We start from the raw sequence: 57,671 nt of genomic DNA on the forward strand, positions 1-57,671 counted from the left end.
GAATTAAAGCAGTTTGATGCTTGTATTGTTCAGGTTACTGATGCAAAGCATAACGATATAACAGATTTTGGGCCTGATTGGCTTAAACAAACGTTAAGCAAAGCTATTGCTGCATTTTTAACTGGTCGCTCAGTCAGGGGACTTAGTGGCAAAAGCATATGCTAGCTTTAAGCATGGCAATTTAGGTTTGTCTGACGAAATATGACTCAACTAATTATATTCTTGTTCTTCATCTCTTTTGCCATTGAGACTCTCGCAGTTGAGGTTCCTACAAGCATCCGGGCTGATAGGGCTATAGCCAGCGTAGAACCGGCTTTGAAGAAAGAGCTGTCGGATTTGGGGCTTGAATACGGCGCGCCGGTATTTATCCGTATCTTCAAAGATCCCGGTGTGCTTGAAGTATGGGTTGAGTCTGCTGACGGAACCTTTATAGCCTTTAAAAATTACGATATTTGCACCTTTTCCGGCGATCTTGGGCCGAAGTTGAAACAAGGCGACAACCAAAGCCCGGAAGGCTTTTACTTTGTTAATGCAGGCCGGCTAAACCCCTGGAGCAGTTACCACCTGTCTTTTAATTTAGGCTACCCCAATAAGTACGATCGTGTGCACGGTCGCACGGGTGATGCACTAATGGTGCATGGCAATTGCTTGTCTATTGGGTGCTACGCGATGACCGATGCATATATGAATGAAATATATGCTCTTGGGGTTGCAGCGCTAAAGTCGGGGCAACCATTTTTTAGAGTTCATATCTTCCCCTTCCGGCTTGAGAGCGCTTCTTTAGCAAAATATAACTCGCATCAGTGGCATTCATTCTGGGTAAACCTTAAGGAAGGCTACGATTACTTCAATACCTATAAGCGGCCACCAAACGCAGAGGTTTCCAATCGGAACTACGTGTTTGGTCCTTAGACCTTAGGTGTTTTGTAGCAGGCAGTGCTATCGAGGGTAAATGCTAGGCATATATAAAGAGCAGTAAAGTAATATGGGTGCAGGAGGCTAAATTATGGGCTCACATCAACAGCACATTTCAAAAATGCTCTATTTTAGGGGACTACTAATGCGATTTATCGGCTTATTATTAACGTTATTTTTGTTGTCTTGCTCTGCAGATAACGAAAAATGGTACCAGGGGCAGTGGCAGGTAACCGATGCAAAATTTCCGGGTATCAGTGCTATGGGCATGGACGATGCCAGGGCTTGGTTTGGCACTAAGGCAAGCTATACCGATACCAACGTGAGCTTTGCCGATAACGTCTGCGAAAAGCCGCAATTCACGCTTACGGCGTTAGCTGAAGCTGAGTTTTATTCGGTGTACCGGGCCCGGTTTCAACAGCTTGGCATCACTGCACAAAGCACAGAAGTACTGACCGTTGGTTGCCCGTCAGACTGGGTTGCACCTGGTGCTGTGCTGATTAAAGCAGATAACGATACCGGCTACATACTGTGGGATGGCGTGTTTTTTAAACTGGATAAAGTTTAACTGCTGGCCGCACGGCGGCCAGTTTGCGTTAAAGCGCTTATTTAGTTTTGGTATTGCTGCCCAGCACAGAGTCAGGCCAGGCCGGGTTGCCGTCGTTAGCGGCGGGAGTTAGGCCTAATATGCGGCACATCAGGTTATACAGCTCAATATTGCTAAAAGCCGGAATAGTTTTACCGGCCTTAAATGCCGGCCCGTGGCCAATAAAAATAGCCTGCATATATTCGCTGGCGTTGTCGTAACCATGGCTGCCGCTGGTTTTGCCTTCGGCGGCCATTTGCTGGTAGTTAGCCTCAGCTTTTTGCTGAATTAACCGCCAGCCTGGCTCTGGGATCACCAGCAGCGGCGCTATGCGTTTGCTGTTCTGATAGTGCCAGCGCGCGGGCAAATCCGCCTTTTTATACACTTTTGCCTGGGGCGGTAAGTTGCGGTTTAACTGCTGATAAATGCTGTTTAGTTTGCCTTCGCCGGGAAAGATAGAAACAATTTCCGCTGTCCACAATGTCAGGGCGGCGTCGCTGCTGTTAAACAGCTTATCCAGCACGATAATTTGTTGCGGCGGTGTTTCTACCATGCCATGATCAGATACCAGCATAATATTCAGCTTATTGTACAAGCCGCGCTGGGTTAAACCGGCCAGCAGGCGGCCAATTGCCTGATCTACGTCGGCTATAGCGGCGGCTACTTCGGGCGAATTGGGGCCATGGTTATGGCCTGCATCATCTACAGCACTAAAATACAGTGTTAAAAAACGTGGCCGCTCTGCTGCGGGTAAATCCAGCCATTGCAGTACTGAGTCTACTCTTTCGTTGTGGCTGACATTGCCATCGTAGCGTTGCCAGTAGCTTGGGCGCACATTTTTTATTGCTGCCTCTGAGCCGGGATAAAAATACGTGGCTGCTTTTACGCCCTGAGACTCAGCCGTAACCCATACCGGTTCACCTTGCCACCAGCGGGCATTGGTTACTTCTTCAGCCTTGCTTAGCCGGAACGTAGCATCGAAATCAGCATCAAATATATTGTTTTCTACAATACCGTGGTTAGCCGGATACAGGCCGGTAACAATGCTGTAGTGATTAGGAAAGGTTTTGCTGGGGAACACCGGCTGCATGCTGTCTGCTGTTAACCCCTGTTGCGCCAGTTTCTTTATATTGGCGGCAGGGTATTGCTGCAGATACTGGCTGGCAAAGCCATCTATTGAGATCAGCAGTAAGCTGTCATCATGCTGTGCTTTTACCGTAGTGGCACCAAACAGGCTAAACAGCAGGGTTATTTGTACAATACGCAACAAAATCATAGCTAAGGTTTTCCCATAAAAACGGTCTGTAGTGTACGATCTGAATAGCAAACTAAGATGACAGATCCGATAAAATGCCAGCTAAACGCTATAAAAGGCAGTACAAAATAAGAAGCGTTAAAAAGCCAATTTGTAACTAAGCGTAACCAACTGTTTTTAATAGTAAAGCGCCATAGCGTTCGTTGCGGTAAATCCTTACTCTGAGCCGTTGTTACATTACCCTCAGGAAGATTTACATGAAATCAGTTTATTCTTTACGGCTACTGGCGTTTGGCGCCTTGCTGGGCTTGGCTGGCTGTGGCGGCGGCAGTGATGATAGTGCCGCAGCAGAGACTTATCTGCAGTTTTATAACGGTGCGGCCAATGCTGGTAACACCTCGTTAAAAGCCGGTGATAAAGCAATTGGTACAGCCACTTATGGCGATGTTAGTGCGTTGGTTGCTGTAGCACCCGATTCTTACACATTGGAGCTGACTGATGTGGCCAGTACGGAAGAATTGCTTAGTAAAGAGATGTCGCTGGCTGAGGGCAATAAAACTCTGTTTATATTGACACAAAAAGACGAGCAGTTTGATTACCTGAGCCTGAGTTTTAAGCGTGACGAAAGCCTGGATAAACAATTTAAACTGCATTTGGCCAATTTATCTGCACAGTATCCAACGCTGGATGTGCACCTTAGCGCCGAGAGTAAAGGCTTTGCCGATGCAGAGTTGATTGATTCGTTATCTTTTCAGGAAATCAGTTCGGTTGCCGATGGCAAAGATCTGGGTAAATTTAATGTGTACCTGACACAGGCTGGTGGTAATACGCCGCTTTTTGTTGCCAAGGGCGTCAATTTTGCTTACACCAGCAATTATGTACTGATTATACGTGACAAGTTTGGCCCGTTAGCCGGGCAATTGTCTGTGGATGTAGTGCTTAACTCTTCTACCGTAGCCGCTTATGATCACACTGATGCCAGTGCGCAGTTCCGTTTATATAACAGTCTGTCGCAGGATATCAATGTAGCACTGGACAACCAGAGTGTTACCAGTGTAACCAGTGGCCAGTTAAGTGGTTATTTACCGCTGGTAAAAGGTGACTACAGTTTATCTGCCCGTGACAGCAACGGTGCTTTGTTGTTAAACAGTGCCCTGTTAAGTGTGGCTGCCGGTGATAGCAAAGCAGTGCTGTTATATGCAAACGAGCAACAACAGGTAGAAGCGTTAAGCGTTACTGAACCTGATAGCCCGCAGGTGCAGGCGCATGATGTGGTAGTGGCTAACCTGGTAGCCGATTTCACTCAGCTGCAGTTTTATTTTGTCCGTGAAAATGAAACCATTGCCAATGCCAGATACAACGTTAAAAACCTGGCGTTTAAAAAGCAGCAAAGCCTGAATCTGCCTAAAGATTACTATGCCATAGCGCTGGTGCAGGTAGCAGAAAACGGTAGTACCACTTTGCTGGATAAAACCGACAGTATGCAGTTAACGCCGGGCGAGCACTATATGGTGTTGGCTGAGCAAGACGACGCTGCACCGTCAGGCTATAAGTTAAAGCTGGTGCATTAATTTAGCAGCAGAAAAAACAGCAGATAATAAAAAGGCGATCAGATGATCGCCTTTTTACTTTGCTTAGTTTGCTAAATTAAAAGCGGTAATTAGCCTGAACGGCAAATAACTGGCCTTTATTGCTGTAATCACCCTGATAACCGCTGTTATATAAGGCCTGGTCCTGCACATTATATTCACGCTCGTTTACGCTGATATCGCCGGTAAACAGATAACCGTAAGCAACATCCAGGCTCAGGTTGTCGGCCAGTTGCCAGTTAGCTCCAACAGTTACCCACACCCGGTCATCGGTTGGAATGCGGGCGGTTTTATGCTCTGCGCTGATGGGGTTTTCATCAAAGGCCACACCGGCTTTTAAAGTTAAATCGCTCTGGTAAACATAGGTAGCACCCACAGCAAACGACCAGCTGTTTTGCCAGTATTCCGGGATATAGCCAATATAACCTGCGGCATTCAGGTTGGCCGCTGATTGCGTGTTCAATGAAATACTGGGATTCGCATCGTCGCTGACAATCTCAATGCTTTGAAACTCGCTCCACTGGGTCCAGGCGGCGCTAAATTGCAGTGACAGGGCTTTAGTTACCTGTTGATCCAGGCTAAAAGCCGCACTGGCCGGGGTGGTTAACGCCAGTTTGCTGGCTTCAGTCAGGCGGCTGTTTGCAGCCAGCTTACCGGTAGATAAATCAATAGCCGGCAGGTTTGGTGCTACTACCATATAGTTAGGGTTGCCCACCACGTTAGCGCCGGTAATAGGTGTATTGGTAATTTCTGAATCACCTTTTAAGGTAAAACGTACTGCTGAGTGGTAGGTTAGTGCCAGGCGGGTGCCAGCAACCGGTTCACCGTGAATACCCAGTGTATAACCAAAGGCAATATCGTCGCCTTCTACTTTGTAGTGACTGTTGCAATAAGCATCGTTATAAACCGGTGCGCCAAACATAGCGTTAGTGGTTTGCTCACCCAGTTCACACAGGCCGCTGTGATCTTTAAATTTAGATAAAGTACCTTCAGCGCGGTTAATAGAAATACCGCCACCAATAGACCATTGCTCATTTAGCTTATAACCAATGGCAGGTTGCAGACTTAGTACCTGCACCTCAGTTTCATCGGCAAAGTATCGGCCGACAAAATCATCGTCATAATCAGATGACAAACCAAAGGGCACATAAAAACCAATACCCCAGCTTAATGAATCTGACACTTTATCGCTGTAAAACACAAAAGGGACCAGTTCATTCAAACTATTTTCGCCGTCTGTACGACCAACAACAGACTGACCATTAGCACTTTGCGCCTGAGCATTACGGTAATTGGTTTTTGCGCTAATCAGGTTAAGGCCGCCAGAGAGCTGCGCACCGTCCAGTTGTGTTAAGGCAGCAGGGTTAGAGTAAACCAGAGTGGCATCAGTAATTTGTGCGCCACGGCCAGCATAAGCATTACCCATGCTGCTAACCGATTGTTCGAATAATTTATAACCCTCAGCGTGGGCCGACACACTGACAAGGGCAGAAAGAACGGCTAAAGAAACGGCAGATTTTCTAATCATATATACACCTGTTGAACGTGAAAAAGAGCGCAGTATAAAGAGGTCAGACCTTAGAGTACAGGCTCTAGCTCTCACGTAATTGTAGTTTGGTCGTGCTGAACGTGATGTTAATGACTAAAAAATAGTGTTTTTAACCAAGTAAAACTGGCATCAAGAATGGAGAACAGCATGAATGTTTTTTATATCGTTGAAAATATTAATGAATTTATTGTTTTTGGTGCTGGCATGGCCTCTGCATTAGCTGTGTTAACTTGCTCAGTTTTTTGTTTTCCAAAGGATGAATCATGAAAACGTCACACAGTTTCAAACTTACCGCTGCTGCTGCCATTTTGGCCAGTGTTCTGTTAACCGGCTGCAATCAAGCTAACAGCTCAACGGCCGCCACGACGGCTGAGGCTGTTATCGCCGTGCCGGTTGAAGCCTCTGTTACCCGTAACGGCGAAATCAGCAGCAGCTACCGTACTACCGCCACGCTGGAAGCGCGGGCAGAGGCAGAGGTAATCAGCAAAACAGTTGGCATAGTGCAACGTATTCTGGTGGAAGAGGGTGACGAAGTCAGCGCCGGCCAATTACTGGCAGTACTGGACAACGAGCGCCAGCAATACAGCCTGAACAAAGAAAAAGCCGAATTAAACCGCCTGAGCAGCGAGTTAAAACGGATGGATGAAATGCACCAGCGCAAGCTGATCAGTGCCGACGTATTTGAAAAACTGCAGTGGCAACACGATGCACTGCAGGCCACGGTAAACCTGGCCGAGCTGGCGTTAAAAGAAACCGAAATTCGTGCGCCGATAAGCGGTGTGGTATCGCGTCGTTATGTTAAAACCGGCCAGCTGGTAAATCAGCATGTTACTCAGTCATTGTTTCATATTGTGTCTAACCAGCAGTTAGAAGCAGTAGTACATTTGCCCGAGCAGCAACTGGCGCAGGCCCGCGTAGGCCAAACTGCACTGCTGCAGTTTGCCGGAATGACACCGGTAAGCGCTGAGCTGGTGCGTATTTCCCCGGTAGTGGATGCCGGCTCTGGCACGGTGCGGGCAGTGTTAAAAGTGGCCAACGAACAGCAGCAGTTAAAACCAGGCATGTTTGCCCAGGTGCAGTTGCAGTTTGATGTTAAAACCGATGCGTTATTACTGCCCAAACGTGCGTTGATGAACACCGACAACAGCCAGACTGTGTTTGTTATTGACAGTGAAAACAAAGTTAGCCGTAAGCAGGTGCACTTGGGGTATCAGGCTGATAATACTGTAGAAATATTGTCTGGCCTGGCGCTGGGGGATCAGGTGGTGATTGCCGGGCAATCAGCCCTGAAAGATGATGCGCTGGTAAATGTGGTAACCATACGCGAGTTTTGATCGGTAAGAGCTGATGCTGGATACAAAAACCTGATATTTAATCCGAACCGGTTTACCCACGCCAACACGCCGTAAACCCATCCCTGGGGGCTCGATTCCGCCCGTCCAGGGCTCCAACGGTCGGCTTAGGGTAAATCGATTCTCCCTCAGGTGATAAATTCAGGCCCGCAGCTTCTTTCTAAAAATAAAACAATAATATAAGCACACAGGACCTGATGCCATGAAGCTGGTTGATATAGCTGTAACCCGCCCCGTTACTATCTGGATGTTTACACTGGGTATTTTACTCTTTGGTTTGGTGGCCGCCGGCCGCCTGGCCGTAAATTTACTGCCGGACTTATCTTATCCGTCGTTAACCGTGCGTACCGAATTTATTGGTGCGGCACCAGCCGAAGTAGAGCAGCTGGTGAGTAAACCGATTGAAGAGTCTGTCGGTATTGTTAAAGGCGTACGCAAAGTACAGTCGGTGTCGCGTTCGGGCCGCTCTGATGTAGTGATGGAGTTTGACTGGGGCACCGATATGGATCTGGCCGCGCTGGAAGTACGGGAAAAACTCGATGTACTACTGCTGCCGCTGGAAATTGAAAAGCCCTTATTACTGCGCTTTAACCCTAACCTTGACCCGATAGTACGGTTGGCATTAAGCCGTGATAACGCCGGTGAGGCGCTAAGTCCGGCGCAACTGGTAAGCCTGCGTACCTTTGCCGAAGAAGATTTACGCCGTGCGCTGGAATCATTACCCGGCGTAGCCGCAGTGCGGCCCGATGGTGGTTTAAGCCAGGAAATCCAAATTCTGCTGAATCCGGAAAAGCTTAGCCAGCTGCAACTGGATATCAGCCAGATCACCGAGCGTTTACGCCAGGAAAACCTTAATCAGGCCGGTGGTCGCTTAGAAACGCCCAGCTATGACTATCTGGTGCGTACCATTAACCAGTTTGCCAACCTGCAGCAAATTGAAAATTTATATGTAGCAGAAGTAGCCGGCAGCCAGATCCGCTTATCGGATATTGCCGAAGTGCGCGACAGCTTTGTTGACCGCCAAAGCATTACCTATATCGATGGCAAAGAAGCGATAGAAGTCGCCATTTACAAAGAGGGCGATGCCAATACCGTGCAGGTAGCTAAAACCTTGCTGGCGCAATTACCCCAACTGGAAAAATCACTGCCTGCCGGTTACCGCTTAACGTTGGTGTATGACCAGTCTGAGTTTATTAAACAGGCCATTGATGAGGTGAAATCTTCCGCCGTTATCGGTGGTTTGCTGGCAATGCTGGTGCTGTATCTGTTTTTACGTAACGTCTGGGCCACGCTGATTATCTCGGTATCGATACCGGTATCGGTTATCGCAACCTTTAATCTGATGTACGGTCAGGGTATTACGTTGAATATGATGAGCCTGGGCGGTATCGCACTGGCAGTGGGCTTGCTGGTAGATAATGCGATAGTAGTGCTGGAGAATATTGCCCGGCACAAAGAGCAGGGCAAAGATGCCTTTACCGCTGCTAAAACCGGCACCCGTGAAGTGGCGATGGCCATTACGGCCTCTACGTTAACTACGGTGGCGGTGTTTTTCCCGCTGGTATTTGTTGAAGGTATCGCCGGGCAGCTGTTTCGCGATCAGGCATTAACCGTCACTTTCGCCTTACTGGCTTCTTTAGTGGTGGCGTTAACCCTTATTCCTACTATGGCAGCTCGGGAAGGCAAAGCTAAAGCCGCTGCACTGGCACCGGCATCAGAGCCAGACACTGCGCCACACATTCGTCGCTGGTATTACTGGCCAACCTGGCCGTTGCGTATGCTGGGTCGGGCACTGCGCGGTTTAATGTTGTTGCTGGTTGCGGCGCTAACCTTAATATTTCGTTTGATTAGCCGCACTCTGGCTTTGGTATTTAAACCTCTGCTTTGGGTGGTACAGTGGCTGCTAAACCGGTTGGAAGCGTTTTACCGTTATGCACTGCAAGGTGCGCTGGCGCTAAAAGGCTTAACAATAGTGATTACGTTGGCACTGGCTGGTGCCTGTTTTGCCCTGTTACCCCGGCTGGGAGCAGATGTGATACCCGCCATGAGCCAGGGTGAGTTTTATGTTGAAGTACAACTGCCGGTAGGCAGCTCTATTGAGCAAACCGACAAAGTATTAGTGCGCCTGGCAGCGATTGCGGCAGAGCAAAGCGCGGTAAAACGCAGCTATGCCCAGGCCGGTACCGGTGCACAAATGACAGTCGACCCCAGTATCGGCGGCAGCCACTGGGGCCGCTTGAATATAGTGTTGCAAAGCGGTACTGATGCACAGCAAGAGCAACAGGTAATTGCTACTTTACGTGATTATCTGGCGCAGTTGCCTGACGTTACCGTGAAAATAGACCGGCCACAGCTGTTTAGCTTTAGCACACCGCTGGAGGTTGAATTATCCGGTTATGAGCTGCCAGAGTTGAAAACCGCTGCCGACAATCTGGTTGCCGCACTGGAAGCCGATGGGCGCTTTACTGATGTAAAAACCAGCCTGCGCCCCGGCCAACCTGAAATTACGCTGTATTTTAACCACGGTTTGCTATCGCAACTGGGCATGACATCGCACGAAGTTGCCAAAAGAGTGGCGGCTTATGTTGGCGGTGAACTGGCAGGGCAGTATTCAGTTAATGACCGTAAAGTGGATATCCGCGTGCGGTTAGCCGAACAATACCGCCAAACCGAGCAGCAACTGGCGCAGCTGATTATTAACCCCGGCAGTGCCAAGCCGTTGCCACTATCTGCTGTTGCGCGTATCGAGCGCGAAACCGGCCCCAGCGAAATTACCCGCATCGGCCAGCAACGGGTTGCCGTGGTAAGTGCTAACCTGGCCTTTGGTGATTTAGAGCAAGCAACTCAAAGTGCGGCTGCTATTTTAGCCGCACAGCGTCTGCCTTATGGTGTAACTGCGGCGGTAATGGGCCAGAGCGAAGAAATGCAGCGCGCTTATACCTCACTGACCATGGCGCTGTTACTGGCGGTATTTTTAGTGTATCTGGTGATGGCATCGCAATTTGAAAACCTGCTGCAGCCGCTGCTGATCCTGTTTACTGTGCCGCTGGCCGGTGCCGGCGCCATTCTGGGGTTGTGGCTTACCGATACCCGGCTGTCTGTTATCGTATTTATCGGCCTTATAATGCTGGCCGGTATAGTGGTCAATAACGCCATTGTACTGATTGACCGCATTAACCAGCTGCGCGGTGAAGGCGTTGCACTGCAACAGGCCATTATTGAAGCCGGTGCCAGCCGCTTACGGCCGGTATTAATGACCACCTTAACCACCATTCTGGGCTTGTTGCCGATGGCACTGGGCACCGGCGATGGCAGTGAAATCCGCGCGCCTATGGCGATTACCGTGATCTTTGGTTTGGCACTTGCCACTATGCTGACATTGCTGTTTATTCCGGTGTTATATGCGCTGGTAAGCCGTGATACCCCGGTCATACAGGAAAACCGTAATCAGGAGATCAGCGTATGAGCCAGCAACCGCTTGCTATAACGCGCTTTGCGCTGACACGGCCGGTTACCATTTGCATGATATTTTTGTCGATGCTGGTATTTGGTATTCTTGCCAGCCGTATGCTGCCACTGGAAAAATTCCCCGGTATTGATATTCCACAAATTTTTATCAATGTGCCGTACAACAACGCCACGCCGACTGAAATAGAGCGCCTGATTACCCGGCCGCTGGAAGAAGCGCTGGCCACGGTAACCGGCATTAAGCAAATGCGCTCCTGGTCAAATGAAAACAGCGCTGAGGTGTCGCTGGAATTTAAGTGGGAAGAAAACATTAACAGCAAAAGCATAGAGGTGCGCGAACGCTTAGACAGCATCCGCCATTTGCTGCCCAAAGATGTTGAGCGTGTGCTGGTATTTCAGTTTAACACCAACGATATGCCGATATTTCAGCTGCGTATTTCCAGTGAACGCGACTTGGCGATGGCGTACGACTTGCTTGAGCGACAGATCAAACGGCCATTAGAGCGGGTGCAGGGCGTATCTAAAGTTGAGTTATACGGCGTAGAAAAACGTCAGGTGGTGATTCGGCTTAACCCCGACAAAATGCGCGCGCTGAATATCGATGCGGCCGAGCTGGTAAGCACGCTACAGGGCTATAACTTCGCCATGACCGCCGGTGAGCTGCGCAATATCAACAATAGCATTCTGGTAAAACCGGTAGGGGAGTACCGTGAGCTGGAAGAAATTGCCTCGTTACCGCTGCGCCCTGGCTTAAGTTTACGTGAAGTGGCCACAGTGCAGCTGGAGCTGCCAAAACGTGAAGATGGCCGCCATCTTGATCAAACCTACGCCGTTGGGATGAATGTGTATAAAGAGTCGGGCGCTAATCTGGTTGAAGTGGCCAAAGCTGCGTTGGCAGTGGTGCAGGCCGCTGATGACGACCCGGCGTTTAACGGAATCAGCCTGTATATTATGGACGATACCGCCAAAGGCGTCACAACGTCGCTGGCCGATTTACTCAGCGCCGGTGGCGTAGGGGCGCTGTTATCTTTTGCTGTGCTGTATTTATTTTTACGCCATATTGGCACCACTATGGTGGTGGTGCTGGCGGTACCGGTGTCTATTTGTATTGCGCTGGGCGTTATGTATTTTCTTGACTACAGCTTAAATATATTAAGCATGATGGGGCTGATGCTGGCCGTGGGCATGCTGGTAGATAACGCCGTAGTGGTAACCGAGAGTATTTTCCGTGAGCGCGCTGCCGGTGGTGATGTAAAAGCCGCCACCGCACGCGGTGTGCGCCGGGTAAGCCTGGCAGTAGTGGCCGGTACTGCTACTACCGCCATTGTATTTTTACCCAATATTGTTGGCCAGAAAATGGAACTGACCATCTTTTTAGAGCACGTAGCCATTGCCATTTGTTTATGCCTTGCGGTAAGCCTGCTAATGGCATTAACGCTGATCCCATTGTTAACCACCCGCTTAACCGTGCAACCGGTAAAAGAGCAGCAGGCAGGTATGCTGGAAAGCCGATACCGCAAAACACTGGGTTGGGTAATGTATCACCCGCGTTGGTCGGCATTTATCGCGTTGTTATTACTTGGCAGTATTGTGATACCGATGGGGGCCGTATCTGGCGGTGACGACGATAACGAAGGCAGCGACCGTATTTTCTTAAATTACAATGTGCAGGGTAACTATGCGCTGAGCGAAGTAGAGGCAGAAGTTGGTATTATGGAGGCCTACTTATATGCCAACAAAGACAAGTTCGATATTGAGTCTGTATACAGCTACTACCGCGCAGGTCAGGCCAATTCGATCATTATTTTAAAACCAGAGCTAAGCCAGCCTCTGGCACAGTTAAAAGACGCTATCCGCCAAGACTGGCCTGCGCTGGTAAGGTCTAAACCGTCTTTTGGCTGGGGCAGTAATGGTGGTTTACAGGTGCATTTACTGGGCCGCTCTACTGAGGTACTGCTAAAACTGGCTGCCGACATTGAGCCGATGCTGGCTGGCGTTACGGGGCTGGAGGATGTCAGCTCTGAAATTGCTCACGGCCAGCAGGAAATTCAGATCACGTTAAAGCTCGACCAGCTGCAGCGCCATGGTTTAAACGCGCAGCAGGTTGCCAATGCCGTATCGCTGGCACTGCGCGGCACCAACCTGCGCACTTTCAGAAGTGCCGAGCAGGGCGAGCTGTTAATGCGTGTGCTGTACGATGAAAAGATAAGCCATTCACTGGCCGAGCTGTCGGCGTTGCCAATACTGAACAAAGACGGCGTGGTGATAAGCCTGCAACAGCTGGCCGTACTGACGATGGCGCCAAGGCTGGATCAAATTAGCCGTTTTGATCGCCAAACCGGCATCGCCATCAGAATGAACCTGGCGAAAGACTACACCATGGACACCGCGCGCGAAGACATTAAAAAGGTGATGGATAAACTGGCGTTGCCGGCAGGCTATCGCTGGTCGTTTCAGGGCAGTTTTCAGCAGCAGGATGAATCGCAGCAGGTGATGATGGTTAATATGTTGCTGGCTGTCGCCATGATCTATCTGGTAATGGCGGCGTTGTTTGAATCCTTGCTGTTACCTACAGCAGTAATAGGCTCGTTATTGTTCTCGCTGGTAGGCGTGTTCTGGACCTTTATGTTTACCGGCACCACTATGGGCATTATGGGTATGATAGGCATGCTGGTGCTAATGGGTATAGTGGTAAACAACGGCATAGTACTGGTAGACAGGATCAATCAGGACAGGCAGGAACAGCCAGAAGCAACACTGCGTGAACTGATTATCAGTGCCAGCGAATCACGGTTGCGGCCAATACTGATGACAGTATCTACCACCGTTTTGGGTTTATTACCGCTGGCTATGGGCGGCACCCAAATAGGCGGTGACGGCCCAAGCTACGCACCAATGGCCATTGCTATTATTGGTGGTTTGCTGTTTTCTACCCTGACCAGTTTAGTGCTGGTGCCACTGACCTACTTGGGGCTGGTTAACCTGATCGGAGGCTGGGCCAGCTGGCGCGCTAATGCCAAACGCTGGGCTGATAAAGTCTGGGCCTGAGGATGATGTATGGCGTGTTGATGTGAGCAAACTGCGTCATCCGTGACATGCTAAGGGCGCTGATTAGCGCTTTACAGCCGCGCGCAAACTCACTAGAATGCGCGCTGCCTTAAGGGAGTAATCTGCAGCCGTATTATACGGTTGCGCTACGGTCAACATACTTGTGCCACCTGCACATGGCCGTATCGTTCAAAGCCTGCTTTGAATTGATGAGACTTAAGACACACTACTGGCCCAAAGCGGGAGCCGGTGCTGTGTCTTATGTTTATATCCCGCTAAGGTGCAGTTGATGGAAGCCTTTTTATCCTCTTTTACCGCCGTAGCTATTGCTGAAATTGGCGATAAAACCCAGTTACTCTCCTTGTTTCTTGCTGCCAGATTTCGCTCTAAAAGTGCGATCATTGCCGGTATCTTAGTGGCAACTTTGCTGAACCATGCGGCATCGGCCTGGCTGGGGGTATGGGTGGCGCAGTTTATTCCGCAAGGCTGGCACAACTGGCTGCTGGGCGGCTCTTTTATTGCGGTAGCGCTATGGCTGTTAATTCCGGACAAAGACGACAGTGGAGACACCAGCGTACTGCGTTTTGGTGCTTTTGCTGCCAGCTGCATATTGTTTTTTCTGGCCGAAATTGGCGATAAAACCCAGATAGCTACGGTGATACTGGCAGCCAGTTTTGAAGATGCCGTGTGGATGGTAATTGTGGGTACTACGCTGGGTATGCTGGCTGCCAATGTGCCGGTAGTGTATGCCGGCAGCTGGTTGTTGCAGAAAATCTCTCTGGACTGGGCGCGCCGCGCTGCTTGTGCCGTATTTATGTTGCTTGGGTTTTATATCATCTGCTCTGACCAGCTTATGATGTTGGGGTAAATAGTCGTTTAGCGCATTGAAGCCATTGAATAATATTGCATTTACGGATATGTTGCTTAACGAAACTGTTGAGTCAGCTTAACATTAGGTTGACGCTGGTTTTATTAAAAAAACAATAGCTGAAGTAAAGGAGAGTAGGTCATGAATGACTTTAATGCGGTACCGGCAGTCAATTCGTCAACAGCAAAGCTGGTCTATATACTGTATTTGGTGGGATTAGTATTCGGTATTACCGGTATTATCGGCGTTATTATTGCCTATGTTAATAAAGAAGATGGCCCGGATTGGCTGCAAAGCCATTATCGTTTTCAAATCCGCACTTTCTGGATGGGGCTGCTGTTCATGATCGTTGGCGGTATTTTATTGGTCGTCATGATTGGCTGGCTGGTCTATCTGTTCTGGATCGTCTGGTTGATTATCCGCTGCGTAAAAGGCCTGAAGCAGCTTGAACTGCAACAGCCTGTGCAGGACGAAAAAACCTGGATGTTCTAAACTGTTTTTCATAAAAAAGCGAAGCTCAGGCTTCGCTTTTTTGTTTATGGCAGCTTTCTTACGTATTTCCGTCACAGTGCTATTGAACTGCCGGCGTGCTTTTTCTACCCTGTATCCGTTCAGCAAAATGTTGCACAACTAAAACAGGATCCCACTATGCGTTATAACGCCCTTTATCTGGCACTGGCTTTTGCCGGTGTGCTAAGCGCCTGCTCTCCGGCAGACAACACGTCTTCTCCAACATCAGCAAATTCTGACGCTAAAGCAGCTGAAACAACGGCAACGGTAAGCTTGTTACCGGCATTTGAAAAGCGGCTGGATATTTACCGCAGTGTTGATTTAACGGCAGATTTATCCGCGCTTAGCGATAATCAGCGCGTTATGCTGAGCAAGCTGATTGATGCCAGTAAAATTATGGATGAGCTGTTCTGGCAACAGGCTTTTGCTGAAGAGAAAGCGGCTTTTCTGGCGAAACTGCCAGAAGGAAAAGCACGCACTTTTGCTGATATCAATTATGGTCCCTGGGACAGATTGAAAGGCGATGAGCCGTTTCTCAGCGGCTATGCTGAAAAACCTGCCGGGGCACAGTTTTATCCTGCTGATATGACCAAACAGGAGTTTGAAACAGCAGAGCTTAGCGACAAAACCGGGCTGTATTCGGTAATACGCCGCGACAGCGAAGGTAAGCTGCATACCATACCTTATTCCGTGCAATACAAAACAGAGCTGGAAGCCGCTGCGAAACTGCTGACAGAAGCCTCAGTACTGGCCGAAGACAAAGAGTTTGCCGAATATCTTAAACTGCGGGCGCAGGCGTTACTGACTGACAACTATCAGCCATCAGATTTTGCCTGGATGGCGATGAAAAACAACCCGATCGAGCTGGTGATTGGCCCGATAGAAACCTATGAAGATCAGCTGTTTGGTTACCGTGCCGCGTTTGAAGCCTATGTACTGATAAAAGATTTAAGCTGGAGCGAAAAACTGGCGAAGTATGCAGCCACTTTACCGGCGCTGCAAAAGGGGTTACCGGTAGCAGAAGCGTATAAAACTGAAACACCGGGTTCAGATGCCGACTTAAATGCTTATGATGTCATTTACTACGCGGGCCACTCTAACGCCGGCTCTAAAACGATTGCGATAAACCTGCCAAATGATGAGCAGGTACAGCTGGAAAAAGGCACCCGCCGTTTACAGCTTAAAAACGCTATGCAGGCCAAATTTGACCATATTATGCTGCCTATTGCAGATTTACTGATCGCACCTGAGCAGCGCAAGCATGTCACCTTTAATGCGTTTTTTAACAACACTATGTTCCATGAAGTAGCACATGGGCTGGGCATCAAAAATACCATTAATGATAAAGGCTCTGTACGTCAGGCGTTAAAAGAACATGCTTCAGCGTTGGAAGAAGGCAAAGCCGATATTCTTGGCCTGTATATGATTACCCAGCTAAAACAGCAGGGTATGCTGGATGAGGGGGAGCTGGAAGATTATTACACCACCTTTATGGCGGGTATTTTCCGTTCGGTGCGTTTTGGAGCCTCCAGCGCGCATGGTAAAGCCAATATGATCCGCTTTAATTATTTTGCCGAACAGGGCGCTTTTGTCCGTAACGACGATGGCACCTATCAGGTGGATTATCCGAAAATGCAGGCGGCTATGGCGTCGTTATCTGAGCTGATCCTAACACTGCAAGGCGATGGTAATTACGACGGCGTTGCCGCACTGGTAGCGGATAAAGGCGTGATTAAACCGCAACTCTCTGCAGATCTGGCTCGTTTGGCGGCTGCCGATATACCGGTTGATGTGGTGTTTAACCAGGGGAAAGAGATCCTGGGTTTAAAATAAGCACAGTGTACGGGCAGCATGCGTGCTGCCCGTTACGCATTTATCTGTCGGGAGATAAGTATTCCCTGTCATAGAAAGTGCGCAGCCAGTGCGGCCGGTAAATAGCCATCAGCGTTATGGCGCTGCCGTTAAGCAGAGCTTCGGGAAACCAGATCAGCAGCGCTAACAGCCAGTAATCATTGGTTATAATATGCCAACTGTAGCGCCCTTCCAGACCATACCACAGTGATGTCAGGCTAATTTGCAGCACTATCGTTAGTGCCGCTGTAAGAAAGCCGGCGACAAAAATATACACAAACAGGTGGAGGGTTAAGTAACGGTAGCTGGCCAGAAACAACGTGTAGCTAAATAAACCCGGCAGAATAAAGCTGCTTAGCGCATATAAACCGGCATCAGCCCAGTGCAGTTTGCCAAAAACTATCAGTAACAGCATCGGCAGCAGGCAAATCCAGTTTGCAATACGCCAGCCATGACATAGCACCAGCGTAGTTAGCAGTAAAAAATGCAAGTTCAGCCCTTGTTGAATACCGGCCTGCACACTCCACAATAAACTCAACACTACGGCAGAGGCTAAAACAAAATGCTGGTAACCCGGCTCTGCCTTCAGTTTGGGCAAAAACTCGCGTGGATAAAAGTACAGTAAAACCGCCAATGCACTAAAGGCGCCTGCAATTTGCCAACTGGTCATTCTGTGCTATCCCGCCGTCATAACATCCTCTGATTGTAACGGCTGTTTACTGCTCAGTCATCGCTGTTGTGATCAGAGTGCTCCAGATAGCGGCCAGCACCCAATGCTGTGCTGATAAGCAACACCGGTATAGCAAAAAAATGCATCATCAGTGATAACTCTGCGGCAAAGTTGATCCAGAAAATAACCAGCCAGCTCATCAGCCATGCGGCTATGCTCAGCCATTTTGTTGTAAAGCTGTTCATACTGCCTCCCATCTGCATTGTTAAGGTCCCTGTTATTCTAGGCCTTGCCTTTGCAATAACGCAGTGTCACTATTGATAAAAATAAGGTGGATAGTGACAAATTGCCTGCGCAGGATAAACAGATGAAACAGATTGCTATACTGGCTAACCACAACAGCATCAGCAGCGATGTATTTGCGCTGCTGGACTATTTTGAATATTGCAATGTGCTTTGGGCGTTGCAGCATCAAACAGTAACACCGTTGTTTCATTGCTATCCGGTTTCGCCAGACGGCATGGCGCTTAAACTAAAGCCGGGTGTCGAATTAGCTGTTCAGCCACATTCTTGGCAGCAGGCGGATGCCCTGATTTTACCGCCAGCTTATGCTTACCGGCGTGCCGAGCTGGCTGCACTGGCCACGCAATCAGCAGCCTATTACAGTGGTTTACATCAGGCGGCAGAGCGGGGCAGTTTAATTGCGGCCAGTTGTACCGGTACTTATATCCTGGCCGGTAGCGGCTTGCTTGATCATCGCAATGCCACCAGTAGCTGGTTTTTTAAAGAGATATTCCGCAGCCTGTATCCCAATGTGCATTTACAACTGAATAAACTGCTGGTGCAGGACGGCAACCTGCTAACTGCCGGAGCTACCACCTCTTATATTAATTTATGCCTGGCGCTAACCGAACAGTTAGCCGGCGAGCAGTTTGCCCGGCAGATGGCAAAAATTATGCTGACCGATCCCAACCGCACCTCGCAGGTACCCTACATGGACTTATCCATCGGTTTGCAGCATAACGACTCGTTAATTGTGCAAATACAAGCCTACCTTAACCAGCATTTGGCGCAGCCTTTTGTATTGGATCAGTTAGCAGAGCAGTTTCATCTGACCAAGCGCACCTTGCTGCGCCGCTTTAAAACCGCGCTGAATGACACGCCACTGAATTATTTGCAGCGCTTACGGGTAGAGCAAGCTAAGCGTTTGCTGGAAACCACTAACCAGCCAATAGAGCAAATCGTGTTGCAAGTGGGCTATGAAGATGTCAGCTCGTTTCGCAAGTTATTTCTTAATTACACCGAACTTACCCCCAGCCAATACCGGCAAAAGTTTATGCTGGGTGACACCTTTAACTGCTGCCCGACAGAGCGCCTTGTTGCAGATAGCTGAAAAATAATTTTAGCAACAGCTTGCGCCTATAGATTACATCTGTAATATTAATTGTATTACAGGTGTAATCTATAAGGTGTTTTTATATGATCGAAATCAGCAATGCCGAACTTAGCGTAATGCAGGTGTTGTGGCAGCGTCAGCTGCTAAGCGCCAACGACGTGGTTGCGGCGCTGTGCAATGACAAAGACTGGCACGAGAAAACCGTAAAAACACTGCTGAACCGGCTGGTAAGCAAAGGTGCACTGGGCTTTGATAAAGATGGCAGGGCCTATTTATATTACCCGCTTATTGCCGAGCAGGATTATCAGTTGCAGCAGGGCCGCTCTTTTGTCGAGCGTATATTTGCCGGCCGTGTCGCGCCGCTGGTAGCGGGCTTTGCCAGCCAGAATAAACTCAACGCCGATGATGTGCAGCAGTTAAAGCAATTGATTGCTGATTGGGAGCAGGAGCAGCACCATGACTGATTATCTGCTGCACGTGTCAGTGCCGTTGTCGCTACTGCTTATAGTTTTACTGGTAACCCAGCAATATCTGCTTAAGCCCCTGGGGGCTCGCACCCTATATGCCCTGTGGGCTGCAGTGCCACTTCTGCTACTTTGCGCTTCTATTACACCGTTACTGCCGCAGGTTGTTGAAGCGGGCGCTATGAAGCGCTATCAGGTAGGAATACAGCAACTCACGGCAGCAGCAGATAACATTAACTGGCTGTTTTGGTTATGGCTTAGCGGGGTAATGCTGTGCAGCCTCTTTTTGTTGCTTAGTTACATCAGCGGCCGCGCTCAGTTTAACCGTGCAACGCCGCTTAGTGGCAATAATACGCCAGCGTATTGTCGTCAGGCGGATAACCGCAGCGGTCCTTATATCACCGGTTTAATTACACCACGAATTGTGCTGCCGCATGACTTTTTTACCCGCTTTGATGCCACCCAGCAGCAGCTTATTTTGCAGCATGAGCTGACACACTGGCGCAGGGGCGACTTACATCTCAATTACCTGGCTCTGGTATTGGTTAGCCTGTTTTGGTTTAACCCCTTGGTGTGGCTGGCGTATCGGCAATACCGTAACGCCCAGGAGCTGGCCTGCGATGCAGTGGTAACAAAATATGCCAGCAAGGCAGAAAGAATTGCTTATGGTTATGCCTTACTAAGCAGTACACAGCAGTCATCAGCAAACTGGTGGCCGCTTACTCATCACTATGGAGACTTTAACACTATGAAACAACGCATTACGCAACTACAGCGTCAGCAAGGTATCAGCAAAACAGTGGTATTGGGTACAATGGCACTGGTGATTGCTGCTACATTATTGCTGCAACAACCGGTTATGGCTGGTGTGAGCAAAACTCAGCAGCTTGCTGCGGTTATGCGCATTGAGCCACGTTACCCACTGCAAGCTGCAGAACAGGGGATCTCAGGTTATGTGCAGATTAAATTTGATGTCGATGCACAAGGTAAAGTGATCAATGCAAGTGTCGTGAAATCGAGTCCTGAAAAGGTATTTGATAAAGAGGCATTACGTGCCCTGACGCAATGGCAGTATACCGCTACCGGCAAGCTGCATCTGGCGCAAATGGTGCAACTGGATTTTGAACTGGATACCGTACAAGCAGATATGGAGCGAGTCAGCGTAACGCCGGCAGCAAAAAAGGGCTGATGGTGTAGCAAAACAAGTTGGATACCAGTTGGATAGAAGTGCAATAAAGCAGCGTTTACACCGCAGTGCCGTTTAAAGGCGCTGCTTTATTGCATTTGGGCATCGGTGTTTTACCAGCCAAACGCCAGCACGGTTTTGTGTAGCACCTTGTCGTTAAACAGTACCCGCGCTGTACTACCTTTGGCGGCGCCCAGGCAAACGTGCAGCGGCAGCAGGTGCTCTTCGCGCGGGTGCATTAACCGGGCATCAGGCGCTTGTTGCCAGTTAATCAGCCGCTGCGCCTGCTCTGCATAACTGTACTGTGGTTGCAGGCTGTCGATAAGATATTGATTAAACGCCTCTAACTGCGCCTCGCTTACCAGGTTGGTATTAAAAAACGCCTGCATATTATGAAAGCTCATACCGGAGCCGATAATCAGCACGTTTTGCGCGCGTAAAAAGCTAATTGCTTCACCCAAGGCGATATGCATTTTGGCATCAAGGCCTTTTAGCAATGATAACTGCAGCACAGGAATATCAGCTTGCGGGCGCAGCAGCAGTAGCGGCACAAAAACACCATGATCCCAACCGCGGCTGGTATTTAGCTGTGGGCTAAAACCGGCTTGCTGCAGTTTTTCTGCTATTTGCGTTGCCAGCAGTGGTGCGCCAGGGGCTGGGTAGCTAAGCTGATAACTTTGCGCCGGAAAGCCGGAGTAATCAAATAACAACGCCGGGTTGTCAGCTGCAGTAAGTGCCGGTTGGGGGCTTTCCCAATGCGCACTTATTACCAGTATGGCCGCCGGAGTGGCCAGTTTATCGCCAAGCTGAGTAAAGAATTGTGTCAGCGCCTGGTGGTTTGGGTCGCCAAGTAAGGGTAAAGGGCCGCCGCCGTGGGGTAAATACAATACAGGTGCCAGAGTTGGGGTCATTGCGCTGTGCTCGTTGGCAAAATAATATGTTTAGGCTACGCTCGCTAACCGTGCTATGCAATAGATTAATAGTTGCGAAATAACTCAACTTTTAACAGATAAAATCGAATAATATGCAAAAGGATCGCAGTATGACACCGGCAATTGAGTTGGCTAAACAGCGTGGCATTGCGCATCAGGTGCATCAGTATCAGCATGATCCGGCAGCCACTTCGTACGGGCTGGAAGCCGCAGAAAAGCTTGGCCTACTGCCACAGCAGGTATTTAAAACTCTGGTGTTAAGTTTGGATAGTAAACAACTGGCGGTGGCAATATTGCCGGTAGATCAGCAGCTTAGTATGAAACAGCTTGCCAAGGCACTGGGCGCAAAAAAAGCTGATATGGCCAATGCGGCCGATGTGATGCGTAGCACCGGTTATGTATTAGGTGGTGTCAGCCCGCTGGGGCAAAAAAAGCTGTTGCCCACTGTTATTGACAGCTCGGCGCAGCAGTTTGCCACTATTTACGTTAGCGCCGGGCGGCGCGGGCTGGAAATTGAGCTAAGCGCAGCAGATTTACGTCAGTTACTCAACGCGCAGTTTGTAGCATTGTGTCAGTGTTAACTGCCATATCCGGAGAGTTATGATTGCCATTAATATAGGGCCGCTAGCGTTACCGGTGCCGCCGTTGCTGTTGTTGTTTAGTGTAGTGGTAGGCCTGGTTGTTGCCTCGCTGGTAGCGAAACGTCAGCAAAGCCCGGTCACTGATCAGTTGCTAACCGTGTTGCTGGTAAGCCTGCTATTTGGCCGTATCGTTTTTGTACTGCGGTTTATGCAAAGTTATGATTCCTTCTGGCAAATGCTGGATATCCGCGACCGCGGCTTTGATTTTTCTGCCACCATACTGGCAGCCATGATAATGCTTATGCTGCAAATAAAGCGTTATCCCAAACAGCGCAAAGCCTTGTTAAGCGGTGCGCTGTCGGCCGTAGTATTGTTTGCGGTATTAATTACCGTGGTAACGGCAGGCAGGCAACAGGCGCAGTTACCCGATATCGTGCTGTCGCAGTTAGATGGCACCAGTGTTAACCTGCAGCAAAGTAAAGGCCAGCTTACCGTTGTTAATCTCTGGGCCACCTGGTGTCCGCCATGTCGGCGTGAAATGCCGGTATTGGCTAAAGCAGAACAAAACAACCCTGATATTAATTTTCTGCTGATAAACCAGCGTGAGCCCGCCGACACGGTAAAGCAGTTTTTAGCGCAAATGTCGTTACAGTTTTCGCAGGTACTGCTGGATAACACCGGGCAGGTGCCGCAACAGTTTGGCGCTTTTGGCTTGCCGGTAACGCTGTATTTTAATGCACAGGGCCAGCTGGTAGACAGCCATATGGGCGAGGTATCTGACGCCAGTTTGGCGGCGGCTATCAGCAAGCTACGTAACAGTTCACCTTAAGCAGCCATAAACAAGTAGCTATAAAAAGTAACCATAAAAAAACGGGCGCTGTGTAGGCGCCCGTTTTTTGCTTATCACCCATTTATGGTAGTGATTACTTTAAATCAAAGCGATCAGCATGCATTACTTTGGTCCAGGCTTTTACAAAGTCTGCGACAAACTTTTGTTTCGCATCGCTGGCGCCATACACTTCGGCAATAGCGCGTAACTGCGAGTTAGAGCCAAACAATAAATCAACGCGGCTGGCAGTCCATTTTACCTGACCGGTTTTACGATCCCGGCCTTCAAACTGCTCTGCTTCGCTGGAAACAGGAGCCCACTGCGTATTCATATCCAGCAGATTGACAAAGAAGTCATTGCTTAGCGTGCCCGGTTTTGCTGTAAATACGCCATGTTTTGTCTGGCCGTAGTTAGCATCCAGCACCCGCATACCACCAACTAATACAGTCATTTCCGGTGCGGTTAAGGTTAACAGTTGCGCTTTGTCCAGCAGCAGCTCTTCAGCTGATATGGTGTAAGCCTTTTTCATATAGTTACGGAAGCCATCGGCAATCGGCTCCAGCACATCAAACGATTCCGCATCGGTTTGCTCGTCTGTAGCATCGGTGCGGCCAGGGGCAAAAGGCACCGCCACTGGTACACCGGCATCATTAGCGGCTTTTTCTATTGCGGCTGCACCTGCCAGCACAATAATATCGGCCAGTGACACTTTTTTATTACCGCTTTGCGTAGCATTGAAGTTTTGCACAATAGTACCAAGTACACTTAGCACCTGTTGCAACTGTGCCGGTTGGTTTACCTGCCAGTCTTTTTGTGGCGCTAAGCGGATACGGGCACCGTTGGCACCACCACGGCAGTCTGAACCACGGAAGGTAGAAGCTGACGACCAGGCGGTATATACCAGCTGTGATACGCTTAAACCGGATGCCAGAATAGTGGTTTTTAGCTGAGCAATATCCGCATCATTAACCAGTTCGTGATCTACCTCAGGTACCGGGTCTTGCCAGATCAAATCTTCAGCTGGTACTTCCGGCCCCAGATAACGCGATTTTGGCCCCATATCACGGTGAGTTAATTTAAACCAGGCGCGGGCAAAGGCATCGGCAAACTCGGCCGGGTTCTGATGAAAATGTTCAGAGATTTTGCGATATGCCGGATCTTCACGCATCGCCATGTCGGCGGTGGTCATCATAATGCCTACGCGCTGTGTTGCGTCTTCCGCGTCTGGCGCGTGGTCTTTTTCTGCCAGATTTACGGCAGCCCACTGATGCGCCCCGGCCGGGCTTTTTGTCAGCGCCCAGTCGTAGCCAAATAATACATCAAAATAGCTGTTATCCCATTGGGTTGGGGTAGGTGTCCAGGCACCTTCTAAGCCGCTGGTAGTAGTGTCGCGGCCTTTACCGCTTTTAAAGCTATTTTTCCAGCCAAAGCCCATTTGTTCAATAGGCGCAGCTTCTGGCTCTGCACCAACTAAGGCTGCATCACCGGCACCGTGGGTTTTACCAAAGGTGTGGCCGCCTGCAGTTAAGGCTACTGTTTCATAATCATTCATTGCCATGCGGGCGAAAGTTTCACGTACATCACGGCCAGAGCCTAATGGATCAGGCTTGCCATCCGGGCCTTCCGGATTCACGTAAATCAGGCCCATTTGCACAGCAGCTAACGGGTTTTCCAAATCGCGCTCGCCGGAGTAACGGCTGTTAGGCTTGTCGCTGGTGGCTAACCATTCGGTTTCGGCGCCCCAGTAGATATCTTCTTCAGGCTCAAAAATATCAGCCCGGCCGCCGCCAAAACCAAAGGTTTTAAAGCCCATTGATTCCAGTGCTACATTACCGGCAAGAATATATAAATCGGCCCAGGATAATTTGTTACCGTACTTTTGTTTTACCGGCCATAGCAAACGGCGGGCTTTGTCCAGGTTACCGTTGTCAGGCCAGCTGTTCAGTGGCGCAAAGCGCTGGTTACCGGTAGCGGCACCGCCACGGCCATCGCCCATGCGGTAAGTGCCTGCGGCATGCCAGGCCATACGGATCATAAAAGGCCCGTAGTGGCCGTAATCTGCCGGCCACCAATCTTGTGAGTCGGTCATTACATGCTCGAGGTCTTTTTTTACTGCCGCCAGATCAAGTTTTTTAAATTCTTCTGCGTAGTTAAAGTCTTCACCCAGCGGGTTCGATTTTTTATCGTTCTGGTGCAAAATTTTTACATTGAGCTGATTAGGCCACCAGTCCATATTTTTGGTTCCGGCACCACCAACTTTGGTATTGCCGCCGTGCATCACGGGGCATTTTCCGGCTGAGCCGTTGTTGTTATTGTCCATATTTTACTCCTTGCAACGTGGGTTTTATCTGGTTTACGGCATTTGGCCGCTTTAATAATGCATTGACTATAGACCTGAAGCACTAACAGCGAAAGCCAGTTTTACCTATCGTGCTAATCGTTTTTTCGAATTGACTATTGCAAATTTAGTTAATATTTTCAGTGGTTTTGTCTGCGGTTATACAAGATGGTTCAAATAAAATGGCTTTGGCGTGGTGGCGTAAAAATGATTGCACCCTGTTGCTTTGCCGGTTAGCTTACTGTTTTGTTAAACAGAGGCTAGCCATGACCAGTGTTACCATTTTGGTAGATGTACAAAATATCTACTACACCAGCCGGGAAGCCTGGCAGCGCAATTTTGACTATAACGCGTTTTGGCGCCAGATAACCTCTGGGCGTACTGTGGTTAAAGCCATTGCTTACGCCATCGACCGCGGTGATGAAAAGCAGCGCCAGTTTCAGAACATCCTCCGTGCCATCGGCTTTGAGGTGAAATTAAAGCCATTTATTCAGCGTGCCGATGGCAGCGCCAAAGGCGACTGGGATGTGGGTATAACGTTGGATGCTATCGAGTACGGCCAGCACAGTGATGTACTGGTGCTGGCCTCTGGCGATGGCGATTTTGGCCTGTTGGCAGATAAACTTACCACTAAGTACCAAACCGAAGTAGAGGTATACGGTGTAGAAGGTTTAACTGCCCTGGCACTGGTAAAAGCCGCTACACGGTTTATTGCGATTGATGAAGCACTATTATTGCCAAAGTAAGCGCCAGCTTTTGCAATTACCTGGCGCCTGAATACTTATGCTTTAGCGGGTTCTGCTAGCAGTGCATCATCCAGTTGATTGGCCTTAATGGCAGCTTCCCGCGCTTGCAGCCGTTGTACGTATTCGGTAAAAGCAGGCCGTTTTTCCAGCGTATCAAACATCATGCCCCACTCAATATGGCTGCCCACATACACATCAGCTGCGGTAAATTGCTCACCGCAAATATAGGGCCCCTGTGTTAACGCGGTTTCCAAGGCATTTAACGTATCCTGATACAGGCCACAACCTACGGATCCTGCGTTGTCGGCATCCAGGCGCCAGTTATAGGCTTTGGCAGTGGTCGCCATTTCCAGCGGGCCGGCTGCAAAAAACAACCAGCGGTAATAACTGCCGCGCTGTGGGCTATCCAAAGCAGGGGCCAGTTGCTTGTCGGCAAAGTGATCGGCCAGGTAGGCGCAAATGGCTGCCGCTTCGGTTACTACCACATCGCCGTGGGTTATTACCGGTACTTTGCCCATCGGGTTTAGTGCCAGAAATTCTGCCGATTTCATTTCAGGACCATACTGCAGCACCTCTACGTTGTAAGGCACATTTAGCTCTTCCAGCATCCAGCGGATAATGCGGCCACGTGACTGTGGGTTGGTATATAAGGTGATTGGTTTCATTTTGTTTATTCCTTGTTGCTTATTTTTCGTGGTTAATAAGTGTGGTTTGTTGGCGGTTTTTTCGCTACCGGGGTACTGTAAAACTAAAATAGGACAGAATACGTCCTAATTGTCGGTTATATTTGTGTTTTACAGTAGCGACAGGAATAGCCAATGTTTAAGCACAGATACCAATGAGCGGCCCGACTATCCGCGTAATTAGCCTGCTTGAGCTGCTGCAGTCTCATGGCCGTTTAAGCGGTACTGAGTTAGCTGCAAGGCTGGGGGTAGATAAACGCACAGTGCGCCGTTATATTCAGGCGCTGGAGCAGTTAGGTATTCCGGTTACTACAGAGCAAGGCTGCGACGGCGGCTATATGCTGGTAGCGGGTTTTAAACTGCCGCCAATGATGTTTACCAATGATGAAACCCTGGCGTTGTCGCTGGGCTTGTTAGCCGCACACAACCTTAACCTGGCCGATACGCAAGCAGCTATCAGCAGTGTTCAGGCCAAGTTGGAGCGGGTAATGCCGGCTAAGCTGAAATCCCGCTCCCGGGCTATTGCCGACACGATTAAATTAATATTGCCAGCATCTGACGCTGAAACACCCGGCCAGCATTTAGCGCCGTTATTAGATGCACTGGAGCAACAGCGCTCGGTTACTATCCGTTATGCCTCTTATCAACAAGCGCCGGTTTCCAGGCAAGTTGACCCTTATGGTTTATTGTTTCGCAGCGGACGCTGGTATATGAGTGGCTATTGTCACCTGAGGCAGGAGCTGCGAACCTTCCGGCTGGACCGTCTGCAGCAGATCGAATTGCTGCAGCAGTGCTTTAACCGGCCAGCAAATTTTGATGCGGCGGAGCATTTTACCAGCAGCCTGTATGGTATGCCGGGTAACCTGGATGTGCAGGTTATGTTGCATACTGACAAACACACAGCGGCGCAGGCGATGGGGGAAACGGCATCGATGTTAAAGCCGCAGGCTGATGGCTTACTGTTAAGCACCCGCACCGACAGCTGTTATTGCTTAGCGCAGTGGTTAAGCCAGCTGCCGTTTGATTTCAGTATTATTGAACCGCCGGAACTAAAACAGGCGCTAAAGCTGCAGGCTGAGCGCTTAATGAACATTGCACAGCGTTAATATTAGCGGTATCGCGGTTTGAGTTTAGCCTGCCAATTGCTGGCTACTAATTTCGAGATATCACTTCGGTTTAGTTAGCAGCGCTTTTAAATCGGCAAAGGGGTTATGGGTTGCCGCTGCTACTTTTTGCTCGGTGGTGCCGCCATACAGCACAAATTCGTGGAATTTATTGTGCTCGTTGTCGTGGCAATAAATGCAGAGTAACTCCCAGTTGCTGCCGTCTGAGGGATTATTGCTGTGGTTGTGATCAATATGATGCACCGTTAATTCGCGCAAATTGGAATGCACAAACTCGCGGGCACAGCGGCCGCATACCCAGGGGTACATTTTTAACGCTTTATCGCGATAACCTTGCTCCTGCTGCTGATAAGCCTGGGCACCGCTGTTAGTTTTGCTCATAACTGTCCTTTTTTATTATTACTGCCGCTTATATGCAACCGGGTTAGCCTGGGGGCAATTATGGCACCGGGTACTATTTTACAGCAATAACCTTGTGTCCGATGCTGATATATCACTGCATGGTATAGCGTTAAATCCGCATCGGTTAGGCCGTGTTGGTGAAATATATTGCTTACTGGCCGGGTCTTGTGGTGATGCACAATCTGGATCCTGCCTATAAGTTGCATGCCTGATGTATTAAGGCCGGGTATTTCTTTTGCCCATTGTGGGGTGATTTTTTAACTTATGCATTTTGGCTAAGCTAAAAGTGCTTAGATAACATATATCCTAAAATCAAAATAAATTAAAAGATGAGGCGTTTCAGTATGAAAAAATTAATCTGGGCGCTGCTGTTAACGCCAATGGTGGGTTTGGCAGCAGATGAGCCTGTTAACGTGACTGCACAACAATTTGTCGATTTACAGCAAGGCAATGCGGTTTATCCGGGCTTTCGCCGGGCGCATGCTAAAGGTATTTGTGTCAGTGGTGAGTTTCGTTCGAATGGTCAGCTAAGTGATTATTCAAAAGCGCCGGTGTTTCAAAGCGGTGCTACACCATTTACTGGCCGGTTATCTATTGCGGGTAACAACCCTACTGCGCCAGATTTAAAAGCACCAGTGCGCAGTTTGGCGCTGAGCTTCTCAATCAGTAGTACCGAGCAATGGCGCCTTGCTATGAATACACCGCCGGTAATGGCGGTGGCCGATCCGCACACGTTTTATCAGCAAATACTGGCTATTCAGGCCGGCCCTGCTGCAATAAAACAATTTTTTTCTGAACACCCTGAAAGCAAAGAATTCTTGGCCTGGGCAGCACAATATAAGGCAAGTGGTAGTTTCGCGTCTGAAACCTATAACAGTATTAATGCTTTTTATCTGATAAACCACAATGGCAAAAGACAAGCGGTGCGCTGGGCTATGCAACCGACAGTAACTGTAGCTACAACAGACGCACAAGACGTAGATGCACTACAAAATGAAATTGCTAACCGGGTTGTGGCGGGCAATGTGGTATTTGACTGGGTATTTACCCTGGCCGATGCTGCTGATGATGAAAACAATGCCACTAAAGCCTGGCCCGACAGCAGGCAAAAAATTACGGCTGGGCAGATAGTGATAAACAATACCACTGCTCAGTTGGAAGGCGGGTGCCATGCCATTAACTTTGACCCACTGGTGTTGCCAACCGGTATTGAAGCAACAGCAGATCCGATCTTACGTGCACGCTCTTCAGCTTATGCAGAATCTTATCGCCGTCGGGCAACCGAACAGTTAACAGGTGCATTAAAGGAGCCAGAAAATGACTAACACCGAGCGTTTTTCACTGTCAATGCGCCTATTTCACTGGGGTATGGCGGCATTGGTTTTTGCCATGCTAACCGCGGGTTTATTAATGGTGGCATCACTTGATGGCTGGCAGTTAACGGTACTTACTGCACATAAAGTGTTTGGTGTTATTGCCGTGCTGCTGGTAAGTGCGCGCCTTATAAACCGCCTGCGCCAAGCTATACCTGCCTTACCAGATGATTTAAGCCACTGGCAGAAAATGTCGGCACGGGTTTCACATTGGCTGCTGTACGGTTTATTGTTTGCCATGCCGGTTTCCGGATACCTGATGCAATACTTTGCCGCCAGGCCTATTGACGTGTTCGGCTGGTTCCGCCTACCTGCAGCACTTAATGTGGATATTTACACTTACGCACTGTTTCGTGAGTTGCACTCCGTATTTGCGATTGCGCTTATCTGCCTGATAGCACTGCATATCGGCGCGGCCTTGCATCATCACATTATCCGAAAAGACAAGGTGTTAAAAAGTATGTTGTAACTGCTTGACCAGTGTAACTTTTTCAGTAAATGTGAGCCCCTAGCTTCTGGTCATTAAAGGAAGGGTATGCGAGTAATGTTGTTAGCTATTTTGCTGTTGGTGTCCTTTAACAGCATGGCTAAAGACTGCGTTGTACTGCTGCATGGCCTGGCTCGCAGCGCCGGTGCAATGGAAACTATGCAGCAGGCGCTGGATAACGCTGGCTATCATAGCGTCAATGTTGATTACCCATCGCGTAACTATAGCGTAGAGGCGCTGGCGCCAATGGCTATTGCACCGGCATTAGCGCAGTGCCGGGCAAAACAAAGCCGTGTTATTCATTTTGTTACCCATTCTATGGGCGGTATTTTGTTGCGCCAGTATACGCAGCATAACGTTATTGCAGATTTAGGCCGCGTAGTGATGATGGGGCCGCCAAATCAGGGCAGTCAGGTGGTCGACAATTTAAAAGATGTGCCGGGTTTTGAGGCGTATAACGGGCCGGCCGGTATGCAGCTGGGCACCAGCGAACAAGACATACCCAAACAGCTGGGGCCGGTAAGTTTCGAATTGGGTGTTATAGCCGGTACCAGTTCTATCAACCTGCTATTGTCTACGTTTTTGCCCAACCCGGATGATGGTAAGGTGTCGGTGGAGAATACCAAAGTACAAGGCATGTGTGCGCTGGTTACGGTGGCGGTATCGCATCCGTTTTTGATGAAACGACAACAGGTTATTGACCAGGTACTACATTTTCTGCGCAGTGGCAGCTTTTTTGGCGACAACGCCCAGCAGTTTGCCTGCCCGGCGCAGCTATCGCCGGAATTGGCTTAACCGTAGGCTAAGAAATATTTTGCTAAGATACCTTAATAGTTAATTGAGAGTGCTTATATGACAGACGGCATAACGAACATAGCAGGCTCAGCGCCAGAGTGGTGTGCTGTAGCAATTGAGCTTTTGGGCATTGCTATTATCACCGCTATCACTATTTATGCCCTGATACATGCTGGCATAAGGTTAGTAAAAGGTGATGCACTGAATGATATTCAGCAACAGGTACGTCAGCAGTTGGGCCGGGGTATTTTACTGGGGCTGGAGTTTTTAATCGCGGCAGACATTATTCATACCGTTGCGGTAGAGCTGACATTTGAAACCGTGGGCGTACTTGCGCTGGTAGTGTTAATTCGTACCTTTTTAAGCTTTACCCTTGAGCTGGAGTTAACCGGTAAATGGCCCTGGCAGCAGGCCGGGTCTGAAACCAAATAGTGGCACCGCGGCAATTAACCAGGCGAGCTGACGTTAAATAGCTCGATTTGGCCGGCGCATTTAATTGAGACACGATGAGCATAGAAGTGATCATGCCAGCGCAGTGGCAAACCCAGCGCTGGCAAAACGGTGGTGGCATTACCCATCAGCTGTGCCGCCAGGATAACGGGCAAGGGCTGTTATGGCGGTTATCCATCGCCGAAGTAGCCAGTGATGGCCCGTTTTCGCGTTTTGATAATATTGACCGCATTATTTTGTTGCTGGATGGCGCAGGCTTTAGCCTGCATGGCGTCGGTGATAAACCACAGGTACTGGATGCGCCACTTAAACCGTATTCCTTTGCCGGTGAAACCGCTATTCACTGCACATTGCTTGATGGCGCAGTGCGGGATTTTAACCTGATGACCCGCCGAAATACGCTGCAGGCCGAATTGCAGGTGCTGACGATTGGCAGTGCTGTACAAACATTGCCGCTAAGCCCGCAAACACTTGTCTATATTGCCAGCGGCAGCGTAAATGCTGAACTGGGCGCAAAGCAGATAACGCTGGAAGCGCAGCATACACTTAGCCTGAGTAATGAAGCGGGCACTGTGCAGTTAAGCAGTAATGATAATGCGCAGGTAATAATAATTGGCATGTCCGATGCGCAGTGCGGCAACAGTACGGGAAAATTTTAATAAATGCGTAGTAGCGCAATACAAGGAAAGGTATGCGAACAATACTGACAGCCGTTTTGCTGCTTATAGCGTTTAACAGCCAGGCTAAAGACTGCGTGGTACTGTTGCATGGTTTGGCGCGCAGCGCCGGTGCTATGGACACGATGCAGCAGGCGCTGGATGACGCTGGCTACTTTACCGTGAATGTAGATTACCCCTCGCGCAAACATGCCATTGAAGTATTAGCGTCAATGGTTATTCCACCGGCGTTAGAGCAGTGCCGGGCAAAGCAAAGCCGTGTTATTCATTTTGTTACCCATTCTATGGGCGGTATTTTGCTGCGCCAGTATACGCAGCATAACGTTATTGCAGATTTAGGCCGCGTAGTGATGATGGGGCCGCCAAATCAGGGCAGCCAGGTAGTCGACAATTTAAAAGATGTGCCGGGTTTTGAGGCGTATAACGGCCCGGCCGGTATGCAGCTGGGTACCGGCGCGCACGATATACCCAAACAGCTGGGGCCGGTAAGTTTTGAGCTGGGTGTTATTGCCGGTACCAGTTCTATCAATCTGATATTGTCAAACTTTCTGCCCAACCCGGATGATGGCAAGGTGTCGGTGGAAAACACCAAAGTGCAAGGCATGTGCGCGCTGGTTACGGTAGAGGTGTCGCATCCGTTTCTGATGAAAAGACAAAAGGTAATTAGCCAGGTACTGCACTTTTTAACAGTGGGTAAATTTAGCGGCGACAATGCTCAACAGTTTGCCTGCCCGGCTCAGTTAAAGCCGAAGCTAAGTTGATTTAAAACTCTGACTTAGTTTTTCGCGTTACGGTTGCCAACTGCTAAAATTGCCTCATTGGCTGGTGATAAATCTTAAGAACTTAAATGACAATAAAACTGCAAGATTACGATGTAGCAGATCACCTGCGTACTCCGGAAGAAATGGCGGCATATCTTGAAGCGTCTATTGCTGAGTGTGATGGCGATGTCAGCTTTGTTGCCAAAGCGTTGGATGATATTGCGCGAGCGAAATTACAACAGGATTAACTATCATGGCTAAAACACTGCAGCAAATATTGGCAGATGAAAAGCCAAAGGTTGTTGCCTCGGCGATACAGCAGGCAGCTGAAATTCTGCAAAAAATAGATCCTGAATTAACGGCATATAAAGGTCAAGCACTGATAGATATCGTCCAAGCCAGACTAACTGATCCGCAGTCGGGTGGTAAAGTTGAGCTGTAGGCCACGCAATCAACCAACGTAAGGGCGCATCATTGCGCCCTTATTCTTTATACAAATTAAACACTTGACCAAATTCAGTTTTTCGGTAAATGTAACAGCTAGTTTAAGGTTATATAACCTGTTTGCCGATTAGCTATAGTCGCAGGCAAAACGCAAGACTAGACGCCGAAATCGTGCGAAATGAGTAGTCAAGGAGGAATTTTGGAAGATATTGACCTGAAAGGATTGTTTAGCGGTATTGATACTCACAAAATAACGAAGCCACTTGATAATTATTTGGAAAGTTTGAATAGTTTTTTTTCTGATTATAATCAGGAAAGTGATCGGTCATTGATGCGTTTCTTTGAGGATTTCAATCCTGATAATTTTGTTGATGACGATATTTCGTTCATGGCAAATGCTTTAATTATGGCTAACTATGATGAAAGCGCATTGCGTGGTGAGTGTGTTATTATTTTTTCCGAGCCAGTAATTGTGTCTGATCTGAAGTGTGTCGATGTGTTTAGAAATGAAAGTGAGGATGCACTAAGGTTAATATCCTATAAAGGGGGGGAAAAGAAGTTTACCACAAAAAGAAGTACTCAATCAGATCGCTCTATAAGAAATAGACTTATTACAATCTATATGGTTCATGATGTGGTTTTGGGTATTATTTTACCAAAGCACAGTAACTTTCAATCTGTGAAAATTGTTAGATATCGAACGCTACACTCTGATTACAAAAAGCTTGAGCATACCCAAAAGGCATTGCTAGATGCTAACGACATTCCACGTATCGAAATTCAAAAGATTGTGAAAAAGCTGGATGAAATCAACTCAATAATAAATAACAAACTTGATTCTTTAAATACAATTCAAGGCGATATTCATGCTCTTGAACAAGAAAAGTCTCACGCAGAAAGTAGTCTTGAGAGTAGTAGAATCGCTTTAGAAAAAGCGCGCAATGATTTAGATAAAACTAGTCGAGATTTCAATAAGTTGGTAAGTTCTGTTGCTGATGAAAATGATAAATTAGAAACGGTGCAGGCTAAAGTTAAAGCTGAGACTAGCTTTTTTAAAAAGGAACAAGATAAACTAAAAACACTCCAAGATGAAATAGGTGAGGCTGATAAATCTCTAACAAAAATTAGAACAGAGCTTGCTGCTGCCAAACGAGAAAAAAACTTAACCAACTTTGATACTTTAGGGCACTCAACAGAAACAGGCCGACAATTAATCGCTTATTACTGGTTTGCTGGTTCCACCTTTGTAGGTTTGCTGTGTATGACTGTTTATATCTATTGGAGTAGTCAGAATTTTAGCGCATCATTTCCGTATTTGTTGCATGTAAGCGGATGGAATATTTTACTGAGTAGGCTTCCACTGGTGGCAGCTACCACTCTTATAATGGGTGGTTTATCCGGTGTGTTTTTCTATTTAATAAAACATATTGTTTCGCTAAACACTGAGAAAATGACAATGCTTAAGGCTGGTATTCTAGCCGAACAAATAACAAATTCGCTAGATTGCAAAGACATGGATGACCAAAAACGATTAGAATTCCAGCGTAACACAAAGATTAAGCTAATCACGCAGGTTTTTTCCAAGAATGAACTTGATATCAACCAAAGCAATATCATAATTGAGGCACTTAAAGCTCTGAACTCAAAATAGTTTTGTTGCACTTTATTTTGCATAAAGTTGGCTTTTTGAATTTTGCTGACAAGAATTGGTGGTTTATCGGAAGTACGTAAAATTAAGAGCGGACTAAACCTGTCAGCCACCATTCGCCTTTCCCTTTTACTCCTTGTATAATACGCGCCCTTGATACACTCTGGTGCTTAATTTATGTCCACTGTTGCTACTACCGTTTCCCGCAAGTCTGCCCCTGTAGCACGTATGGCGCCTGAGCGTGATTTATTCTCTTATCCGAAATACTGGGCCGAGTGCTATGGCACGGCGCCGTTTTTACCTATGTCGCGCGCCGAGATGGATAAACTTGGCTGGGACAGCTGCGATGTTATTTTGGTAGTAGGCGATGCCTATGTAGATCACCCCAGCTTTGGTATGGCGGTAGTAGGGCGGATGTTAGAAGCCCAGGGCTATCGCGTCGGCCTTATTTGCCAGCCGGATTGGCACAGCAAAGACGACTTTATGCGTCTGGGTAAGCCAAACCTGTTTTACGGCGTGTCGGCCGGCAATATGGACTCGATGATTAACCGTTACACCGCCGATAAAAAGCTGCGCCATGACGATGCCTACACCGCCGGTGATATTGGCGGCAAGCGGCCGGACCGGGCGGTTACTGTGTACACCCAGCGCTGCAAAGAAGCCTATAAAGATGTGCCTGTTGTGATAGGTGGCATCGAGGCCAGTTTACGCCGTATTGCGCATTATGATTACTGGTCTGAAAAAGTGCGCCGTTCAGTTATTTTTGACGCCAAGGCCGATATTTTAATTTACGGCAATGCTGAGCGGCCGTTGATTGAAGTGGCGCACCGTATTGCTTCGGGCGTGCCGGTAAGCGAGATTCAGGATGTGCGCGGCACTGCCGTGATCCGTAAAGAACCACTGCCGGGCTGGCGCGGCGTCGATTCTACCGCCATTGATAAAATCGGCAAAATCGACCCTATATCTAACCCTTATGGCGCCGATGATGTTGGCTGCAGCAGTTATTCGGAATATGCCAAAGCCGGTATCGATTTAACTAAACCTGCCGAGGTGGAAGCCAAGGCGATTTTAGTACAGCCGCCACGGCAAAAGCCGTGGGAGCAAACCTACGTTAAGCTGCCGGCGTTTGAGCAGGTCAGCGTAAATAAGCCGCTGTATGCCCATGCTTCGCGGATACTGCACCAGGAAACTAACCCGGGCTGTGCCCGCGCCATTATGCAGCGCCATGGCGATCGGCATATTTGGGTGAATCCGCCGGCATTTCCGCTTAGTACCGAAGAGATGGATTTAGTGTTTGGCCTGCCGTATCAGCGCGTGCCGCACCCGGTGTATGGCAAGGAGAAAATTCCGGCTTACGAGATGATTAAAACCTCGGTGAATATTATGCGCGGCTGCTTTGGCGGCTGCTCGTTCTGCTCTATTACCGAGCATGAAGGCCGCATTATTCAAAGCCGCTCGAAAGAATCAATTATGCAGGAGATCAAGGATATTCGCGATAAAGTACCGGGCTTTACCGGCGTGATATCTGATCTTGGTGGCCCCACGGCCAATATGTACCGCTTAAACTGTAAAAACCCCAAAGCCGAGCAAACCTGCCGTCGGCCAAGCTGTGTGTACCCCACCATATGCGAGCATATGGATACCGATCAAAGCCCGACGGTAGAGCTGTACCGCGAAGCGCGTACTTTGCCTGGCATTAAAAAAGTGTTGGTGGCCTCCGGCGTGCGTTACGACTTAGCAGTAGAAGACCCGAACTATGTACGCGAGCTGGTGCAGCACCATGTTGGCGGCTATTTAAAAATCGCGCCCGAGCACACCGAAAGTGGCCCACTGTCGAAAATGATGAAGCCGGGTATGGGCGCCTATGACAAGTTTAAAGAAATGTTCGACCGCTTTAGTAAAGAAGCCGGTAAAGAGCAGTTTTTAATTCCGTACTTTATTGCTGCTCACCCGGGCACCACTGATCTGGACATGGTTAACCTGGCGCTGTGGTTAAAAGAGCGTGATTTTAAACTGGATCAGGTACAAAACTTTTACCCCAGCCCGATGGCAAACGCGACCACTATTTACCATACGGAAATGAACTCGCTGAAAAACATCAACAAAGCCAATGACGAAGTGGTTGCGGTGCCCAAAGGCGAGCGCCAACGCCGCCTGCACAAGGCGATACTGCGCTACCATGACCCCAAAGGCTGGCCGCAAATTCGTGAAGCGTTGATTAAAATGGGTTTAAAGCACTTAATTGGCCGTAGCAAAGGCTGTTTGGTGCCGGAAGAGGGCAAAGACGAGCAGTTTAAAAAGCCACAAAAAGGCGGCCAACCGGCGCTTAGCCGTCATACCGGTTTAAACCCGGCGGCTAAGGCGATTGCCAAGCGTAGTCAGAGTGAAACGCCGGTAAAAGGCAACAAGCAGGGCAAAAAGCCGTTTAACGCCAGTGGCAAGCCTGCGGCTAAAACCGCTGCCGGCAAAGCTCATGGCCCGAAGAGCCCGCAGCGGTCTAAAGGCTGATGCAGCGGCTGTTTTTCAGCCTTAAATTTTCCGCCGCGCAGCAACACCAGTTGCTGCCGTATCAGCGCCAAGCGCTTGGTTTGTGGCTTGGCGCTAAGGCTGTAGATAACGACAATCTGCATTTAACGCTGTTTTTCTTAGGCCAGGTTAATACCGGGCAGCAACAGCGGCTGGTTGGTGCAGCGCGGCAAATTAAAGCACCGGCTTTTAGCCTGACACTGGATCATCTGGCCTGTTTTGCTAAACCGAAAATTCTCTATCTCGCGCCTTCGGCAGTGCCGCCTGAACTGACAAAACTACAACAGCAGGTGGCGGCGTTGTGTGAAGCAGAAGGCTTTAGCGATAGCCACGATAATTATCAGCCACATATTACTCTGGCTCGGCATGCAGTTTGTAGTAGTAAGTATTATCAAACTCAGCAACCTGTAATAATTAAGGTTACTGAGTTTGCATTGTATTGTTCCGACAGTAGCAGAGAACGACTCCGGTATCAGCCTCTAGTAACGTTTAATATGTTATGAACATTAAGGAGCTGCGCTCCTTAATGTTCAATTGTATTTAGAAACCTGTTTCGAATTGCGCTGTAGCTTGTAGAATTTCATAAGTTCCATCGGTATAGAGAACAGTTGCTTTACCCAGGTGGTAAGAGTAAGGAGGTATAGCTTTAGTACAGGATGTTGCGCTTGAACTGCAACCTGTTGTGCGTTCAGACCAGATCACAGAAGATATGGTTTTAGTTATGTTTACAATTCGCCATGTAGCATTGTTAACTGCACGATCTAAAGTATATTCAAAGCTGGTGCACTCCGAAACCTGCCAAGTGTCGAGTGAATCAGTATCAACCATGCACTCCATTTGCGCAGCCATGCTTGAATTGGATGCTAATAATAAAGCCACAGCGGTAAGGGTTTTTTTCATTGTATATTCCTTATTTGTATTTAGTTTTGTCTCGGTTATTTTGCTTAACGCTGAGTTAGTCAATGATGAAAATACAACAAGGTCAAATGATAAATTTATATTAATTATTTATCATTTTTTTATCTTTAGTTGTACGGTAAGTAAGAATGTGGCTCCGGCTCTGCCGGAGCGGGCAAGGTAGTAATAGTGTAATATCCGAAGGGTAAATAATATTTATTATAAATAGCTGTCGTTTGCAGTCACTCAGCTGCAGCAATAGTGGTTGCATTGTGTTGGTAGGTGTAAATCAGATCGTCATACAACATGTTATTAATGCTATAAGCTTGTTCAATACGTTTACTCAGCACAAAACCACATTTTTCCAACACACGACAAGAGCCTGTATTACCCTCTGTTACTGTGGCCTGTAGCTGGGGTATACCTAATGATAAAGCAAACTTTTTTGCTGCTAATAATGCTTCTGTGGCATAGCCTTTACCGAAGTGTTCAGGTAAGAACATATAGCCAAATTCGGCATTGCTATGTTTAGCATCAGTGATAATAAATGCCATAGTTCCCAGCGGTGTGCCACTTTCTATACAGCAAACAACCATGCATAACCACTGCCTGGGTCTTGCTTGCCAAGCTGGCAATAAAACCCGGAACTTGGCAGCGATCTCTTCCATTGAAGGCTCATCAAACACATAACGGATAATAACTTGTTCCTGATGCAACCGGACAAATAATGGCCAGTCTGCAGCGGTAATTTGGCGTAAACGCAGCCGTGGAGTAAGAAATTCAAGCATTGAGGCACCTGCGGCCCAGGGAAACTATATCGCTACTTTATACCAGTAGCTGTTGTCAGGTCTAGCAGTTAAGTATCTGAAAGTTTACAATATTAACTATATGTTTCGCTACAAACTGCTATAGTTCATCATTGATTAATTTATGCGGCTTATACTCGGCCCACACACCCGAACAACGACACCCCGTTAACAAGGATTGGTTATGCCTGCCTCAGCGTCATTTTTACGTAAAATTTTCGGCTCGGTAAACTGGACGGCACCAGATTGGTTGCACCGGCTTTGCCATAATGTAAAGCAACGCCCGGCTAAGTTCTGGGGGGCGGTGGTGGCGGTAGTAATGCTTATTGGCGCCGCTGTTGGCGGTTATTACTATTATCAGCAATTACCCAAACCGCTAAAAGTGAAGGCAACAGTGCAAAGCCCGGCACTGGGGCATTATCAGGACAACGTTGAGCAGCCCACTGCACTGCGCGTGCAGTTTAGCTATGACATGAGCGATCAGGCCGGGCGTATTGCACCGGTGCCGCAGCTTTCAGCCGCGCGGCTGGATTTAATTGGCGAAGAATTAAGCGAAGGTGTCAGCTTAAACCCGGCTATAGCTGGCAAATGGCTGTGGCAGGATGACAACACGCTAATTTTTACCCCCCAGCAGGCCTGGCCCGCCGGGCAGCGTTACCAGCTTAAGCTTGATAAAGGTATTTTTGCCGCCGGTACCTTACTGGCAGAACAACAATACAGTTTTGATACTGTGCCACTTACCGGTGCTATTAACCGCTTACGTTTTTATCAGCACCCCACCGAGCAAGCCACCCGGCAAATAGTGGCTACGTTAAATTTCAGCCACCCGGTAGATATCGACAGCGTGCAAAGCCAGCTGTCAATGACCATGCGCCCCGATGGCGGTGATGTACGCAGCAAAGGTAAGCCACTGGACTTTACGCTTAGTGCCGATAAAACCGGCCGTGAAATCTATCTGCAATCGGCAGCGTTAACGCTACCCGAGCGGGAGCAATATCTAACAGTGTTATTAAAAGCTGGGGTAAAAGCACAAAACGGCAGTGGCAAAACCAGCCGGGAAAATAGCCAACAGCTGTTAGTGCCGGATAAAACCAGCTTTTTAAAGGTAGAAGAACTGCGCAGCGATATTATACGCACACCCGAGCAAGAACCAGAGCAAATGCTGCTGTTAAGCTTTACTGACCGCATCAGCCGCACCGAGCTACAAAATAAACTGAAGCTGTATGTATTGCCGAAACACCCGCAGCGTAATTCTAACTATTGGGCGCCGGGCGAAGTAAGCAGCAGCGTATTACAGCAAGCCAGCCTGCACAGCTTTGAGCTGATGCCGACACCAGAGCAGCACGACAGTGCTTTTAGCATTAAGCTGGATGTGCCACCTGGCCAAAGCCTGTTTGTTAGTGTGCCGAAAGGCTTACAATCGACCAGTGATTTTACCCTGGCCAGTGAATACCGCGCTGTAGTGCAGGCGCCGCAGTATCCGAAAGAAGCGCGGATAGTGGGTGAAGGTGCCATGCTAACGCTAAGCGGCGAGCAAACCTTACAGTTGCTTAGCCGCGGTGTTAAAGGCGTACGGGTAAAATTGCATAAGTTGTTGCCGGGCGAGCTAAACCACTTTATCAGCCAGACTGGCGGCGATATTAGCCAGCCGTATTTTTATAACTATAACTTTGATGAAAGCAATATCAGCAGCAGCTACGAAAAAACCTTTACCCTGGCCAACAGCCACGCCAAGCAGGCTAATTACCTGTCGTTAGCATTAAAACCCTATCTGGCTGAAGCGGGTATGGGGGTGTTTTTTATTCAGTTAACTGAATTTGATCCGGCCCGGCCGAAAAGCGAAGGCCAGCAACTGGATAAACGGGTGGTGCTGGTAACCGATTTAGGCTTACTGGTAAAACACAATAGTGATAGCAGCCAGCAGGTATTTGTTATGTCGGTGGCCGATGGCAAACCGGTAGCCGGGGCTAAAGTAGAGCTGCTGGGCAAAAATGGTGTCGCGGTGTTAAGCGGCACCACCAATGCTCAGGGCAGCGTAAACTTAGACAAAACCACCGGTTTTGTGCGCGAGCGCCAGCCGGTGGTATATCTGGTTAGCCGCAGCAGTAATGGCGTAACCGATAGTAGCTTTATTCCGTATGATCGCTATAGCCGCCAGCTGGATTATTCCAAATTTAATACCAGTGGCCGTTACCAGGATGAAAACAGCGCTAAAGCATTAAGCGCTTATATGTTTAGCGACCGGGGTATTTACCGGCCCGGCGAGCAAGTGCAACTGGCTGCCATTATCCGCCATAACGATTTGTCGCTGGCTGAGCAAAAGCTGCCGTTAAAAATACAGGTGCAGGGGCCGCGAGGCAGTACTTTCTGGCAGCAAAACTTCAGTTTAAGTGGCCGTGGTATGCACACCTTTAGCCTGGACACCCAGCCACACAGTGACACCGGGAATTATAATGCCAATATCAGCCTGCTTGATAGCAAAGGCAATACCGAGCGGCACTTAGGCTCGGTTAGCTTTGTAGTGGAAGAGTTTCAGCCCGATACGCTGAAAATCAGCAGTAGTTTTAATCAAGCAGGCAAAGGCTGGTTATCACCACAAAATTTAGTGGCGCAGGTGCAACTGGACAACCTGTTTGGCACCCCGGCACAGCAGCGGCGGGTTACCGCCAAATTTGAGTTGATCCCGGCAGGTTTTAGTTTTAGTGAATATAAAGATTATCGCTTTATTGCCCCGCAGGAGCAGCAACTTAACAGCAACAGTGTACGGCAGAATCTGGATGAGCAACAAACCGATGCCGACGGCAAAGCCAGCTTTACGCTGCCGCTTGAGCAATACAGTGGTGGTACTTACCGGCTGGTGTTAACGACCGAAGGCTTTGATGGCGGCGGTGGCAAAAGTGTGCAAAACAGGCGCAGCGCCCTGGTATCACCGTTAGACGAGCTGATAGGGGTAAAAAGCGATGGCGAGCTGAGCTACCTGAAAAGACAGCAAAGCCGTAGTTTGCAGTTTATCGCCATTAACAACAGCTTAGCGCAGATAGCGCTGAATGAATTAACGCTGAAACTGGTAGAGAAGCGGCCATTATCGAGCTTAGTTAAACAAAACGATGGCACTTACCAGTACCAGAGCATAGTGCAGGAGCTAACAGTAAGCGAAACGCCATTCAGCATCGCCGCAGAGGGTACTGCCTATCAGCTGCCTACCGACACGGCCGGTGATTTTGAGCTGCAATTGTTAAAAGGCGAACAGCTGCTGGGTAAGGTGGCGTTTAGCGTAATAGGCGCCGGTAATATCAGCGCTATGCTGGAGAAAAACGCTGCACTTAACGTGCGGCTGGATAAAGCTGATTATAAAGCCGGTGAGCGTATTGAGCTGAATATCACGGCACCTTATACCGGCAGTGGCTTAATCAGTATTGAAAGCGATAAAGTGCATGCCTTTAGCTGGTTTACTGCCGATACCACCAGCAGCATTCAGCATATAGTGCTGCCAGAGGGCATTGAAGGTAATGCTTATATTAACGTTAGCTTTGTGCGTGGTGCCGATTCCGATGCACTCTTTGTCAGCCCGCTAAGTTACGCCGTGGTGCCGTTTAATATTGACCGCAGCAAACGCGAGTTGAACATTAGCCTGGTAGCACCGGAAGAAGTACGCCCCGGTAAAGCCTTTACGTTGGGCTATAAAACCGACCGCCCGGCCGACTTACTGCTGTATGGCGTGGATCAGGGTATTTTGCAGGTGGCTGCTTACGAATTACCCGATCCGTTATCGCATTACCTGCAAAAGCGTGCCTTGCAGGTGCGCAGTATGCAAATGCTCGATTTAATTCTGCCGGAATTCAGCGCGCTTAAACGCCAGTTAGCCGGTGTAGGCGGTGATAGCGCCCGCCGTGCTATGGCAGCAGCAATGCTGGACAGCAACCTTAACCCCTTTGCCCGCAGGGCAGAGCAGCCGGGCGTATTTTGGCTGGGCGTGGTAAAAGCCGGTACTGAACTGGCTACCCAGCAGGTAACAGTGCCGGCCAGCTTTAGCGGCAACTTAAAACTGATGGCGGTAGCGGTAAGTGATGAAGCGCTGTCTGCGGTCAGCCAGGATTTACGTGTGCGCGGCCCCTTTGTGTTAACACCGGATGTACTGACCAGCGCAGCGCCAGGTGATGAGTTTGATATCAGTGTGTCTGTAGCGAATGGCGTAAAAGGCTCGGGCCCGGATGCTGCCATTAAAGTGCAGCTTACTTTACCTGATAGCCTTATTGCTGTGGGTGACACTGAGCAACGGCTTAGCATAAGCGAAAATAGCGAGCAAAGTGCACGTTTTCGCTTAAAAGCAGGTGATGTGCCTGGTGAGGCCAGCTTAAGCTTTAGCGCGACCTATCAGCAGGGTGAGCTAACCGAGCAGGCCAGCCGCAGTATCAGCCTGAGTATTCGCCCGGCCAGCCATTATCACACCACGCTCCAGGCTGGTTTTGCTGATAAAGGCCCGGTTACACTTAACACCCGTTATCCGCTGTATGCCGAATTTGCCCAACAGCATGTGATTGCCTCGGCTAACCCGCTGGTGCTGGCAGAGAGCTTTACCGATTATCTTGCGCAATACCCGCACGGTTGTACGGAACAGGTGGTGTCGCAGGTGTTCCCGTGGGTGGGGTTAGTGCAGCAACCGTCGTACCAGGCGCAGTGGCCAATGCTGAACGAAAAATTTGCCGTGCTGATCCAGAAGCTGGCTGAGCGCCAGCAAAGCGATGGTGGTTTTAGCTTCTGGCCCGGCGGGTACAGCAGCGCTGACTTCCCCAGTATTTATGTGATGCATTTCCTGTTAGCCGCACGCGAGCAAGGCCTGGCCGTGCCGGATTACCTGTACAGCCAGGGGCTGGAGTATTTGCGCAATGTAGCTCGGCAAAGCGGGGCCAATTTGTATCAGGCCCGCCTGCGGGCCAACGCGATTTACCTGCTGACCCGCAGCGGCGAAGTAACCACCAACTATTTGGTTGAGCTACACGAGCGGCTGGAAAAACAACATAAACAAGCCTGGCAGGCTGATATTACCGCTATTTATATTGCCGCCAGTTATCAGTTGCTGCAAAAGCCAGAGCTGGCACGCGGTTTGTTATCCGGTTACCGTTTAGGTAAAACCTCAGCGCTGCAAAGCGGTTATCTGGCGCGAATTGCCACACCGCTGCCGCCTTTTGCTAACCCGGCGTTTCAATCGCAGCTAAGCCTGGATGCGCAGTATGTGTATTTATTGTCCAGCCATTTTGCCGAACAGGCCAAAGCGCTGGATGGTAAAGCCATTTTGCAGCTATTGCAGCCGGTGTTTAAAGGTGATTACAACACCATTGCCTCGGCCTATACGGTGCTGGCATTGTCAGCCTATGGCCAGTTACAAACGGAAGCGACCGCCACGCCACCACAGTTTTATCAGTTGGATGGCAAAGGCGCGCGTACCGCGTTAACGCCGGCAGATAACCAAAGTGCTATACCGCGTGCTGCTTTTACCACGGCAGCAGAGCAAATAATGATAGAGAGCCAGCAGCAGCTGTTTTATGCGCTAAGCGAGGCTGGTTTTGCTAAAACAGCACCGACTAAAGCCGTAGCGCAGCAGTTGGAGGTCGTGCGCGATTATCTTGATGCGCAAGGCAAAGCGGTTAGCACTGCTAAACAAGGCGATGAGCTTACAGTGCGCCTGCGTCTGCGCAGCTTAACCGACGGCTGGCACAGCAATGTTGCGGTAGTCGATTTGCTGCCGGCCGGTTTTGCGGTGGTGCGCAGCTCAGTACCACGCCAAAGTGGGCCCTGGCGCGCTGACTATGTTGATATCCGTGAAGACCGCGTGGTTTACTACGCCGGTTTTGGCCCGCAAATGACTGAACTGCGTTATCAGGTAAAAGTAACCGCAGCCGGTGATTTTGTGCTGCCAACGGTGTCGGCACAATCAATGTACGATTTATCGGTGTATGCCAGCACAGCTGCCGGGCGCTTTGTGGTTAGTGCGGCAGATGTAAACTAACGCCTTACAGGATCAGTAGTGCAAAAAAGGATGTTAACAAAGCGGCTGAGCAGGGTGCTGGCAGTGGCCGCGGTTATATTATTGTTACCGGTATTAGTGCTGCTGTTATCGCCAAAGCCAGCGCTTTATGGCCAGTACCTGCAAAGCAGTGCTTATTTTGCCGCCAATGGCGACTTATTAAGCCTGCGGCTGGCGGCCGATCAGCGCTACCGGCTGCGGCTACCATTAACCGATATTGCCCCGGCGTTACAGCAAGCCACATTGTTGTACGAAGACCGGCAGTTCTATAGCCATTTCGGCGTTGATATCAGCGCCGTTGGCCGGGCGTTCTGGCAAGGTGTGGTTAAAGGTGGCCGGCGCCAGGGCGCGTCAACACTAAGTATGCAACTGGCGCGGCTGCGCTTTAATCTGAATACCAGCAGCTTTAGCGGTAAGTTGCAGCAATTGGCATATGCGCTTTATCTGGAGCGGCATTTTAGCAAAGACGAAATTTTAGAAGCCTACTTTAACTACGCGCCTTATGGCGGCAATATTGAAGGTGTAGCCGCCGCCAGCCTGATTTACTTTGGCAAAGAAGCGCAGCGGCTAACGTTGGCCGAAGCTTTAGCACTAAGCGTTATTCCACAAAACCCGAACCAGCGCAGCCCGCTAAGTGCCAAAGGCGAGCAGCAATTAGAACTGGCGCGCCAGCGCTTAGCGGCATTGTGGTTAGAGTATTATCCGCCGGCACAGCCTGGCACAGCGCAACGCTTAAGTTTGCCGCTGAAGTTTTATCAGCGTGCCGATTTAGCCTACGCTACGCCGCATTTTGTTAATCAGTTACAGGCGCAGGGGCAGACACAGGGCCGCTTTTATACCAGCCTGCAACCGCATTTACAGCAGCGTATGCAGCAACTGGTTACCGCCTATTTACGCCGTAACGCCGATAAAGGCTTTAGTAACGCCAGTGTATTGCTGGTTAAACGCAGCACCATGCAGGTGCAGGCCTGGATTGGCTCGGCCGATTTTTATAATGCGGCGATCTCCGGTCAGGTTGATGGGGTGACCGCACTGCGCTCACCGGGCTCAGCGCTAAAGCCGTTTGTTTATGCGCTGGCGCTGCAGCAGGGCATTATTCATCCGCAAAGCCTGCTAACCGATTTACCGCGCCGTTATGGCAGTTTTAACCCGGAAAACTTCGACCGCCAGTTTGTCGGCCCGGTTAATGCCACTGAAGCGCTGATTAACAGCCGCAATGTTCCGGCGGTGCAGTTACAGGCCAGTTTAACCAAACCGGATTTTTACCACTGGCTAAAACAGGCGCAGGTGCCGTTAACCTATAACGCTGAGCACTACGGCCTGGCGCTGGTACTTGGCGGTATGGAGCTGAGCATGCAGCAGCTGGTGCAGTTGTATGCCATGCTGGGTAATGGTGGTAACTGGCAAGCACTGCAGTGGCAGGCAGAGCCTGCAGCGGCAGCACCACAACGGTTGTTAAGCGCAGAAGCAGCGTTTTTAACGCTGGATATGTTACGCCAGCATGCCAAACCGCAGGCCGGTTTACTTAGCGAACTGACAGATAGCAAGCCGGTAGCATGGAAAACCGGTACCTCTTATGCGTTTCGTGATGCCTGGTCCATTGCGCTTAGCGGTGATTATGTGCTGGCAGTATGGCTGGGCAATTTTGATGGCAGCAGCAACCCTAATCTGGTGGGGCGCACTGCGGCCGGCCCGTTGTTATTTGAACTGCTGGCGCTGTTGCCGCGCGATAGACAAGCGGAGCAACGTTTGTTCACCGCAGGCAGTAAGCTAAACCTTAAGCAAGTGGCATTGTGCAGCCGCAGCGGTGAACTGCCCAATAAATACTGCCCGCAAACCCGGCCTGGCTGGTTTATTCCCGGCGTATCTCCAATTAAAGTATCCGATGTGCACCGCGCCGTACCGGTGTATACCGACACCGGATTACGTGCCTGCAGCCACCAGCCGCCCAAAACAGCGCTTAAAGTATTTGAATTTTGGCCGTCAGACATTGCCCGTGCTTATCAGCTGTCCGGTATTGTATTAGCTCCGCCGCCGGCTTATCAGCATGCCTGCACTGGCCTGCCACAATTATCACAACAGGCGCCGCAAATCCGCTCACCGCAGCAGGCGTTAATTTATCAGTTAGGTAAAACGGCCGAGCAGCAAAAAATTGCTCTGCAAGCCAGCTTTGATGGCGCAGTAACCAAAGCGCACTGGTTTATTGACAGCCGTTATCTGGGCTCGGTAACGCCAAGCGAAACCTTATTCTGGCAAGGCGAAGCGGGGGAGTTTCAATTGCGGGTGGTCGATGATTTGGGTGGCGTGGCCAGCCTGCGTTTACGTGTGCAGTAGCGGGTGCTTCTAGCGGCAGTCTGCGCTAGAATGACGCCAATTTTTAACTGCCGCGGATAACCTATGCACTGTGTTCATTTTGCCGCTAAACGCTGTCAGTCCTGCCATTGGCTGGATAAACCCTATCCGGCGCAACTGGCACTAAAACAGCAGCAGCTGGCAAGCTTACTGGCACCGTTTAATCCGGCAGAGGTGCTGGAACCGGTTGCATCTGCACAGCAGGGCTTTCGCTATAAAGCCAAAATGGTGGCGCTGGGTACAACAGACAAGCCAATGCTAGGCATTATTAATGCACAAGGCGAAACGGTTGATTTAGCCGATTGCCCGCTTTACCCACCCGCCTTTGTGCCAGCTTTTGCCCTGTGTAAAGCTTTTATCCAACGTGCGAAGTTAACCCCTTACGATATTACTGCCCGCTGCGGTGAGCTAAAGTTTATTCTGCTTAGCCAAAGCCTGCACAGCGGCCGTTTTATGCTGCGCTTTGTACTGCGCTCAAAAAATTGCCTGGCATCAATTAAAAAGCATCTGCCCTGGCTATTGGCGCAGTGGCCAGAGCTTGAAGTGTGCTCGGTTAACCTGCAACCCAAACCTGCGGCACTGCTTGAGGGTGAGGAAGAAATTATCCTCACTGAGCAGACGCTGTTGGCTGAGCAGTTAAACCAGGTACCATTGTATTTAACACCGCAAAGCTTTTTTCAGACCCAGCCGGTAATGGCTGCTGCGCTATATCAAACAGCTGCGGATTGGGCAGCACAACTGCAACAGCAGCAGGAGGCTTTTGCCCAGATATGGGATTTATTCTGTGGGGTGGGCGGCTTTGGTCTGCATGTTGTGACATCCGCGCAACAGCTAAACGGGATTGAAATAGCAGAAAAAGCTATAGCCAGTGCCCAGCGCTCAGCTAAAGAGATGGGTTTAACTCAGGTGCAGTTTCAGGCATTGGATTCAGTCGCTTTTGCCAGGGCCGCAGCACAGGCGCCGGATCTGCTGGTGGTTAACCCGCCACGGCGGGGGTTGGGCGAAGCACTGTGTAAGGATATACAACGCTTAGCGCCGCACTGGTTGATTTACTCCAGTTGCAATGCACAAACGCTGGCGCAAGACCTTACGGTGTTGCCAGACTATAAACTTTTAAAAGTGCAGCTGTTTGATATGTTTGCTCACAGCAGTCATTTTGAAGTACTGACGCTGTTACAAAAACAGGTTTAACGCCTGCCTTCTAATATACGCACGATTTCGCGGCTGTGTTCAAACAGTTCAATAACGGTACCTTCTATTTGTATCGTGATAATACCATCTGCATCCGGTTTTCTTAGCACAGTGCCTCGACGGTAATAGTCGTATGCAAGAAATTGGCCGGGGGAGAGTTTTATCTGCCAGCCCGGTGGCAGTGGTTGGCCCTTATCCAGCTTTTTCGCCAGGCCCGGTGGCAAGCCTTTATCCTGATCAGGCTTAGCATGTGTTAGCTGGCTAAACAGCAATGCGGCGCTACATAATACTAAAATGGCTGTTTTCATGTTAACTACCTCGTTATTTGCTTGCTGCGTTTGTAACAGGTCAGGCTTAATGCCAGCTTAACTAGCCGCGGCTTTGGCAGCGCTTGCTTCTTGCTTTTGATAATATATACTGTATTTAAATACAGTATATTGGTGAATTATGTCGGCTTTATTAGAGCAATTAGCCCGGCGCCAGCTGGTGTGGCAGGGCAATAACCAGCACGCAGCCTATCAGCCAGTGGCGTCTGGTTATGCTGAGTTAGATCAGCAATTAGCGGGTGGCTTTCCAGCTACCGGGCTTATCGATATTCAAACCGACACCGGCATTGGCGAACTGCGCTTGTTATTACCGTATTTACAGCAGCAACAAAGCGCTGGCCGGCTGTTAGTGCTTATTTCTCCTTTGGCAGAGCCCTGTGCCGATATGCTTTGTGCGGCCGGCATAGTGTTGTCGCAGGTAGTTATTATTGCACCAAAAACTAGTAAAGATGCGCTATGGGCTGCAGAGCAGTGCTTACAAAGTGGCAGTTGTGCTTCGGTGTTACTGTGGCAGGCACCGTTGAAACTGGCGCAGGCCAGGCGTCTGCAATTGGCCGCTGAGCAGGGTGCTGCCAGCCTGATCTTACTGCGCCGCCCACAAGAGGGCTTAAGTTTACCAGTAAATTTAAGTATTAAGCTGCAGGCGCATCGGCAGGGAGTGCTGCTAAGTGTGCAAAAACGCAAAGGTGGCTGGCCTGCTGCGCCTTTTCTGGTAGATATGCAAAACCGTTGGCCCGGGTTGTGCTTTAGTGCTGACCAGCATTGGCAGGCCCGGCGCAAGGCCAGCTAAGATGGCGTTGTATTTGTACTTACAGTTTCCGGCACTGCAACCTGATAGCCTGGGCTGTGCAGCAGCACAACAGCTGCCGGTGGCTGTTGTGAACGAGCAACACTACATTGTGCAGCTTAACACTGTGGCAGAGCAGCGTGGCATAGCGCTGAATATGGCGTTGGGTACTGCCGCGGCGCTGTGTCATAACCTGCAGTTATTACCGTATCAGGCGCAGTTGCAGCTAAGTATTTTACAAAGTGTGGCCCAGCAGTTGTATCAGGTAACAGCGGATATTGCACTGGACCCGCCTGATGGCTTATATATCCGGCTGTGCAATATGCTGCAGCTGTATCAGGGGTTGGCTGGCTACTGGCAGGCACTGAGCCAGGTGCTGACGTTATTACCCTATCGTTATTATTATGCAAGTGGTACAACCCCTTTTGCGGCTAAATGCCTGGCCCGGCGACAGTTAAATTTACTGACTGGGGAGCCAGATGCACTTACCAAGGAACTCAATCACAGCCCGCTTAGCTTTACTGAGCTCGATGCTGATACCCGCCAGCAGCTGCAGCGTTTAGGTATCGATACGCTTGGCCAGTTGTTGGGGCTATCGCAGGGCGAACTGGCGCGGCGTTTTGACAGCACTTTACTGAGTTATCTGGGCCGTTTGCGCGGCAGCTTTTACCATGCCTTGCACTATATCCAGCCAGAACACAGCTTTAGCCGCTATGTCGAGCTGTTGTACGACATTATCGATACCGCGGTGCTTAGCACGCCGCTGCATGTCCTGCTGTTGCAACTGGAGCAGCAACTACAGCAGATAAATGCGGCCTGCCATCAGTTGCAGCTGAGTTTATTGTTTCGTGGTATGCCAGCGCAGCAGTTAAGTATTGGCTCGGCACAGGGCGAGTATCGCGCGGCTAACTGGCTAAAGCTGTGTCAGTTACAGCTGGATAAACTAAAACTGACTGAGCCGGTATCAGGCCTGCAGGTGGAGGTAACTGCTTTTGTACCACAGCAGAACCAAAGTGATGATCTGTTTCAGCCGGTGCAGGGCACGGTATCGGCTTTGCAGCTGGTGTCGCTATTACAGGCCCGCTTAGGTTATCACGCAGTAAGTGGCCTGACATTACAAAACCAGCACCTGCCAGAACACGCCAGCCAGCGGCCGTTACCATTGCTTGCAGGTAAAACTGCCGTGACTGCCTTGGCGCTTCGGCCGGCATTTTTACTGGTAACACCACAACGTTTAACCGAGGCGGTAGAAATAAGCCAGGGCCCGGAGCGTTTATGCCCCGATGGCTGGGCGTTGGAAGCCCAGCGCGATTACTTTATTGGCCGTAACAATAAAGGCCAGTGGTTGTGGTTGTACCGCACGGCACAGCAGCAGTGGTTTGTGCAGGGTATTTTTAGCTGACGGGCGCGCCGATGAATTATGCCGAACTGTTTTGCCAAAGCCATTTTAGTTTTTTGCAAGGTGCTTCCAGCCCGCAGGAGCTGGTGCAGCAGGCTGCAGCGCTGGGTTATGACGCGCTGGCCCTGACGGATGAATGCTCGGTGGCTGGTATAGTGCGGGCTTACCGGCAGATTAAAGATCAAGCGCTGAATATTAAGCTGATTGTTGGTAGTTACTTTCAGTTAGATAAACTGGAGCTGGTATTACTGTGTCCGGATAAGGCCGCTTACGCCGAGCTGTGCCGCATTATTACTAATGCCCGGCGGCGTAGCAGTAAGGGTGAATATTGCTTAACCGAGTGGGATTTAATGTCATTAAAGCATTGCCTGCTGTTGTGGTTGCCGGCTGATGATAGCGAAAGTGATAACTACTGGGCCAATTGGCTGCAAAAATATCACAGTGACAGGTTATGGCTGGCTGTGCGTCGTCAGCTTAGCCATAACGAAGCGGCCTTTACTGCGTATTGCCAGCAATTAGCGCGACAATATCAGCTAAATGCGGTGTGCTGCGGCGCGGTGTTAATGCATGTGCCACAGCGGCTGGCGCTGCAGCACTGTGTTAGCGCCATTAAAGCCGGTAAGCCAATTGCAGAGCTGGGCCGGCAATTATTAAGCAACGCCGAGCGTGCGCTGCGGCCATTGGCCAAACTGGAAAAACTCTTTAGCGTCACTTTATTACAGCAAAGCTGTGTTATTGCCGCGCGCTGCACCTTTTCAATGGATGAGCTGAAATATCAATACCCCAGCGAACTGGTGCCCGAAGGCGAAACAGCGGCCGGTTATTTAGCCAGGCTGGTAGTGCAGGGCAGTAAATTGCGCTTTCCTGCCGGGGTACCAAAGCGGGTGCAGGCCATTATTGATAAAGAAATGCTGCTTATCACTGAGCTTAACTACGAATATTTTTTTCTGACCATTTACGATCTGGTACAGTTTGCCAAAAGTAAGGCCATTTTATATCAGGGCCGCGGCTCGGCGGCTAACTCTGTAGTGTGTTATTGCCTGGAGATAACCGCCGTTGATCCGGATAAAATTCAGGTATTGTTTGAGCGTTTTTTATCGCGCGAACGCAAAGAGCCGCCCGATATAGACGTTGATTTTGAACATGAACGCCGCGAAGAAGTAATCCAGTATTTATATCAGAAGTATGGTCGTGAACGTGCTGCACTGGCCGCCACGGTAATTAGCTATCGCTTTAAAAGTGCGCTGCGTGATGTGGGTAAAGCGCTGGGGTTGCCAATAAGCCAGCTGGATTTTTTGATAAAAAATATTCAACGGCGTGACCCAAACTTAAGCTGGCAGCAACAGTTAGCGGCGCTGGGGCTGGATAGCAACAGCCAAACTACACAGCAACTGGTTACACTGGTAGAGCAGCTGCGTGGCACCCCAAGGCATCTGTCGCAGCATGTTGGTGGTTTTGTCATCTCGCAAGGGCCTTTGTACGAGCTGGTGCCGGTAGAAAACGCCGCCATGGCCGACAGAACGGTGATCCAGTGGGATAAAGACGATCTGGAAACGCTGGAACTGTTAAAAGTAGATGTGCTGGCTCTGGGGATGTTAACCGCGATTCGTAAGTGTTTTACGCTGCTAAAACAGCATGAGCAACAGGATTTAAGCATTGCCGGCATTAGCGCCTGGGGCGATGATGCGGCGGTGTATCAGATGATCCAAAAAGCCGACACTATCGGGCTGTTTCAGATAGAGTCGCGCGCCCAGATGAGCATGCTGCCGCGGTTGCGCCCGGCGTGTTACTACGATTTAGTGGTGCAAATAGCCATAGTGCGACCGGGGCCTATTCAGGGCGATATGGTGCACCCGTATTTAAAACGGCGCCACGGTGAAGAGGCGGTAGAGTACCCATCGATGGAAGTACAAAGCGTATTAAGCCGCACCCTGGGCGTGCCGATTTTTCAGGAGCAGGTGATCCAACTGGCAATGGTGGCGGCCGGTTTTACCGGTGGTGAGGCCGATCAGCTGCGCCGTGCCATGGCCAGTTGGAAAAAAACCGGCGAGCTGCTGCAATTTAAACATAAGTTGATAGACGGCATGCAAAGCCGTGGCTACACCCAGCAGTATGCCGAGCGCATTTATCAGCAAATTTGCGGCTTTGGTGAATATGGTTTTCCCGAATCACATTCGGCCAGTTTTGCCGTACTGGCCTATGTATCGGCCTGGCTGAAATATTATTATCCGGCGGCGTTTTGCACCGCGCTGCTTAACAGTTACCCAATGGGGTTTTACACGCCGTCGCAGCTGCTGCAGGACGCCAGGCGCCACGGCGTTACGGTGTTGCCGGTATGTGTAAACCAATCACAGTGGGATTACAGCTTGCAACAGCAAGGTAAAGCAATACGGCTGGGGCTGCGCCAGGTAAAAGGGTTTAGCAAAGCGGCGGCGCAGTTGCTGTTAACGCTGCGCCCGGCCGGCGGCTTTCGGGATTTAGCTCAGTTGCGACAAACCGGGCTTAGCCACAGCAGTTTACAGGCGTTATCCAGCGCGAATGCGCTAAGCAGTATCAGTGGTGATCGTTATAACAGCCGCTGGCAACTGATGGATAACCAGCATAGTTTGCCGCTGTTTAGTGCACAAGCCACAGGGCCTGCTCAACAGATAGCCGAAGCTGAGCCTGCTTATTTAGCGCCGCCGGGCCCGGTTGCCGAAGTGCTGGAAGACTATGCGGCTACCGGCCTGACACTAGCGGTGCATCCGATGGCGTTACTGCGTCAGGCCAATAAGTTGCCCCGCAGTGTACCGGTGGCAGAGCTTAGCCAGGTAAGGCATAACAGCCCGGTGCGGGTTAGCGGCCTGGTTACATTACGCCAAAGGCCGGGTACGGCTGCCGGAGTCACCTTTATGTCGCTGGAAGATGAAACCGGCACCGCCAATGTGCTGGTATGGCTGGCCACCGCGCAGGCGCAGCAGAAAACCTTTTTAACCGCGCATATTCTGCAGGTAGATGGCATTTTGCAGCGCGAGGGTGAAGTAACTCATATTATCGCCGGTAAGCTGGTTGACTTATCCGCGCTTTTGGCCGAACTTAGCTTGTCGTCACGCGATTTTCATTAACGGGAACTGCTATGTTACTGCAAGCATCACAAAGTTTGGTGTTACTGATAGATATGCAGCAAAAGCTGGCACCAGCTATTTTTGAACATAAAGAAGTTGAGCAAGCGGCTGCCTGGGTATTGCAGGTAGCACTGCAACTGGACGTGCCGGTGTGGGCTACTGAGCAATATCCGCAAGGCATTGGTGCTACGCTGCCGGCGCTGGCAGAGCTGATCCCCGAAGCGCAGGTGCTGCAGAAAATGCACTTTAGTGCGTTAAAAGAGCCGCATATTGCCAGCAGTCTGGCCTGCACTGAGCGTAAGCAAATAGTGGTGCTGGGCACCGAGGCACATGTTTGTGTGCTGCAGTCGGTAATAGATTTATTAGCGCTGGGTTATCAGGTATTTGTGGTCGTTGAAGCGGTAGGCTCGCGCACCGAGCAAAACAAACAGCTGGCGCTTAGCCGCATGCAGCAGGCCGGGGCGCAGATTATCAGTAAAGAAATGCTGGCATTTGAGTGGCTGGAGTGCTGCGGCACAGATACCTTTCGTCAAATCAGTAAAGGCTGGATCCGTTAATGCGTTATTGTTTATTACTGTTACTTTTCGCCCTGCCATTGCAGGCCGACAACCTGATTGACCAGCAATTGCCGGACTTTTATCAGCAACTGATACCATCAACAACTTATCCGCTAAGCTGGCAACCAGAGCACTTTAATGATATTCAGCACTGGCGCACTCAGGGCCGGGCAGCACTGCGTGAGGCACTGCTGTGGCCGGATGAACCGGTTGATTTTGCTGCCAGGCTGCTTAAAACCGAAGCGCGCGATGGCTATAGCGCACAGCTGTGGTCAGTGCAGCTAACCAAACAAAGCCGGGTACAACTGTTGCTATTACAACCCGATGCGGCTAAGCCTGCGCCAGCGGTGTTACTGCTGCATGATCACGGTGCCCGCTTTGATATTGGCAAAGAAAAATGGGTACAGCCTTTTACAGCCGACGTGCGCTTGCCATCGGCACAGCAGTGGGCCGATAAATACTTCAGCGGTAACTTTGTTGGCGACGCACTGGCCAGGCAGGGCTATCTGGTGATAGCTGCTGATACCTTAGGCTGGAGTGACCGCGGCCCGGTAGAATTTGACGCGCAACAGGCGCTGGCCGGTAATATGTTTATGCTTGGCCGCTCGCTGGCGGGTATGGCGGCTTATGAAGATTTACGCCTGGTGCAGTTTATAAAGCAATTACCACAAGCCGACAGCTCGCGCCTGGCGGTGCTGGGTTTTTCGATGGGAGCATTCAGGGCCTGGCAACTTGCTGCACTTAGCGATGATGTTAAAGCCGGGGTGGCCGTAGCCTGGTTAAACAGCTACCAGCATCTACTTACACCTGGCAACAATATTCTCAGGGGCCAATCAGCGTTTTATATGTTGCATCCGGGCTTAGCCGCCAAGCTGGATATACCCGACATAGCGGCGCTGGCCGCGCCCAAAGCGATGCTGTTTATTAATGGTGGTAAAGACAAATTGATGCCGCCGGCCGGGGTAGAACAGGCGTATCAGCAACTGGAAAGAGTGTGGCAGGCGCATGGCGCGCCCGATAAGCTGACGACGACATTGTATCCGCAATACAGCCATGAATTTAATGCTGAGCAACAACAACAGGTGTTTAGCTGGTTAGCTGCTCAGTTCGCTGCGGCTAAAGATTGATCCAGCAGCAGCGCAAGTCTTACACCTGCCTGCTGTAAACGCTGCTCTATAGTCGCCTGATAGTGCAGTACATAGTTGTCGTCAATTAACATTCCAGGCTTGTAACCCTGGTAAATCTCAATGGTCAGTGCTGCAGATTCATTGGCCCAGCTAAGCACATCGCCTTGCTGCCAAGCAGAACGCTGGGGTGCACTTATACGGTTTCGCAGCACAGCCGCTTTACTGCGGTCAGTCTCGTAGCCCAACTGCTTTAGCAGTGCAAAATCCCAGACACCGTGTAGGTTATTCGGCAGACCCAAAAAATACACCGCAGTGCGGTTGCCGCCTAAATCGTCAGCGAAGCTAACATGTAACGGCTGATGTAAATCACCAACAAAATGAGCCATAAAAAGTAGAGCTTGCCAGTCGGTATTATCCCGCCGTAAGCGCTGCTGCATATCGGTTATCGCAGATAAAATACAGCCGTTTGCCGGGCAATCAGCTGCGCTAACCTGCTGGTTATGGCGTGGAAAATTAACGTAGTGCAATGCTGAGGCATAGCTAAAGGCCGCGTCGCTCTGGATTTCATCTGCCCAGCTGCAGCTTTTGGCGAACTGTTTATGAGGTGCAGCTGCGAGTAGATTGTCCAGTTGCTGCCGCGTGCTGTCACTCACCGACTGATAGGCGATATCGCAAATCAGCTGATGGCCGGTTTTGCTAAACGCCTGGCCCGGCAGGCTGATCATTAGCAACAGAGCAGCAACTAATACGCGCATAACCTACTCCACAATGTTATTCCGTTACTAACTGATGCACCTGAAATTCACCCTCAGTGCTTAATAGCGGGCTTAGCTCGGCCAGTGCCTGCTTTATATCTGCCGCCAGTGTATAGGGCGGGTTAATCACCAGCATACCGCTGCCGGTCATACCAAAGCCAGCTTTATCAGGTTGCGGGCAGTATTCAATCCGTAGCTGGTCTTTAATACCGGTAGCAACAATGGCACTGATAAAAGCTTCCACTGCCGCACGCTCTATTACCGGATACCAGATAGCATAAGTAGCTTGCGGAAAGCGTTGATAAGTACTTTGTAAGCCGGAAACGACATCCTGATATTCAGTTTTCAGCTCATAGGGTGGGTCTATCAATACCAGGCCGCGCTTATGCAGCGGTGGCAGCATGGCTTTAAAGCCGGCCCAGGCATCCATATGCTCAATCCGGCTATGGCGGCGCCGTGCAAACTGGCTGGCCAGAATGGGGTGGTCGGTTGGGTGCAGCTCGGTGGCCTGAATGCTGTCACCACTGCGCAGCAACATAGCGGCAATTTTCGGTGAGCCGGGGTAAAACGCCAGCTCGCCATCCGGGTTCAGCTGTTTTATCAGTGCAATATAGTGCGCCAGTGCCGGGCTTTGCGCCTGATAATGCCACAGCTTACCAATACCGCCCTGGTACTCGCCGGTTTTCTGCGCCTGTTCGGCCAGCAAGCTGTACAAGCCGGCACCGGCATGGCTGTCGTGATAGCAAAAGGGTTTATCTTTTTGCAGCAGGTAGTCAACAATGGCCACCTGTACCAGATGTTTAACCACATCGGCATGATTACCAGCATGATAACTGTGGCGA

Annotated in this window: 48 protein-coding genes and 1 pseudogene (2 of these 49 running past the window's edge); 36 read left to right on the plus strand and 13 right to left on the minus strand. The window is 49.7% G+C overall.

Annotated elements, in window-relative coordinates; all coding sequences use genetic code 11:
• The 3 genes from MJX74_RS04315 to MJX74_RS04325 form a co-directional block, all read left to right on the plus strand.
• Positions 1 to 165 carry the final stretch of an alpha/beta hydrolase gene (locus tag MJX74_RS04315; RefSeq protein WP_240221173.1) on the plus strand. Its footprint begins 627 nt before the window's first position, so only the last 165 of its 792 coding nucleotides appear in the window; the start codon falls outside the window, past its left edge; its stop codon occupies positions 163 to 165.
• Positions 166 to 201: 36 nt separating this feature from the next.
• Positions 202 to 912, plus strand: coding sequence for a L,D-transpeptidase family protein (locus MJX74_RS04320; RefSeq protein ID WP_240221174.1), 711 nt, complete (start codon positions 202 to 204; stop codon positions 910 to 912).
• Positions 913 to 1,060: 148 nt separating this feature from the next.
• Positions 1,061 to 1,483, plus strand: a complete 423-nt coding sequence (locus MJX74_RS04325; RefSeq protein ID WP_240221175.1) for a hypothetical protein — start codon at positions 1,061 to 1,063, stop codon at positions 1,481 to 1,483.
• A 37-nt stretch (positions 1,484 to 1,520) separates the two neighbouring features.
• Here MJX74_RS04325 and MJX74_RS04330 read toward each other — a convergent pair whose 3' ends face one another.
• Positions 1,521 to 2,777, minus strand: coding sequence for an alkaline phosphatase family protein (locus MJX74_RS04330; RefSeq protein ID WP_240221177.1), 1,257 nt, complete (start codon positions 2,775 to 2,777; stop codon positions 1,521 to 1,523).
• Positions 2,778 to 3,013: 236 nt separating this feature from the next.
• Between MJX74_RS04330 and MJX74_RS04335 the strand changes: the two genes are divergently transcribed.
• On the plus strand, positions 3,014 to 4,327 hold the full coding sequence (locus tag MJX74_RS04335; protein ID WP_240221179.1) for a DUF4397 domain-containing protein: 1,314 nt from the start codon (positions 3,014 to 3,016) through the stop codon (positions 4,325 to 4,327).
• A 76-nt stretch (positions 4,328 to 4,403) separates the two neighbouring features.
• Here MJX74_RS04335 and MJX74_RS04340 read toward each other — a convergent pair whose 3' ends face one another.
• A complete protein-coding gene (locus tag MJX74_RS04340; RefSeq protein ID WP_240221181.1) occupies positions 4,404 to 5,873 on the minus strand; it encodes an OmpP1/FadL family transporter in 1,470 nt (489 codons plus the stop codon).
• Between the two features lie 284 nt (positions 5,874 to 6,157).
• On the opposite strand from MJX74_RS04340, the gene MJX74_RS04345 reads away from it, so the two are divergent.
• The 6 genes from MJX74_RS04345 (at position 6,158) to MJX74_RS04370 (ending at position 16,973) form a co-directional block, all read left to right on the plus strand.
• Complete coding sequence (locus MJX74_RS04345) at positions 6,158 to 7,228, plus strand: efflux RND transporter periplasmic adaptor subunit (protein ID WP_240221183.1); 1,071 nt, start codon at positions 6,158 to 6,160, stop codon at positions 7,226 to 7,228.
• Between the two features lie 220 nt (positions 7,229 to 7,448).
• Positions 7,449 to 10,712 carry an efflux RND transporter permease subunit gene (locus MJX74_RS04350; RefSeq protein ID WP_240221184.1) on the plus strand — a complete coding sequence of 1,088 codons (3,264 nt, stop codon included), beginning with the start codon at positions 7,449 to 7,451 and terminating at the stop codon, positions 10,710 to 10,712.
• Positions 10,709 to 13,762 (plus strand): efflux RND transporter permease subunit, encoded by a 3,054-nt coding sequence (locus MJX74_RS04355; protein WP_240221186.1) that lies wholly within the window; start codon positions 10,709 to 10,711, stop codon positions 13,760 to 13,762. Before MJX74_RS04350 ends, MJX74_RS04355 begins: the two co-directional genes overlap by 4 nt.
• Positions 13,763 to 14,051: 289 nt before the next feature.
• Complete coding sequence (locus MJX74_RS04360; RefSeq protein WP_240221188.1) at positions 14,052 to 14,630, plus strand: TMEM165/GDT1 family protein; 579 nt, start codon at positions 14,052 to 14,054, stop codon at positions 14,628 to 14,630.
• Between the two features lie 141 nt (positions 14,631 to 14,771).
• Complete coding sequence (locus tag MJX74_RS04365; RefSeq protein ID WP_240221190.1) at positions 14,772 to 15,122, plus strand: DUF4870 family protein; 351 nt, start codon at positions 14,772 to 14,774, stop codon at positions 15,120 to 15,122.
• Between the two features lie 156 nt (positions 15,123 to 15,278).
• Positions 15,279 to 16,973, plus strand: coding sequence for a dipeptidyl-peptidase 3 family protein (locus MJX74_RS04370; protein ID WP_240221192.1), 1,695 nt, complete (start codon positions 15,279 to 15,281; stop codon positions 16,971 to 16,973).
• 40 nt (positions 16,974 to 17,013) lie between these two features.
• On the opposite strand, the gene MJX74_RS04375 is transcribed toward MJX74_RS04370, so the two are convergent.
• Together MJX74_RS04375 and MJX74_RS04380 are read right to left on the minus strand one after the other, a co-directional pair.
• Complete coding sequence (locus tag MJX74_RS04375; RefSeq protein WP_240221194.1) at positions 17,014 to 17,661, minus strand: energy-coupling factor ABC transporter permease; 648 nt, start codon at positions 17,659 to 17,661, stop codon at positions 17,014 to 17,016.
• A gap of 53 nt (positions 17,662 to 17,714) precedes the next feature.
• Positions 17,715 to 17,906, minus strand: a complete 192-nt coding sequence (locus tag MJX74_RS04380) for a hypothetical protein (RefSeq protein ID WP_240221197.1) — start codon at positions 17,904 to 17,906, stop codon at positions 17,715 to 17,717.
• Between the two features lie 122 nt (positions 17,907 to 18,028).
• On the opposite strand from MJX74_RS04380, the gene MJX74_RS04385 reads away from it, so the two are divergent.
• The 3 genes from MJX74_RS04385 to MJX74_RS04395 all read left to right on the plus strand — a co-directional run bounded on the left by MJX74_RS04385 (position 18,029) and on the right by MJX74_RS04395 (position 20,710).
• Entirely contained in the window at positions 18,029 to 19,054 is a 1,026-nt protein-coding gene (locus tag MJX74_RS04385; protein WP_240221199.1) for a GlxA family transcriptional regulator, read from the plus strand.
• An 86-nt stretch (positions 19,055 to 19,140) separates the two neighbouring features.
• The gene (locus tag MJX74_RS04390; protein ID WP_240221201.1) at positions 19,141 to 19,521 is read left to right on the plus strand and encodes a BlaI/MecI/CopY family transcriptional regulator; all 381 of its coding nucleotides are present in this window, start codon (positions 19,141 to 19,143) and stop codon (positions 19,519 to 19,521) included.
• The gene (locus MJX74_RS04395) at positions 19,514 to 20,710 is read left to right on the plus strand and encodes a M56 family metallopeptidase (protein ID WP_240221203.1); all 1,197 of its coding nucleotides are present in this window, start codon (positions 19,514 to 19,516) and stop codon (positions 20,708 to 20,710) included. Before MJX74_RS04390 ends, MJX74_RS04395 begins: the two co-directional genes overlap by 8 nt.
• A 110-nt stretch (positions 20,711 to 20,820) precedes the next feature.
• Here the strand turns inward: MJX74_RS04395 and MJX74_RS04400 are convergent, their stop codons facing one another.
• Positions 20,821 to 21,618, minus strand: a complete 798-nt coding sequence (locus tag MJX74_RS04400; protein ID WP_240221205.1) for a DODA-type extradiol aromatic ring-opening family dioxygenase — start codon at positions 21,616 to 21,618, stop codon at positions 20,821 to 20,823.
• A 131-nt stretch (positions 21,619 to 21,749) separates the two neighbouring features.
• On the opposite strand from MJX74_RS04400, the gene ybaK reads away from it, so the two are divergent.
• Both ybaK and MJX74_RS04410 read left to right on the plus strand, forming a co-directional pair.
• Positions 21,750 to 22,220 (plus strand): Cys-tRNA(Pro) deacylase, encoded by a 471-nt coding sequence (gene ybaK / locus MJX74_RS04405; protein ID WP_240221207.1) that lies wholly within the window; start codon positions 21,750 to 21,752, stop codon positions 22,218 to 22,220.
• Positions 22,221 to 22,239: 19 nt separating this feature from the next.
• The gene (locus tag MJX74_RS04410; RefSeq protein ID WP_240221209.1) at positions 22,240 to 23,049 is read left to right on the plus strand and encodes a TlpA family protein disulfide reductase; all 810 of its coding nucleotides are present in this window, start codon (positions 22,240 to 22,242) and stop codon (positions 23,047 to 23,049) included.
• Positions 23,050 to 23,143: 94 nt separating this feature from the next.
• Here MJX74_RS04410 and katG read toward each other — a convergent pair whose 3' ends face one another.
• Positions 23,144 to 25,369, minus strand: coding sequence for a catalase/peroxidase HPI (katG, locus tag MJX74_RS04415; protein WP_240221211.1), 2,226 nt, complete (start codon positions 25,367 to 25,369; stop codon positions 23,144 to 23,146).
• A 284-nt stretch (positions 25,370 to 25,653) separates the two neighbouring features.
• Here katG and MJX74_RS04420 point away from each other — a divergent pair, with 284 nt between their 5' ends.
• Positions 25,654 to 26,133 (plus strand): NYN domain-containing protein, encoded by a 480-nt coding sequence (locus MJX74_RS04420; protein ID WP_240221213.1) that lies wholly within the window; start codon positions 25,654 to 25,656, stop codon positions 26,131 to 26,133.
• 35 nt (positions 26,134 to 26,168) lie between these two features.
• Here the strand turns inward: MJX74_RS04420 and MJX74_RS04425 are convergent, their stop codons facing one another.
• Positions 26,169 to 26,798, minus strand: coding sequence for a glutathione S-transferase family protein (locus MJX74_RS04425; RefSeq protein WP_240221215.1), 630 nt, complete (start codon positions 26,796 to 26,798; stop codon positions 26,169 to 26,171).
• Positions 26,799 to 26,971: 173 nt separating this feature from the next.
• Here MJX74_RS04425 and MJX74_RS04430 point away from each other — a divergent pair, with 173 nt between their 5' ends.
• Complete coding sequence (locus MJX74_RS04430; RefSeq protein ID WP_240221217.1) at positions 26,972 to 27,922, plus strand: helix-turn-helix transcriptional regulator; 951 nt, start codon at positions 26,972 to 26,974, stop codon at positions 27,920 to 27,922.
• A gap of 60 nt (positions 27,923 to 27,982) precedes the next feature.
• On the opposite strand, the gene MJX74_RS04435 is transcribed toward MJX74_RS04430, so the two are convergent.
• Entirely contained in the window at positions 27,983 to 28,321 is a 339-nt protein-coding gene (locus MJX74_RS04435; protein WP_240221219.1) for a YajD family HNH nuclease, read from the minus strand.
• A gap of 365 nt (positions 28,322 to 28,686) precedes the next feature.
• Between MJX74_RS04435 and MJX74_RS04440 the strand changes: the two genes are divergently transcribed.
• From MJX74_RS04440 to thpR, 11 genes and pseudogenes are all read left to right on the plus strand, one after another.
• Positions 28,687 to 29,667: a catalase family peroxidase gene (locus MJX74_RS04440; protein ID WP_240221221.1), complete on the plus strand. Its 981-nt coding sequence runs from the start codon at positions 28,687 to 28,689 to the stop codon at positions 29,665 to 29,667.
• Entirely contained in the window at positions 29,660 to 30,184 is a 525-nt protein-coding gene (locus MJX74_RS04445) for a cytochrome b (RefSeq protein ID WP_240221223.1), read from the plus strand. Before MJX74_RS04440 ends, MJX74_RS04445 begins: the two co-directional genes overlap by 8 nt.
• Before the next feature lie 66 nt (positions 30,185 to 30,250).
• On the plus strand, positions 30,251 to 30,997 hold the full coding sequence (locus MJX74_RS04450) for an esterase/lipase family protein (protein WP_240221225.1): 747 nt from the start codon (positions 30,251 to 30,253) through the stop codon (positions 30,995 to 30,997).
• 57 nt (positions 30,998 to 31,054) lie between these two features.
• Entirely contained in the window at positions 31,055 to 31,429 is a 375-nt protein-coding gene (locus MJX74_RS04455) for a DUF1622 domain-containing protein (protein WP_240221227.1), read from the plus strand.
• Positions 31,430 to 31,503: 74 nt separating this feature from the next.
• On the plus strand, positions 31,504 to 32,106 hold the full coding sequence (locus tag MJX74_RS04460; protein WP_240221229.1) for a HutD/Ves family protein: 603 nt from the start codon (positions 31,504 to 31,506) through the stop codon (positions 32,104 to 32,106).
• 32 nt (positions 32,107 to 32,138) lie between these two features.
• Positions 32,139 to 32,885, plus strand: coding sequence for an esterase/lipase family protein (locus tag MJX74_RS04465; protein ID WP_240221230.1), 747 nt, complete (start codon positions 32,139 to 32,141; stop codon positions 32,883 to 32,885).
• Positions 32,886 to 32,971: 86 nt separating this feature from the next.
• A pseudogene (locus MJX74_RS04470) lies at positions 32,972 to 33,118 on the plus strand (helix-turn-helix domain-containing transcriptional regulator); the annotation flags it as partial.
• 20 nt (positions 33,119 to 33,138) lie between these two features.
• Positions 33,139 to 33,327, plus strand: a complete 189-nt coding sequence (locus tag MJX74_RS04475; RefSeq protein WP_240221232.1) for a hypothetical protein — start codon at positions 33,139 to 33,141, stop codon at positions 33,325 to 33,327.
• 201 nt (positions 33,328 to 33,528) lie between these two features.
• Entirely contained in the window at positions 33,529 to 34,980 is a 1,452-nt protein-coding gene (locus MJX74_RS04480; RefSeq protein WP_240221233.1) for a hypothetical protein, read from the plus strand.
• A 225-nt stretch (positions 34,981 to 35,205) separates the two neighbouring features.
• Complete coding sequence (locus tag MJX74_RS04485; RefSeq protein WP_240221607.1) at positions 35,206 to 37,485, plus strand: YgiQ family radical SAM protein; 2,280 nt, start codon at positions 35,206 to 35,208, stop codon at positions 37,483 to 37,485.
• Positions 37,485 to 38,006, plus strand: a complete 522-nt coding sequence (gene thpR, locus MJX74_RS04490; RefSeq protein WP_240221234.1) for an RNA 2',3'-cyclic phosphodiesterase — start codon at positions 37,485 to 37,487, stop codon at positions 38,004 to 38,006. The genes MJX74_RS04485 and thpR overlap by 1 nt, the downstream gene beginning before the upstream one ends.
• A 37-nt stretch (positions 38,007 to 38,043) precedes the next feature.
• On the opposite strand, the gene MJX74_RS04495 is transcribed toward thpR, so the two are convergent.
• Both MJX74_RS04495 and MJX74_RS04500 read right to left on the minus strand, forming a co-directional pair.
• Complete coding sequence (locus MJX74_RS04495) at positions 38,044 to 38,403, minus strand: lysozyme inhibitor LprI family protein (RefSeq protein WP_240221235.1); 360 nt, start codon at positions 38,401 to 38,403, stop codon at positions 38,044 to 38,046.
• A gap of 239 nt (positions 38,404 to 38,642) precedes the next feature.
• Positions 38,643 to 39,188, minus strand: a complete 546-nt coding sequence (locus MJX74_RS04500; RefSeq protein WP_240221237.1) for a GNAT family N-acetyltransferase — start codon at positions 39,186 to 39,188, stop codon at positions 38,643 to 38,645.
• A 202-nt stretch (positions 39,189 to 39,390) separates the two neighbouring features.
• Between MJX74_RS04500 and MJX74_RS04505 the strand changes: the two genes are divergently transcribed.
• The 3 genes from MJX74_RS04505 (at position 39,391) to rlmC (ending at position 48,774) form a co-directional block, all read left to right on the plus strand.
• A complete protein-coding gene (locus tag MJX74_RS04505) occupies positions 39,391 to 45,213 on the plus strand; it encodes an alpha-2-macroglobulin family protein (RefSeq protein ID WP_240221239.1) in 5,823 nt (1,940 codons plus the stop codon).
• A gap of 18 nt (positions 45,214 to 45,231) precedes the next feature.
• Positions 45,232 to 47,565, plus strand: a complete 2,334-nt coding sequence (gene pbpC, locus MJX74_RS04510; RefSeq protein WP_240221242.1) for a penicillin-binding protein 1C — start codon at positions 45,232 to 45,234, stop codon at positions 47,563 to 47,565.
• 63 nt (positions 47,566 to 47,628) lie between these two features.
• Positions 47,629 to 48,774, plus strand: coding sequence for a 23S rRNA (uracil(747)-C(5))-methyltransferase RlmC (gene rlmC, locus MJX74_RS04515; RefSeq protein WP_240221244.1), 1,146 nt, complete (start codon positions 47,629 to 47,631; stop codon positions 48,772 to 48,774).
• On the opposite strand, the gene MJX74_RS04520 is transcribed toward rlmC, so the two are convergent.
• Positions 48,771 to 49,082: a hypothetical protein gene (locus MJX74_RS04520; RefSeq protein WP_240221246.1), complete on the minus strand. Its 312-nt coding sequence runs from the start codon at positions 49,080 to 49,082 to the stop codon at positions 48,771 to 48,773. The two genes, rlmC and MJX74_RS04520, sit on opposite strands and share 4 nt — an antisense overlap.
• A 139-nt stretch (positions 49,083 to 49,221) precedes the next feature.
• Between MJX74_RS04520 and imuA the strand changes: the two genes are divergently transcribed.
• From imuA to MJX74_RS04545, 5 genes are read left to right on the plus strand one after another with little or no spacing between them, the layout of a single operon-like run.
• A complete protein-coding gene (gene imuA / locus MJX74_RS04525; RefSeq protein ID WP_240221248.1) occupies positions 49,222 to 49,890 on the plus strand; it encodes a translesion DNA synthesis-associated protein ImuA in 669 nt (222 codons plus the stop codon).
• Position 49,891: 1 nt separating this feature from the next.
• The gene (locus MJX74_RS04530; RefSeq protein WP_240221250.1) at positions 49,892 to 51,289 is read left to right on the plus strand and encodes a Y-family DNA polymerase; all 1,398 of its coding nucleotides are present in this window, start codon (positions 49,892 to 49,894) and stop codon (positions 51,287 to 51,289) included.
• Positions 51,290 to 51,300: 11 nt separating this feature from the next.
• Complete coding sequence (locus MJX74_RS04535; protein ID WP_240221252.1) at positions 51,301 to 54,390, plus strand: error-prone DNA polymerase; 3,090 nt, start codon at positions 51,301 to 51,303, stop codon at positions 54,388 to 54,390.
• Positions 54,391 to 54,401: 11 nt separating this feature from the next.
• Positions 54,402 to 54,947 carry a hydrolase gene (locus tag MJX74_RS04540; RefSeq protein WP_240221254.1) on the plus strand — a complete coding sequence of 182 codons (546 nt, stop codon included), beginning with the start codon at positions 54,402 to 54,404 and terminating at the stop codon, positions 54,945 to 54,947.
• A complete protein-coding gene (locus MJX74_RS04545; RefSeq protein ID WP_240221255.1) occupies positions 54,947 to 56,074 on the plus strand; it encodes a dienelactone hydrolase family protein in 1,128 nt (375 codons plus the stop codon). The genes MJX74_RS04540 and MJX74_RS04545 overlap by 1 nt, the downstream gene beginning before the upstream one ends.
• Here MJX74_RS04545 and MJX74_RS04550 read toward each other — a convergent pair.
• Complete coding sequence (locus tag MJX74_RS04550; RefSeq protein ID WP_240221256.1) at positions 56,050 to 56,829, minus strand: S1/P1 nuclease; 780 nt, start codon at positions 56,827 to 56,829, stop codon at positions 56,050 to 56,052. The genes MJX74_RS04545 and MJX74_RS04550 overlap by 25 nt on opposite strands.
• Before the next feature lie 16 nt (positions 56,830 to 56,845).
• Positions 56,846 to 57,671, minus strand: the 3' portion of a protein-coding gene (locus MJX74_RS04555) for a 23S rRNA (adenine(2030)-N(6))-methyltransferase RlmJ (protein WP_240221257.1). Its footprint extends 11 nt past the window's final position; 826 of the gene's 837 nt are visible here — the last part of the coding sequence; the start codon falls outside the window, past its right edge — the gene reads right to left on this strand; its stop codon occupies positions 56,846 to 56,848.

It is taken from the genome of Rheinheimera hassiensis, from assembly GCF_022436675.1.
GTDB lineage: Bacteria > Pseudomonadota > Gammaproteobacteria > Enterobacterales > Alteromonadaceae > Alishewanella > Alishewanella hassiensis.

What these genes read in the sequence shown, in the direction of transcription:
- MJX74_RS04320 (WP_240221174.1), top strand. Translation starts at nt 202, where the DNA reads ATGACTCAACTAATTATATTCTTGTTCTTCATCTCTTTTGCCATTGAG.
- MJX74_RS04325 (WP_240221175.1), top strand. Translation starts at nt 1,061, where the DNA reads ATGCGATTTATCGGCTTATTATTAACGTTATTTTTGTTGTCTTGCTCT.
- MJX74_RS04330 (WP_240221177.1), bottom strand. Translation starts at nt 2,777, where the DNA reads ATGATTTTGTTGCGTATTGTACAAATAACCCTGCTGTTTAGCCTGTTT.
- MJX74_RS04335 (WP_240221179.1), top strand. Translation starts at nt 3,014, where the DNA reads ATGAAATCAGTTTATTCTTTACGGCTACTGGCGTTTGGCGCCTTGCTG.
- MJX74_RS04340 (WP_240221181.1), bottom strand. Translation starts at nt 5,873, where the DNA reads ATGATTAGAAAATCTGCCGTTTCTTTAGCCGTTCTTTCTGCCCTTGTC.
- MJX74_RS04345 (WP_240221183.1), top strand. Translation starts at nt 6,158, where the DNA reads ATGAAAACGTCACACAGTTTCAAACTTACCGCTGCTGCTGCCATTTTG.
- MJX74_RS04350 (WP_240221184.1), top strand. Translation starts at nt 7,449, where the DNA reads ATGAAGCTGGTTGATATAGCTGTAACCCGCCCCGTTACTATCTGGATG.
- MJX74_RS04355 (WP_240221186.1), top strand. Translation starts at nt 10,709, where the DNA reads ATGAGCCAGCAACCGCTTGCTATAACGCGCTTTGCGCTGACACGGCCG.
- MJX74_RS04360 (WP_240221188.1), top strand. Translation starts at nt 14,052, where the DNA reads ATGGAAGCCTTTTTATCCTCTTTTACCGCCGTAGCTATTGCTGAAATT.
- MJX74_RS04365 (WP_240221190.1), top strand. Translation starts at nt 14,772, where the DNA reads ATGAATGACTTTAATGCGGTACCGGCAGTCAATTCGTCAACAGCAAAG.
- MJX74_RS04370 (WP_240221192.1), top strand. Translation starts at nt 15,279, where the DNA reads ATGCGTTATAACGCCCTTTATCTGGCACTGGCTTTTGCCGGTGTGCTA.
- MJX74_RS04375 (WP_240221194.1), bottom strand. Translation starts at nt 17,661, where the DNA reads ATGACCAGTTGGCAAATTGCAGGCGCCTTTAGTGCATTGGCGGTTTTA.
- MJX74_RS04380 (WP_240221197.1), bottom strand. Translation starts at nt 17,906, where the DNA reads ATGAACAGCTTTACAACAAAATGGCTGAGCATAGCCGCATGGCTGATG.
- MJX74_RS04385 (WP_240221199.1), top strand. Translation starts at nt 18,029, where the DNA reads ATGAAACAGATTGCTATACTGGCTAACCACAACAGCATCAGCAGCGAT.
- MJX74_RS04390 (WP_240221201.1), top strand. Translation starts at nt 19,141, where the DNA reads ATGATCGAAATCAGCAATGCCGAACTTAGCGTAATGCAGGTGTTGTGG.
- MJX74_RS04395 (WP_240221203.1), top strand. Translation starts at nt 19,514, where the DNA reads ATGACTGATTATCTGCTGCACGTGTCAGTGCCGTTGTCGCTACTGCTT.
- MJX74_RS04400 (WP_240221205.1), bottom strand. Translation starts at nt 21,618, where the DNA reads ATGACCCCAACTCTGGCACCTGTATTGTATTTACCCCACGGCGGCGGC.
- ybaK (WP_240221207.1), top strand. Translation starts at nt 21,750, where the DNA reads ATGACACCGGCAATTGAGTTGGCTAAACAGCGTGGCATTGCGCATCAG.
- MJX74_RS04410 (WP_240221209.1), top strand. Translation starts at nt 22,240, where the DNA reads ATGATTGCCATTAATATAGGGCCGCTAGCGTTACCGGTGCCGCCGTTG.
- katG (WP_240221211.1), bottom strand. Translation starts at nt 25,369, where the DNA reads ATGGACAATAACAACAACGGCTCAGCCGGAAAATGCCCCGTGATGCAC.
- MJX74_RS04420 (WP_240221213.1), top strand. Translation starts at nt 25,654, where the DNA reads ATGACCAGTGTTACCATTTTGGTAGATGTACAAAATATCTACTACACC.
- MJX74_RS04425 (WP_240221215.1), bottom strand. Translation starts at nt 26,798, where the DNA reads ATGAAACCAATCACCTTATATACCAACCCACAGTCACGTGGCCGCATT.
- MJX74_RS04430 (WP_240221217.1), top strand. Translation starts at nt 26,972, where the DNA reads ATGAGCGGCCCGACTATCCGCGTAATTAGCCTGCTTGAGCTGCTGCAG.
- MJX74_RS04435 (WP_240221219.1), bottom strand. Translation starts at nt 28,321, where the DNA reads ATGAGCAAAACTAACAGCGGTGCCCAGGCTTATCAGCAGCAGGAGCAA.
- MJX74_RS04440 (WP_240221221.1), top strand. Translation starts at nt 28,687, where the DNA reads ATGAAAAAATTAATCTGGGCGCTGCTGTTAACGCCAATGGTGGGTTTG.
- MJX74_RS04445 (WP_240221223.1), top strand. Translation starts at nt 29,660, where the DNA reads ATGACTAACACCGAGCGTTTTTCACTGTCAATGCGCCTATTTCACTGG.
- MJX74_RS04450 (WP_240221225.1), top strand. Translation starts at nt 30,251, where the DNA reads ATGCGAGTAATGTTGTTAGCTATTTTGCTGTTGGTGTCCTTTAACAGC.
- MJX74_RS04455 (WP_240221227.1), top strand. Translation starts at nt 31,055, where the DNA reads ATGACAGACGGCATAACGAACATAGCAGGCTCAGCGCCAGAGTGGTGT.
- MJX74_RS04460 (WP_240221229.1), top strand. Translation starts at nt 31,504, where the DNA reads ATGAGCATAGAAGTGATCATGCCAGCGCAGTGGCAAACCCAGCGCTGG.
- MJX74_RS04465 (WP_240221230.1), top strand. Translation starts at nt 32,139, where the DNA reads ATGCGAACAATACTGACAGCCGTTTTGCTGCTTATAGCGTTTAACAGC.
- MJX74_RS04475 (WP_240221232.1), top strand. Translation starts at nt 33,139, where the DNA reads ATGGCTAAAACACTGCAGCAAATATTGGCAGATGAAAAGCCAAAGGTT.
- MJX74_RS04485 (WP_240221607.1), top strand. Translation starts at nt 35,206, where the DNA reads ATGGCGCCTGAGCGTGATTTATTCTCTTATCCGAAATACTGGGCCGAG.
- thpR (WP_240221234.1), top strand. Translation starts at nt 37,485, where the DNA reads ATGCAGCGGCTGTTTTTCAGCCTTAAATTTTCCGCCGCGCAGCAACAC.
- MJX74_RS04495 (WP_240221235.1), bottom strand. Translation starts at nt 38,403, where the DNA reads ATGAAAAAAACCCTTACCGCTGTGGCTTTATTATTAGCATCCAATTCA.
- MJX74_RS04500 (WP_240221237.1), bottom strand. Translation starts at nt 39,188, where the DNA reads ATGCTTGAATTTCTTACTCCACGGCTGCGTTTACGCCAAATTACCGCT.
- MJX74_RS04505 (WP_240221239.1), top strand. Translation starts at nt 39,391, where the DNA reads ATGCCTGCCTCAGCGTCATTTTTACGTAAAATTTTCGGCTCGGTAAAC.
- rlmC (WP_240221244.1), top strand. Translation starts at nt 47,629, where the DNA reads ATGCACTGTGTTCATTTTGCCGCTAAACGCTGTCAGTCCTGCCATTGG.
- MJX74_RS04520 (WP_240221246.1), bottom strand. Translation starts at nt 49,082, where the DNA reads ATGAAAACAGCCATTTTAGTATTATGTAGCGCCGCATTGCTGTTTAGC.
- imuA (WP_240221248.1), top strand. Translation starts at nt 49,222, where the DNA reads ATGTCGGCTTTATTAGAGCAATTAGCCCGGCGCCAGCTGGTGTGGCAG.
- MJX74_RS04530 (WP_240221250.1), top strand. Translation starts at nt 49,892, where the DNA reads ATGGCGTTGTATTTGTACTTACAGTTTCCGGCACTGCAACCTGATAGC.
- MJX74_RS04535 (WP_240221252.1), top strand. Translation starts at nt 51,301, where the DNA reads ATGAATTATGCCGAACTGTTTTGCCAAAGCCATTTTAGTTTTTTGCAA.
- MJX74_RS04540 (WP_240221254.1), top strand. Translation starts at nt 54,402, where the DNA reads ATGTTACTGCAAGCATCACAAAGTTTGGTGTTACTGATAGATATGCAG.
- MJX74_RS04545 (WP_240221255.1), top strand. Translation starts at nt 54,947, where the DNA reads ATGCGTTATTGTTTATTACTGTTACTTTTCGCCCTGCCATTGCAGGCC.
- MJX74_RS04550 (WP_240221256.1), bottom strand. Translation starts at nt 56,829, where the DNA reads ATGCGCGTATTAGTTGCTGCTCTGTTGCTAATGATCAGCCTGCCGGGC.